Below are 43786 nucleotides of genomic sequence, written 5' to 3'. Positions count from 1 at the left end.
AACGACAGAAGCTACAACAGTTGCGACAACACAAGCACCAACGACAGAAGCTACAACAGTTGCAACAACACAAGCACCAACGACTCAGGCTACAACAGTTGCGACAACACAAGCACCAACGACTGAGGTTACAACAGTTGCGACAACGCAAGCATCAACAACACAAGCTGTAACAACAGTAGCTACATCAGCTGTAACGACACAAACAAATGCAGGGAATGCACAAAACTCTGATGCTAATGGTGCGATTAATGCACAAAATGGACAAGTAACTTCTGCCTCTGACGCTAAAGAAGCAAAAGTTCCAGGGGCTCAAGTAAAATCTGAGCAAGCAGAAACATTACCAAATACAGGTACAACATCAAATAATACTTTAGTGGCTGCAGTAGTTGCGATTTTAGCTGGATTTGGAACAGTCTTTGGGTTCAAAAAAGCTAAAGAAGAAAAATAGATTTTTCATTTAACTGAATTTAATCATTCATACAAGCTCTTAGATGCCTTCGATTCAATGTGTCTAAGAGCTTGTTTTTTGAGAATAAAAGAAACGCTTTAAAATACTGTCAGGTAAGGTGTTAAGAAAAATTAAAAATCTAAAATTTTTACCCAAATTTCATATGAAAGTATATACCAGTATGCTATAATCCTTTTTGTAATGAAAACAAGGGCAATTGTTTTTCAGAAAGAGAATTTGAAAAGGTGTTCAAGGGAGAAAAAGATGGCACGTTTATTAGAACAATTAGAAAAAAATACACAACTCGATAAAGTGATTTATAAGCACGACTTAATGCCAGAAGAAGAACTGACCGCTAAACAAGTATGGGAGTACTCTGATAAGTTGGCGTTTTATTTAAATGAAACTTATAAAGAGGATAAATCTCCGATTGTGGTTTATGGTCATAAGCATCCATTTATGCTTGTGTACTTCTTAGCTTGTGTTAAAAGCGGAAGAGCGTTCTGCCCTGTGGATGTCAACACTCCAATCGATCGCGTAAGAGATATTGCTGCAACAGTAAAGAGCCCAATCGTTTTGGTGAGTGAGGCAATTGAACTAGATACGCCAATAATGACAGTAGATGAGGCTAAAAAAATCATTACCAAAACTAAAGAACGTGTTTCTAAGGAACATTATGTGAAGGATGAAGATATTTTTTATATTATTTTCACTTCCGGAAGTACAGGGAAGCCTAAAGGTGTCTCTATTACATATGCAAACTTAAACCACTTCTTAGATTGGTATACAGCTTATTATGATGGAAAAGGACCTCAAGTCTTCTTAGGGCATCCACCATTTTCTTTTGATTTGTCAGTGATGTCTTTATGGCCAGCATTGTATATGCACATTCCGCTGATTCAGATCGATAAAGAGCATTTACAAGATTTTAAAGTATTGTTCAAAACTTTAGAAGAATCAAAAGCGACTGTTTGGATTTCGACGCCATCTTTTGCAGAAATGTGTTTGGCGGATCCAAGTTTTAATGGAGACTTGCTCCCTGAACTGGAACAATTCGTTTTCTGTGGAGAAAAATTATTCAGTTCTACAGTAGAAAAATTAATGGAACGATTCCCGAAAGCAGAAGTCGTAAATACTTATGGACCGACAGAATCTACTGTAATGGTCACATGGATGCCACTTACAAAAGAATTAGTGGAACGTTATCCTGATAACTTGCCAGTAGGAGTTGTTAAACCAGGAACGACAGTTTTGATTGATGGGGAAAATAGCGGAGAGATTATTATCTACGGCAATACAGTTGCGAAAGGATACTACGAAAATCCTGAAATGAATCAGAAGCATTTCTTTGAGGTGGATGGTGAGCGTGCTTATCGAACAGGAGATGTGGGGCATTTCGAAGGAGAGTTATTATTCTGCGAAGGACGGATTGATTTCCAAATCAAATTGCATGGACATCGAATTGAATTAGAAGATATTGATAATAATCTATTGAAAAATCCAAAAATTCGTCAAGCGGCTACCGTGCCTTCTTTTGCAGATGGTAAAGTGAAGTCTATTACGTCGTTTGTAGTCTATAACGAACCGATTGAAAAACGTTTTGAAACGGTTAAATTAGTCAAAAAAGAATTAGCACAACATGTGCCGGAATATATGATTCCTAAGAAAGTCGTTTTCTTAGATGAAATGCCGTTAAACAATAACGGGAAGATTGATAAAAAACAATTAAAGGAGCTTGTGTAGTCGATGCATTATTTTGAAGGCCTATCCTTCTTTATGACACTGGGATTCATTCTTATAATAGCGTTCATAATGAATGTCTTTCAAAAATCTACTTACTATCTATCGTTAGTATTTTCTACGTTGATGGTTTATTTCGTTTTCGCAGAAAATCCTATGCATCTTGGCTCTATCATAGGTTATGTTTTAGCAGGTTATATACTGATGCATCTGAGTGTGAAGTTTAAAGAGCATAAGAAAACAATGATTCTTATGATTTTTCTTGCAGGACTACCACTTGTTTTAGTTAAAGTTCTCGCTGTATTTAAGATCTCGGGGCTTGGCTTTTTAGGTATTTCCTACATGACTTTTAAGTTAATCCAAATCATTATTGAAATTTATGATGGGTTAATCGAAAAGCCAATGGGACCACTAGATTATGTGCACTTTCTATTATTTTTCCCTGCGCTAAGTTCAGGGCCGATTGATCGCAGTCGCAGATTCTTAGAAGATTGGAAAAAGCAACGAACAAAGGATGAGTATTTAGAATTAGCGGGAACAGGTCTTTTTAGATTGGTTCTTGGACTATTTTATAAGCTTGTAATTTCTGGAATGGTGTTTCAACAAATGACATCCATTCGATATAAAGACTTTTCTTTCTTCGTTATTTATATGTATTTATACACCGCATATTTATTCTTTGATTTTGCAGGGTATAGTCTGATGGCAGTAGGAGCAAGTAATATTCTTGGAATTGAAACACCAATGAACTTTAACGTTCCATTTATTAGTGTGGATATTAAAGATTTCTGGAATCGTTGGCACATTACGCTATCTACATGGTTGAGGGATTTCGTATTCTCTCGTATTGTTATGAGATTTATGCGAAAAAAAATCTTTAAAAAACGCTTGACGACAGCTATGGTTGCCTATATGATTAACATGACTTTTATGGGATTCTGGCATGGAATTACATTGAACTATATTGCTTATGGATTCTATCATGGAATCTTAATGGCAGCATTCGAGTGGTATCAGAAAAAATCGAAGTTTTATAAGAAAAATAAGAATAAGACCTGGTATAAAGTGATTAGCTGGATAATAACGATGCACTTAGTGATGTTTGGGTTCTTGATTTTTTCAGGGAAAATGTCTGAGTGGGCCCGTAAATTGATATAAGAAAGTAGGAGAAAAATATGGAAGAAAGAATTTTAGAAATTCTAGAAGAAATTTGTGAGGATGAAGTAGTATACGAAGATAAAGACATCAACTTAAAAGAGGAAGGGTTAATGGACTCATTAGCTTTCGTTGAACTGCTTGTTCGCTTAGAAGAGTTCGGTATCGAAGTGGCTCCAACAGAAGTTACTTATGAAGAAATCGATACTCCAAATAAAATTATTAAATACGTTTCAGAACGTGTAGCTTAATATGAAATCGTGAAAGGCGCTTCCTAGAAGGTAGGAGGCGCCTTTTTGCGTATTTAGAATTTAATGTTTAAAAGTTCGTTTACTTCGGTATAAGCGGATTGAATTCTCTCAAGCGTTTCTTTGTCTACAGTATGCTCCAGAGGTCCTCCTGGCATATAGTTTTCAGCGAGAAAGACTTGATAGTCGTAAGCAGGTCCTTCCATAAAGCTGCGGCCGATTTCAGTTCGTGAAACCCATGTTGGATGAGCCTTAACGCTTGTGAGGGTTGTTTTTCCGTTTTCTTTTTCAATCGTGATATCCATAATCACACCACGCTCGGTCCAGATATTTTCCAAGGTTTCAACGCGTTGGTTGGAGAGGAGATTCCCCATCGAGTAGATGATGAATTTCTTTTCACCGTCTTTAGTGATGGTTTCGGTTGGTTCAATAACGTGTGGATGACCGCCAAAAATCACGTCCGCACCCCATTCGATCATTTGATGATACGTATCGATTTGTCCTTGTGTTGGATGAAGGTGATATTCTTCTCCCATTTGTGGCAACACAATCGTAAAGTCGGCAATTTCTTCAGCGCGTTGAATGAGTTGCTTCACTCTTTTCATATTTAAATCGTATAGGTGATTGTTGTATTCTTCATCGGTGAGGGTAGCTTCAATTCCGTTGAAACCATACGCGAATCCAAGGATGGCGACTTTAATGCCGTTGACTTCTTTTACAAGAATTCCTTCTGACGGGTCGACTTTTACCCCGAAGATATCAAGACCGTTTTTACGAAAGGCGTTGGCGGTGTATTTCAAACCTTCGATGCCTGTATCGAGAATATGATTATGCGCTAAGTCGAGGACATCGTATCCGGCGTCTTTGATGCTCTGAATGACTTCTTCAGGAGCGTTAAAAAGTGGATATCCAGCAAGAGGTTCGTTTGGATTAATGGTCCCTTCGAAATCCCCAATCGCAAGGTCTGCGTTAGATACGAGTGGCGTAATTTGTTTATAGTCATTTTTGAAATCGTATGAATTCCCGTCAAACGCGCTGCCATAAACAATATCATGATAGAGCATATCTCCACTTGCAGTGATGCGAGCGACTTGCTTATTCGTTGGTGGAGACTGAGGGTTATTTGGTGTAGCGTTAGCCTCTTGATTTTGTTCAGATGATGCCTTCGATGCTTGAACAGTCTCTAACCTTTCTTGTGAGGAAGGGCGCGTAAGAAATCCTGTCGTAATCGTAAATACAGATAAGATACAAATTCCGTAAAATTCCATTCGTTTGATTTTGTCATTCTGTGAATTGCCTCTCATAAATCCCTCTCCAATACCTGTTGTAACTGTATTATACCCCGAATTAATTCCTATTTAAATAGTAATTTTAGAATATACGGAAATAAATAATTTAATCACAATGCCCTCTAGAATTACTCGGCTGGTAGATATATAATTTAGTTGAAAGCAGTAGTTGATAGTTTTGTTGTAGGGAATCATTACAGGAAGGGTGTATGGTGATGGATAAGTCAAATAGGTGTCTGCTAAGAGTCTTCTGTTGTTTTCCAATTTTGATAAGTTTATTACTATTGCAGTTTAGATTCGCTAATGTGTATGGTGAAACGGTAACCTCGATTCAGTCTAAGGATGAAATCCTTCATCTAGAAGAAGAAATTCTCAATATGTCTCGCGATGGGGACGAACGTATAGAGGCGGTCGACTTTGATCATGCAGTCAAGATGTATTATGACGTGCCGCTGTTTAACGAGGAAAATAATCTAGATAGTGAAGAGATTGAACATATCATAATCAATAGTAACTATAAATGGGTGGTGCCGATAAAGAATCCTACGTTAGAGAAAGAGGCTCATCTTTATATTGGAGGTCCGACAAATTCATTAGAAATAAAAAACAAAGTAAAGCAGGGATATTTGACAAAAGAAGAAGGAGAAAAACTGATTCAGTCACAAGGAAAATGGACGGTTGCTTATGTGAGCACTTATGAGAAGAATGCGCATTCAATTATAAAAGTGGCTCAGGAAGTGATTGAAAAAGAATACTTAAATGTAGAAAGGATTATTTTTGCCGTTTCTAAAGAGTTACAAGTTCCGGTGGTGCTTATAAAAGTGGATGGAACTTATCAAGTGATGTTTCATGAATTTCCATTAGTAGAGGAAGGTGTCTCAAATGCAAAGGGTGAGCTTTCTCTAGATAAGTTCTATCCGCTTAATGAGGCTAAGGAAGTAGTGCGTGAGTTTGCTAGGGAACGTCATATAGGTTCAGAAAATGGTAATGCAAGGCCGAACGGAGTAGTTATTCCATGGAGAGAGTCTTCTATTACGATTGTTGGGATAGCAGTTGGTGGCTTTGTCTTGTATAAATTATTTCGAAAAAAGATAGCGCAACCAAAACGTACTAATCCTTAAGTAACTGTAACAAAACAACAAAAGGTGGAAAAATGAAAGGAAATACGCTATAATAAAACCGTTAAAAATAAATGCTGTAAGCATCAAGGAGGAACTAAAACATGAGTCGTTTAGTAAGCATGACTGAAATGTTACAAAAAGCTAAAGAAGGTAAATACGCTGTTGGTCAATTCAATATCAACAACTTAGAATGGACACAAGCCGTTTTAACTGCAGCGCAAGAAGCTAACTCACCAATTATCTTAGGTGTATCTGAAGGCGCTGGTAAATACATGGGTGGTCCTACAGTAGTTTCAGCTATGGTAAATGCATTATTAGATGCAATGAACATCACTGTTCCAGTAGCATTACACTTAGACCACGGTTCTTCAGTAGAAGTATGTAAACAATACATTGACGCTGGATTCAGCTCAGTAATGTTTGACCACTCTCACTTCCCAATCGATGAAAACATCGCATTAACTAAAGAAGTTGTAGAATATGCACATCCAAAAGGAGTTTCAGTTGAAGCTGAAGTAGGTACTGTAGGTGGTACTGAAGATGGCGTAACTGGAGGAATCAACTACGCTGACTTAAACGAATGTGTACGTATGGTTAAAGAAGCTCACATCGATGCTTTAGCAGCAGCGTTAGGTTCAGTTCACGGAACTTACTCAGGTGAACCAGTATTAGGTTTCGATGAAATGTTAGCTATCTCAGAAGCTACAGGTGCTCCATTAGTATTACACGGTGGATCAGGTATCCCAGAATACCAAATTAAAAAAGCAATCGAACGTGGACATGCTAAAATCAACGTTAACACTGAATTACAACAACAATGGACAGCAGCCGTTCGTGCTAAATTAAATGCAGACGCTGGTGTTTATGACCCACGTAAAATTATCAAACCTGGTTTCGATGCAATCGTTAAGATTACAAAAGAAACAATGGACATCTTCGGTTCAACAGGAAAAGCTTAATAATCACTATTTTGAGGCAGGCGATTTCGCCTGTCTCTTTTTAATTAGACCAATAAATATCCACTGGCTAAGCCGGTGGATATTTATTTGAGCAAAATAATACTATAAAAAAGCAAAATTATCATATGTGATAATTATCATATATGATAATTTTAAGGTGTGGAGGTGGGAGAGATGAAGCGCAAGTTTAAAATCGAAAAAGATATGGTAGATCAGCTAGATGAGTATTCATACGAAGAAAAAGTAAAGTATGCAGCCATATTAAAAATACTGCAAGAAGACGGATTAACAGAAGAAATGATTCAAAAATGGGGACGATGGTATAAAGGAAAACAGGGATTGTTAATAAATCTTTCGAAAAATGTTAAGGAGGAGATGGACGATGGAGACGTACCTAACTTCAAAACTTTGCAAGCTTTCATCAGAATATCCGACGTTTGAGTATGATTTAGAAAAGGAAATAATGAAGCAGCGAGTTGCATTACAAATGACTAAGCTACAAACAGTGACAGGACTTTCCTTAGAAGATTTTGCAAAAGAAGTCGACCTTAAAGCATCAAATCTTTCGAGATTGCAGAGCGGAGACCATAATCCAACTATTCTTACTCTGTTGGATTTAGCTTATCGATGTGGATATGATGTAGAAGTGAAAGTAAAAAAGAAAAAAATGCCTAAGTAGCATTACAAAATTACAATTGTTCACAGAAAAAATCTCTTAGAGCATAGCAATTTAACTCCTAAATTTGTTTTTATAAGTGTAAGACTTATTAGATTATGAATAGAAATGAGGAGGGAAAATTATGACACAACATACATTTGTTGAGAAGAAACTGCATTTACGATTCAAAGGGAGTGACAGAAAAACAAAGAACCTGATTATTTCACGTCCTAAGGATAAATTGAAGAAGGATTCAGCTAATATAGCAATGGAGAGTATTATAGGAGCTAAACTTTTTGAAAAAGACGGAGTACAATTGTATGAAGGCCGAAGAGATGCTTATTATAAGACGCGGAGAGTGGATGTTTTTCTTTAACAACAATAAATAATCGAATAAATATCCACCGGCTAAGCCGGTGGATATTTATTTGTGGAGTAAGTTTCTTCTATATAGATTGTACCGAATAAAAGGGAACATTTTCTCTTAAGAAAATTCTTGACGAGTTGAAGGAGAAATGATATTCTATTAGAGGTGCTTTTATACCTGATTCCTGATAAGTAATCAAATCAGTCGTGCTGACTGGTAAGAAGGCCATTTTATGAGACAGCGATGTCTTTTAATTTTTAACAAAAAATGGTCCGCCCGGAAGTGTGGACCAAGAAGAACCCGTTAGGGAAGGAGGAAGAGCTTAATGCCAACTATTAACCAATTAGTCCGTAAACCTCGTAAATCAGCAGTTGAGAAATCAGCTTCTCCAGCGTTAGGTAAAGGCTATAACAGTTTCAAAAAATCACAAACGAATACAAACTCTCCACAAAAACGTGGTGTATGTACTCGTGTAGGTACTATGACACCTAAAAAACCTAACTCAGCGTTACGTAAATATGCCCGTGTACGTTTATCTAACTTAATCGAAGTAACTGCGTACATTCCAGGTATCGGTCACAACTTACAAGAACATAGCGTTGTATTAATCCGCGGTGGACGTGTAAAAGACTTACCAGGGGTACGTTACCATATCATTCGTGGTGCTTTAGACACTGCAGGAGTTAACAACCGTATGCAAGGTCGTTCTAAATACGGTACTAAACGTCCTAAAAACAAATAATAAATAAACACTCATTAAATGAAAGGAGGATTATAAATGCCTCGTAAAGGTCCTGTCGCAAAACGTGATGTATTACCTGATCCAATTTATAATTCAAAACTAGTTACTCGTTTAATCAACCGTTTAATGGTAGATGGAAAACGTGGTAAAGCTGCAACAATCTTATATAACGCATTTGATATCGTTAAAGAAAAAACTGGAAACGATCCAATGGAAGTTTTCGAACAAGCTATGAAAAACATTATGCCTGTTCTTGAAGTTAAAGCTCGTCGTGTAGGGGGTTCTAACTACCAAGTTCCTGTGGAAGTTCGTCCAGACCGTCGTACTACATTAGGTTTACGTTGGTTAGTAAACTACTCACGTCTACGTGGTGAAGACACAATGGAAGTTCGTTTAGCTAAAGAAATTATGGATGCTGCGAACAACACTGGTGCTTCTGTTAAGAAACGTGAAGATACACATAAAATGGCTGAAGCGAACAAAGCGTTTGCTCACTATCGTTGGTAAGATTAAAAAGGTTTTTCAACCTTTTTGGTCTCACTTATTGTTAGAAATATAGAAAGAGGTGTAGAACGAAGATGGCAAAAAGAGAATTCTCTCTTGAAAATACTCGTAATATCGGTATCATGGCCCACATCGATGCAGGTAAAACTACAACGACTGAGCGTGTACTTTATTACACTGGTAAAATCCACAAAATTGGTGAAACTCACGAAGGAGCTTCACAAATGGACTGGATGGAACAAGAACAAGAACGTGGTATCACTATTACATCTGCTGCTACAACAGCACAATGGAAAGGCCACCGTATCAACATCATCGACACTCCAGGGCACGTGGACTTCACAGTTGAAGTAGAACGTTCTCTACGTGTATTAGATGGTGCGGTAGCTGTACTTGATGCTCAATCTGGGGTAGAACCTCAAACAGAAACTGTATGGCGTCAAGCTACAACATACGGAGTTCCACGTATCGTATTTGCAAACAAAATGGATAAAATCGGTGCTGACTTCTTATATTCAGTACGTACAATCCACGAACGTTTACAAGCAAATGCACACCCAATTCAATTACCAATCGGAGCTGAAGACAACTTCACTGGTATCATTGACTTAATTAAAATGAAAGCTGAAATCTATACAAATGACTTAGGTACAGATATCCAAGAAACAGATATTCCTGAAGATTTACAAGATTTAGCTGAAGAATGGCGTGAAAAATTAGTGGAAGCAGTTGCTGAAACTGATGAAGAATTAATGGAACGCTATTTAGAAGGTGATGAAATTACAGAAGCTGAATTAAAAGCAGCTATCCGTAAAGCTACATGTGCGGTAGAATTCTACCCAGTATTATGTGGTTCTGCCTTCAAAAACAAAGGGGTACAATTAATGTTAGATGCAGTAGTTGACTACTTACCATCTCCATTAGATGTTCCTTCAATTAAAGGTATCGACCCTAACACAGACCAAGAAACAGAACGTCATTCATCTGATGAAGAACCATTCTCAGCATTGGCCTTCAAAGTTATGACTGACCCATTCGTAGGTCGTTTAACATTCTTCCGTGTGTACTCTGGTACTTTACAATCAGGTTCATACGTTAAAAACTCAACGAAAGGTAAACGTGAACGTGTAGGACGTATCCTACAAATGCACGCGAACTCTCGTCAAGAAATTCCAGAAGTATTCTCAGGAGACATCGCTGCTGCAGTTGGTCTTAAAGATACAACTACAGGGGACACATTATGTGATGAAAAAGCTGAAGTTATCTTAGAATCAATGGAATTCCCTGATCCAGTTATCGAGGTTGCTATTGAACCTAAATCAAAAGCTGACCAAGATAAAATGGGTATTGCTTTACAAAAACTTGCAGAAGAAGATCCAACATTCCGTGCTTACACTAACCAAGAAACTGGTGAAACAGTTATCGCTGGTATGGGTGAGTTACACTTGGATATCATCGTTGACCGTATGCGTCGTGAGTTCAAAGTAGAAGCTAACGTAGGTGCTCCTCAAGTATCTTACCGTGAAACATTCCGTGCTTCTACACAAGCTGAAGGTAAATTCGTTCGTCAATCAGGTGGTAAAGGTCAATACGGTCACGTATGGATTGAATTTACTCCTAACGAAGAAGGCGCTGGATTCGAATTCGAAAACGCTATTGTCGGTGGGGTCGTTCCTCGTGAATACATCCCTGCAGTTGAAGCTGGATTGAAAGACGCTATGGAAAACGGGGTATTAGCTGGTTATCCATTAGTGGACATCAAAGCTAAACTTTATGATGGAAGCTACCATGATGTCGATTCATCTGAAACAGCCTTCAAAGTTGCTGCTTCTATGGCATTGAAAGCTGCTGCTAAGAAAGCTCAACCTGCTATCTTAGAACCTATGATGGCTGTTGAAATCACAGTTCCTGAAGAATACTTCGGAGATGTAATGGGACACGTTAACGCTCGTCGTGGACGTGTTGAAGGTTCTGAAGTTCGTGGTAACGCACAAATCGTTAAAGGTATGATTCCTTTATCAGAAATGTTCGGTTACGCAACTACATTACGTTCTGCAACACAAGGTCGTGGTACTTTCAGTATGACATTTGACCACTATGAAGATGTTCCTAAGAGCATTGCAGAAGAAATCATCAAGAAAAATGGTGGTAACGGAGAATAATCTCCACCCCATTTGATAACTACCAAATGAACGCTATCGACTGGTTATGTCAGTCATAACCAGTTGATTTTTAAGAGAGTTCTTTGGTATAATTACAATCGGTAGATACTGTTATAGAATCTAACAAAACTCAATTAATAGGAGGAATCATTTAAATGGCAAAAGAAAAATTTGACCGTTCAAAACCACACGTTAACATTGGTACAATCGGCCACGTTGACCACGGTAAAACAACATTAACTGCTGCTATCACAACTGTTTTAGCTAAGAAAGGTTTCGCGCAAGCTCAAGATTACGGTTCAATCGATAAAGCTCCAGAAGAACGCGAACGTGGTATCACAATCAACACTTCTCACGTTGAGTACGAAACTGACACTCGTCACTACGCTCACGTTGACTGCCCAGGACACGCGGACTACGTTAAAAACATGATCACTGGTGCTGCTCAAATGGATGGTGCTATCTTAGTAGTATCTGCAGCTGATGGTCCAATGCCACAAACACGTGAACACATCTTATTATCACGTCAAGTAGGTGTTCCTTACATCGTTGTATTCTTAAACAAAGTTGACATGGTTGACGATGAAGAATTATTAGAATTAGTAGAAATGGAAGTTCGTGACTTATTATCAGAATACGATTTCCCAGGCGATGACACTCCAGTTGTTGCAGGTTCTGCTTTACGCGCTTTAGAAGGCGACGCTTCATACGAAGAAAAAATCTTAGAATTAATGGCTGCTGTTGACGAATACATTCCAACTCCAGAACGTGACGTTGACAAACCATTCATGATGCCAGTTGAAGACGTGTTCTCAATCACAGGTCGTGGTACAGTTGCTACAGGTCGTGTTGAACGTGGACAAGTTCGTGTTGGTGACGAAGTTGAAATCGTTGGTATTTCAGAAGAAACTTCAAAAACAACTGTAACTGGTGTTGAAATGTTCCGTAAATTGTTAGACTACGCTGAAGCAGGGGATAACATTGGTACATTATTACGTGGTGTTACACGTGACAACATCGAACGTGGACAAGTTCTTGCTAAACCAGGAACAATCACTCCACATACTAAATTCAAAGCTGAAGTTTACGTATTAACTAAAGAAGAAGGTGGACGTCATACTCCATTCTTCTCAAACTACCGTCCTCAATTCTACTTCCGTACAACAGACATCACTGGTGTTTGTGTGTTACCAGAAGGCGTTGAAATGGTAATGCCTGGTGATAACGTAACTATGGAAGTTGAATTAATTCACCCAGTAGCGATCGAAGCTGGTACTAAGTTCTCTATCCGTGAAGGTGGACGTACTGTAGGTGCTGGTTCAGTAGCTGCTATCGAAAAATAATTTTTTAAATTAAATTTTCAAGACTATCCTTTTTGGATAGTCTTTTTTTATTAAAATTTTTTAAAATAAAATGTCAGACAATTGGAAGCGGAAATCAAAAATAAGGCTAAACACTTAAAAACGTTGATTTAACAACATTTGTAAAGATTTTAAACCAAAATGAAACACACGGGCGCGTGTGCATAAATAAATGTTGTTAAATCAACGGTTTTCACTTGCAATCAAAAAGAGAATCTTGTATACTATTAAAAGTGCCGCAGAGGAATGTAAATTTTGAAGCAGCATACCCCCTCTTAAATTAGGAAGGGGAGCTATGAAACGAGAGGTTGCGACACGCCCGGACGCTTTGCCACGAAAGGGTTAAGTCGGAAATTCGCGTGGAGCTAGTCTTATGACAACATTAGACGAAGGAGGAAAGACAATGGCAAAACAAAAAATCCGTATCCGTTTGAAAGCTTACGAACATCGTGCGCTTGATCAATCAGCGGAAAAAATCGTAGAAACAGCAAAAAGAACTGGTGCTAGCGTAGCTGGTCCAATTCCATTGCCAACAGAAAGATCGCTTTACACAGTTATTCGTGCGACTCACAAATATAAAGATTCTCGCGAACAATTTGAAATGCGTACACACAAGCGTTTGATCGACATCGTTAATCCAACGCCAAAAACTGTTGATGCCTTAATGAAGCTTGATTTACCAAGCGGTGTTGACATCGAAATCAAATTATAATAAATAGAAAAATGGAGGTGTAACCATGACCAAAGGAATCTTAGGCAAAAAAGTAGGGATGACTCAATACTTTACAGAAGCAGGTGAACTTATTCCTGTAACAGTAGTTGAAGTAACTCCAAACGTTGTTCTTCAATTAAAAACAATCGAAAACGACGGTTACGAAGCTGTTCAATTAGGTTTCGACGACTTACGTGAAGTTTTATCAAATCGCCCTGCTAAAGGTCATGTAGCAAAAGCAAATGCTACTCCTAAGCGCTTCATTCGTGAATTCAACAATGTCGAGCTTAGCGAGTACGAAGTAGGACAAGAAATTACAGTTGATGTATTCAAAGCAGGAGACATCGTTGACGTAACAGGTACATCTAAAGGGAAAGGTTTCCAAGGTGCTATCAAACGTCATGGACAATCTCGCGGACCAATGGCTCACGGTTCTCGTTACCACCGTCGTCCTGGTTCAATGGGTGGAGCATCATTCCCATCACGCGTTTTCAAAGGTAAAGCATTACCTGGACAAATGGGTGGCGACCGTATCGCTATTCAAAACTTAGAAGTAGTGAAAGTTGATGCAGAACGCAATGTAATCTTAATCAAAGGTAACGTACCTGGATCTAAGAAATCATTAGTAGAAATTAAAACAGCAATTAAATCTAAATAATAAATAGGGAAGGAGGAACGAGAGAATGACAAAAGTTACATTATTTAAACAAGATGGAACAACAAACGGAGAAATCGAATTAAACTCAGATATCTTCGGAATTGAACCAAATGAAAATGTAGTATTCGACGCAGTAATCATGCAACGCGCTTCATTACGTCAAGGAACACACGCTGTTAAAAACCGTAGTGCAGTAAGCGGAGGCGGCCGTAAACCATGGCGCCAAAAAGGAACTGGTCGTGCTCGTCAAGGATCAATCCGTTCACCACAATGGCGTGGCGGAGGTATTGTATTCGGACCAACACCTCGTTCATATAGTTACAAATTACCTAAAAAAGTACGTCGCTTAGCGATTAAATCAGTATTATCACAAAAAGTATTGGATAACAAGCTTGTTGTAGTGGAAGCATTACAATTTGACGCACCAAAAACTAAAGAGTTTGCACAAGTATTGTCTAACTTAAACGTAGATACAAAAGTGTTAGTAGTTGTAGAATCTTCAAACGATTTCGCATTATTATCAGCTCGTAACATTCCAAACGTAACAATCGTTGACGAAACAGATGTTACTGTATTAGACGTTGTAAACAACGACAAACTATTATTCACAAAAGCAGCTCTTTCTAAAGTAGAGGAGGGACTTCAATAATGGATGCACGTGACGTAATCAAACGCCCTATCATTACTGAAGCTTCAATGCTTGCTACTGACGAAAAGAAATACACTTTTGAAGTTGATGTACGTGCTAACAAAATTCAAGTACGTCAAGCCGTAGAAGAAATTTTTGGTGTTAAAGTTGAAAAAGTTAACATCTTAAATGTACGTGCTAAATTCAAACGTGTTGGCCGCTACGGTGGTTACACTAACAAACGTCGTAAAGCAATTGTGAAGCTTACAAAAGATTCAAAAGATATTCAATTATTCGCTGAAGAAGCTTAATCTTCAGAATGAAAAACTACTATTATAATAGGAGGAAATAGACGTGGCGATTAAAAAATATAATCCAACCTCAAACGGCCGTCGTAATATGACAGGTTATGACTTCAGCGAAATCACAAAGTCAACACCAGAAAAAACTTTGTTGGAATCATCAAAAAACAACGCTGGTCGTAACAGCCAAGGTAAAATCACTGTACGTCACCAAGGTGGCGGACACAAACGTGCTTACCGTGTGATCGACTTCAAACGTAACAAAGATAACGTTGAAGGTGTCGTTCACTCAATCGAGTACGATCCAAACCGTACAGCAAACATTGCATTAATTCACTATGTAGATGGTGTTAAAGCATATATCATTGCTCCAAAAGGTTTACAAGTAGGACAACGTATCGAATCAGGAGAACATGCTGATATTAAAGTAGGTAATGCTTTACCATTAGCAAACATTCCAGTCGGTACTGTAATCCACAACATTGAAACAAAACCAGGTAAAGGCGGACAATTAGTTCGTTCAGCTGGTACAAGTGCTCAAGTACTTGGTCAAGAAGGTAAATACACTTTAGTTCGTTTGAACTCAGGTGAAGTTCGTATGATTCTTTCAACTTGCCGCGCTACAGTTGGTACAGTTGGTAACGAACAACACGAATTAATTAACTTCGGTAAAGCAGGACGTTCTCGTTGGAAACGTAAACGCCCAACAGTTCGTGGTTCTGTAATGAACCCTAACGATCACCCACACGGTGGTGGTGAAGGTCGCGCTCCTATCGGACGTCCAACACCTGTATCTCCATGGGGTAAACCAGCTCTTGGATACAAAACTCGTAGCAAGAAAGCTCGTTCTAACAAGCTTATTGTTCGTGGTCGTAAAAAATAATTAATAACTAGATAACAAATCTGATTCTATTAAATTCTTGGAAGGAGGATTTCCGTAATGGGTCGTAGTTTGAAAAAAGGACCTTTCGTCGATGAACATTTGATGAAAAAGGTTGAAGCTGCTCAAGGTAGCGACAAAAAAGTTGTGATCAAAACTTGGTCTCGCCGTTCAACAATTTTCCCAAACTTTGTTGGACAAACAATTGCTGTATATGACGGCAGAAAACATGTTCCAGTTTATATTCAAGAAGACATGGTAGGACATAAATTAGGTGAATTTGCACCTACAAGAACATACCGTGGTCACGTGAATGACGATAAGAAATCTAAACGCAAATAACGAGGGGAGGACTTGAAAAATGTCAGAACAAATCACATCTGCTAAAGCAGTTGCTAAAACAGTTCGTATTGCACCTCGTAAAGCTCGCCTTGTTGTCGATCTAATTAGAGGTAAAAAAATCGGTGACGCAATTTCAATCTTGAAATTCACACCACGTTCTGCATCACCAATCGTAGAAAAAGTTTTAATGTCTGCAATTGCTAACGCTGAACACAATTTCGACTTAGATGTTGAAAACTTATATGTAAGTGAAGCTTACGTGAACGAAGGGCCAACAATGAAACGTTTCCGTCCACGTGCTAAAGGTTCAGCTTCACAAATCTTAAAACGCACAAGCCACATCACTGTAGTGGTATCAGAGAAGAAGGAGGGATAATCAGTGGGTCAAAAAATTCATCCATTAGGAATGCGTGTCGGAATCATCCGTGACTGGGATTCAAAATGGTACGCAGAAAAAGATTTCGCAGAATTCTTGCATGAAGATTTAAAAATCCGTGATTATATCCGTAAACAATTAAACGAAGCTAGCGTTTCAACTATTGAAATTGAACGTGCTGCTAATCGTGTTAATGTTTCAATCCACACAGCTAAACCAGGTATGGTAATTGGTAAAGGTGGATCTGAAGTAGATAAATTACGTACAAACTTAAACAAACTAACAGGTAAACGAGTTCACATCAACATTGTTGAAATCAAAAAACCTGATTTAGATGCTAAATTAGTTGCTGAAGGAATCGCTCGCGACTTAGAACGTCGTATCGCTTTCCGTCGTGCACAAAAACAAGCAATCCAACGTACAATGCGCGCTGGTGCTAAAGGAATCAAAACTATGGTTTCAGGTCGTTTAAACGGTGCTGATATCGCTCGTTCTGAAAGCTATTCAGAAGGAACAGTTCCATTGCATACATTACGTGCGGACATTGACTACGCATGGGAAGAAGCAGATACAACATACGGAAAATTAGGTGTTAAAACTTGGATTTACCGTGATGAAGTATTACCAACAAGAAAGAACAAAAACTCTGAGAAAGGAGGGAAATAAACATGTTAGTACCAAAACGTGTAAAACACCGTCGTGAGTTCCGTGGAAAAATGCGCGGGGAAGCTAAAGGTGGTAAAGAAGTAGTATTCGGTACATACGGTTTACAAGCAACAGAATCTCACTGGATTACAAACCGTCAAATCGAAGCAGCACGTATCGCTATGACACGTTACATGAAACGTGGTGGGAAAGTATGGATCAAAATTTTCCCTCACAAATCATACACAGCTAAAGCTATCGGGGTTCGTATGGGTTCTGGTAAAGGGGCACCTGAAGGTTGGGTAGCACCAGTTAAACGCGGTAAAGTGATGTTCGAAATCGCTGGCGTATCAGAAGAAGTAGCACGCGAAGCTTTACGTTTGGCATCACACAAATTGCCAGTTAAAACAAAATTTGTGAAACGCGAAGAAAATGGTGGTGAATCGAATGAAGGTTAATGAACTTAAGAAAGAACTTAAAGGGTTATCCACTGCTGAACTTGTTGAAAAAGAAAACGAATTAAAACAAGAACTATTCAACTTACGATTCCAACTTGCTACAGGGCAATTAGAAGGTACAGCACGCATTCGTGAAGTACGTAAACAAATTGCGCGTATCAAGACTGCATTGCGTCAAGAAGAATTGCAAAAATAATCATCAGCAAAGGAGGCAATGAACATGACTGTAGAACGTAACCAACGTAAAGTATATCAAGGACGCGTTGTTTCAGATAAGATGGACAAAACGTTAGTAGTTGCAATTGAAACTTACAAACGTCACTCAACTTACGGTAAACGTGTTAAATATACGAAAAAATTTGTAGCTCATGATGAAAATAACTCAGCAAAAGTTGGGGACATTGTTAAGATTATGGAAACTCGTCCATTGTCAAAAACAAAACGTTTCCGCTTAGTTGAAATTGTTGAAGAAGCAGTAATTATTTAATTTCAATTGTGTATACATTTGAAAGGAGGAACCAATAGTGATTCAAACAGAAACTCGACTAAAAGTGGCTGACAACTCAGGCGCTCGTGAAGTGTTAACAATTAGAGTTCTAGGCGGATCTGGCCGCAAAACAGCTAATATCGGTGACGTAATCGTTGCATCCGTTAAACAAGCAACACCAGGTGGAGTTGTTAAAAAAGGGGATGTCGTTAAAGCTGTAATCGTTCGTACTAAATCAGGTGCACGTCGTAAAGACGGTTCATACATTAAGTTCGACGAAAATGCATGTGTAATCATTCGTGATGACAAGAGCCCTCGTGGAACACGTATCTTTGGACCAGTTGCACGTGAATTACGTGATAACAACTACATGAAGATCGTTTCATTAGCTCCAGAAGTATTATAATTCTCATCAAAATCGAAGGAGGTGTAACACATGCACGTTAAAACTGGTGATATCGTAAAAGTAATCTCAGGTAAAGACAAAGGTAAAGAAGGAAAAATCTTAAAAAGTTTTCCTAAGAAAGACCGTGTAATCGTTGAAGGTGTTAACATTGTTAAGAAACATCAAAAACCATCTCAAGCGAACCAAACAGGGGGAATCGTTGAAGTGGAAGCTCCAATTCATGTTTCAAACGTAATGTTCGTAGACCCAACTACAGGTAAAGCAACTCGTACAGGCTTTAAAGTAGAAAACGGTGAAAAGGTACGTGTACCTAAAGGTCGTAATAAAGCATAATTCAGTAATTTGAGGAAGGAGGACCATCCTGCATGAATCGCTTAAATGCAAAATACAAAAACGAAGTAGTACCTTCATTAATTGAAAAATTTAACTACAAATCAGTTATGGAAGTACCAAAAGTAGAAAAAATCGTTATTAATATGGGTGTTGGTGATGCAACATCTAACGCTAAAAACTTAGAAAAAGCAGTTGAAGAGTTAACATTAATCTCTGGTCAAAAACCAGTTGTAACAACTGCGAAGAAATCAATCGCTGGTTTCCGTTTACGTGAAGGTATGCCAATCGGAACTAAAGTTACTTTACGTGGTGAACGTATGTATGACTTCTTAGACAAGTTAGTAACAGTTTCATTACCTCGTGTACGTGACTTCCGTGGGATTTCTAAAAAATCTTTTGATGGACGCGGTAACTACACATTAGGTGTTAAAGAACAATTAATCTTCCCAGAAATTGACTACGATCGCGTAGACAAAGTTCGTGGTATGGATATTGTTATCGTAACAACAGCTAATACAGACGAAGAAGCAAAAGAATTATTAACTCAACTTGGAATGCCTTTCCAAAAATAAAAATTAAACTCACAGGAGGCGAGTAGTTTGGCTAAAAAATCAATGATCGCAAAGAACAAACGTCCAAAAAAATATTCAACTCAAGAATATACTCGTTGTGAACGTTGTGGTCGACCACATTCAGTTTATCGTAAATTCAAACTTTGCCGTATTTGTTTACGTGAGCTTGCCTATAAAGGGCAAATCCCAGGAATGAAGAAAGCAAGTTGGTAATCATTACTACTTGATAAAGGAGGTACTCATTAATGGTTATGACAGATCCAATCGCGGATTTCTTAACTCGTATTCGTAACGCGAACATGGTTCGTCACGAATCACTAGAAGTTCCGTCATCAAACATGAAAGTTGCTATTGCAAACATCTTAAAATCTGAAGGATTCATCAAAGATTTCTCAGTTGAAGAAGATGGCAAACAAGGCATCATGAAAGTGTTCTTGAAATATGGAAAAAATAACGAACGTGTAATCACAGGATTGAAACGTATTTCTAAACCTGGTTTACGTGTTTATGCTAAAACAGGTGAAGTTCCTAAAGTATTAAATGGTTTAGGAATTGCAATTGTGTCAACATCTGAAGGTGTTATCACAGATAAAGAAGCAAGAGCTAAAAACGTAGGTGGAGAAGTTCTAGCATACGTTTGGTAATCTAGAAAATAAGGAGGTGCAGCCAAGTGAGCCGTATCGGAAATAAACCAGTCGTTATTCCTGCAGGAGTAACAGTAGACTTAAAGGACAATACAGTTACTGTAAAAGGTCCTAAAGGTGAATTAACTTATACATTCAACCAAAACATTTCTTTAGAACAACGCGAAGGTGAAGTAGTATTCACTCGTCCAGATGATTCAAAAGAAAACAAAACAATCCACGGAACAACTCGCGCAGTATTCAACAACATGGTAGTTGGTGTTACTGATGGATTCCAAAAAGAATTGGAATTAATCGGGGTTGGGTATCGTGCTCAATTACAAGGTAAAAAACTTGTATTAAACGTTGGATATTCTCATCCAGTGGAGTTTACTCCAGAAGAAGGTATCGAAATCGAAGTTCCTTCAAATACAAAAGTAATCGTTAAAGGTTATGACAAACAAAAAGTTGGCGAATTAGCTGCTAACATTCGTGGCGTACGTCCTCCAGAACCTTATAAAGGTAAAGGAATTCGTTACGTTGATGAATTTGTACGTCGTAAAGAAGGTAAAACAGGTAAATAATTTTAGTGATTATTTACCTTTTGTTGCGCTTGATGCAGCATGATTAATTAATAAGAGGTGAAAATTGTGATTACAAAACCAGACAAAAATAAAGTGCGTCAAACTCGTCACGCACGTGTTCGTCGCAAAATTTCTGGTACTGCTGAGTGCCCACGCTTGAACGTTTTTCGTTCTAACAAAAACATCTACGCTCAATTAATTGATGACGTAGCGGGTGTGACGCTAGCAAGTGCCTCTACTTTAGATACTAATGTAGAAAACGGAACAAAAACTGAGGAAGCTTCTGCTGTAGGTAAATTAATCGCAGAACGCGGACTTGAAAAAAATATTAAGAAAGTAGTCTTTGACCGTGGTGGATACTTATACCATGGACGTGTAAAAGCTTTAGCTGAAGCAGCACGTGAAAATGGACTAGTATTCTAGGAAAAGGAGGATCCACAATTCATGGTTAAAGTTGATGCAAGAAACTTAGAATTAGAAGATCGTGTTGTTGCGATTAACCGCGTTACAAAAGTTGTAAAAGGTGGACGTCGTTTACGTTTTGCTGCTTTAGTAGTTGTCGGTGACCATAATGGACATGTTGGTTTCGGTACTGGTAAAGCTCAAGAAGTACCAGAAGCTATTCGTAAAGCTATTGAAGATGCTAAGAAAAACCTTATTGAAGTTCCAACTAGTGGTTCTACAATTCCTCACGAAGTTATCGGTCGTTTCTGCGGTGGTAACGTATTGTTAAAACCAGCTCAAGCCGGTTCAGGAATTGCTGCAGGTGGACCAGTTCGTGCCGTTGTTGAATTAGCAGGTATTTCAGACGTAACTTCAAAATCTTTAGGTTCTAACACACCAGTTAACATGGTTCGTGCTACAATCGAAGGATTAAAACAATTAAAACGTGTTGAAGATGTTGCTGCTTTACGTGGCAAATCAGTTGAAGAACTTTTAGGATAAGGAGGACATTATAATGGCAGAATTAAAGATTACTTTAAAGAAAAGCTTGATTGGACGTCCTCAAAACCAAATCGATACTTGTAAAGCATTAGGCTTAACAAAAATTCGTTCAACAGTTGTTAAACCAGCTAACGTAGCAATTAAAGGTATGGTTAACACAGTTTCACATTTAGTGGATGTTGAGGAAGTTTAATTTAAAACTTATAAGAGGAGGTGCCCAGAACATGAAACTTCATGAATTACAACCAGCTGAAGGTTCTCGTAAAGAACGTAACCGTGTTGGTAGAGGTCAAGGTTCAGGAAATGGTAAAACTGCTGGACGCGGAAGCAAAGGTCAAAAAGCTCGTTCAGGCGGTGGCGTTAGATTAGGATTCGAAGGTGGACAAACTCCATTGTTCCGTCGTATTCCAAAACGTGGTTTCCAAAATATTAATCGTAAAGAATATGCAGTTGTAAATCTTGAAACATTAAATCGTTTTGAAGATGGTCAAGAAGTAACTGCGGCTGTACTAGTTGAGGCTGGTATCGTTAAAAACGAAAAAGACGGTATCAAAGTGTTAGCTAATGGTAAACTTGAACGTAAGTTAACTGTAAAAGCAAATAAATTCTCGCAAGCAGCAAAAGAAGCTATTGAAGCTGCAGGTGGAACTGTAGAGGTGATCTAATGTTCACTCTACTAAAAAATGCTGTTCAAATGAAGGAAATTAGAAATCGTCTATTATTCACATTGATGATTCTAATTATCTTTCGTATTGGATCACAAGTAACGGTTCCTGGTGTAAATGCTGGAGCAATTCAAACATTTGCAACTACAGGAATCTTCGGGTTGTTAAATACATTTAGCGGTGGTGCGTTATCAAACTTCTCATTATTCTCAATGGGAGTTTCACCATATATCACTGCTTCGATTGTTGTTCAATTGTTACAAATGGATCTCTTACCGACATTCGTTGAATGGTCTAAACAAGGGGAAGTAGGTCGTCGTAAATTAAATACAGCAACGAGATATTTAACAATTGTGATTGGATTTTTCCAAGCTTATGCAATTTCATTCGGATTTAACGTTTGGTCAAATTATGGCCTAATTAATAATCCAGGAATTAAAACATTTTTAATGATTGCGCTTGTGTTAACAGCTGGTTCAATGTTCCTTACATGGTTAGGGGACATGATAACCGTTAAGGGGATTGGAAATGGTGTTTCTGTTCTAATCTTCGCAGGTATCGTAGCAAGAATGCCGCATGATATTTATGAATTCTATGTAAAACAAATTCAAGGTCGTGCAGACACTGAATTATATCGTGCAATAGGATTCACGGTTGCATTGATTGTAGCGATTGTTTTAGTCGTTATGTTAGTAGTTTATATTGAGCAAGCACAACGTCGCTTACCAATTTCCTACTCAAAACGTGCAACAGGATCAAGTGAAACATCTTGGTTACCATTAAAAATCAACTCTGCAGGGGTAATTCCTGTTATCTTTGCTAGTTCATTTATGACATTACCATCAACGATTTTAAGTCTTTATGCTAATGATCATAGTGAGTCTGGCTGGTACCAAATTGCAACTAACATTTTTGATTTTACTAAGCCTGCTGGTGCAACATTATACACAGTGTTAATTGTTGTATTTACATTCTTCTATGCTTTCGTTCAGGTAAACCCTGAGAAAGTAGCAGAAAACTTACAAAAATCTGGTGGTTACATCCTAAGTGTTCGTCCAGGTAAAGATACTGAATCATTTGTTTCAAGTACATTACTACGATTGAGTACAGTAGGTGCTCTTTACTTAGGAGGTATTTCAATTCTTCCTATGGTGGCTGCAGCATTGTGGAACTTACCAAGAGGATTGATGCTAGGTGGTACAAACCTTCTAATCGTTGTCGGGGTTGCTTTAGAAATCAGCCGTCAAATTGAAGGTCGTACGATTAAGCGTAAGTATAAAGGATTTATTGAGGAATAACGGATTGATTGACAAGATGCAGAAATGCGTTTTGTCAGTTCCTCAGTTATGATTCTAGGAGGCAACTATGAACATTATTTTAATGGGCTTACCTGGTGCAGGTAAAGGCACTCAAGCTGAAAAGATTGTTGCTACATACGGAATTCCACATATTTCAACAGGAGATATGTTCCGTGCTGCTATGCAACAACAAACTGAATTAGGTCTTAAAGCTAAATCATTCATGGATAAAGGCGAATTAGTACCTGATGAAGTGACAAACGGCATTGTAAAGGAACGTTTACAACAAGCCGATACAGAAAAAGGATTCTTATTGGACGGTTTCCCACGTACTCAAGCTCAAGCGGAAGCACTTGATAAAATCATGCAAGATTTAAATCGCTCAATTGATGCAGTGATTAATATTGAAGTGAACCCTGAGATCTTAATGCAACGTCTAACAGGAAGAATTATTTGTCGTAACTGTGGATCAACATATCACAAAACAAATAATCCACCTAAAGTAGAAGGAACATGTGATCGTTGTGGGTCTCACGATTTTTACCAACGTGAAGACGATAAGCCTGAAACAGTGGAAAATCGAATTCAAATTAATATCGAACAATCAAAACCAATCTTAAACTACTATAAAGCAAAAGGCATATTACGTAATGTAGATGGCGAAAGTGGAATTGACAATCTATTCCAAACGATTCAATCAATTATGGGAGAACCTCGCTAAACTCTGCCTGTTATCTTGCATTTATTGTAGCTGAAATGGTATACTTAGAAAGTTAGATAACGGTAGAAGTCCGTCAAATAATCCGTAAAAACTTATTACAAGTAAGGAGGATAAGACATGGCAAAGGAAGACGTAATTGAAATTGAAGGTATTGTTAATGAAACATTACCAAATGCGATGTTCAAGGTCGAACTTGAAAATGGTCATGAGGTTTTAGCGCATGTGTCTGGAAAAATCCGGATGCACTACATTAAAATTTTACCAGGCGATAAAGTTACGGTTGAATTATCACCGTATGATTTAACGCGTGGAAGAATCACGTATCGCTTTAAATAATGGACTCCGTTAATGAAATAGAGGAGGGAACTTAAATGAAAGTTAGAGCATCAGTAAAACCAATTTGCGAAAAATGTAAAGTTATTAAACGCAATGGTAAAGTTATGGTGATTTGTCAAAATCCCAAACATAAACAACGTCAAGGATAATATATAAGGAGGTACTCATTAGTATGGCTCGTATTGCAGGTGTGGATATTCCACGTGAAAAACGTGTTGTTATTTCTTTAACCTATATTTACGGTATCGGTGTTACTACTTCAAAACAAATTTTAGCAGCTGCTAATGTAAATGAAGATACTCGTGTTCGCGATTTAACGAATGATGAGTTAGACCGTATCCGTGCTGAAGTGGATAAACTAAAAATTGAAGGTGACTTACGTCGTGAAGTGAACTTGAACATCAAACGTTTGATGGAAATCGGTTCATACCGTGGAGTTCGCCATCGTCGTGGTTTACCAGTTCGTGGACAAAATACAAAAAATAATGCTCGTACTCGTAAAGGCCCAGCTAAGGCTATTGCAGGTAAGAAAAAATAATTTAGAGAAGAAGGAGGTTAATTCTTCATGGCAAAGAAAGTTGTACGCAAACGCCGCGTGAAAAAGAATATTGAATCTGGTGTAGCACACATCCGTTCAACATTTAATAATACAATTGTTATGATTACAGACGTTCATGGTAATGCTGTTTCATGGTCTTCTGCAGGTGCTTTAGGATTTAAAGGTTCTAAAAAATCAACACCATTTGCTGCTCAAATGGCTGCTGAATCTGCTGCAAAAGGTTCAATGGAGCACGGAATGAAAACTGTAGAAGTTTCTGTTAAAGGTCCTGGTTCAGGTCGTGAAGCTGCTATTCGTTCATTACAAGCTACAGGTTTAGAAGTGACAGCAATTCGTGACGTAACACCAATCCCTCATAATGGATGTCGTCCTCCAAAACGCCGTCGTGTGTAATGGATTGTTATTGTTGAATTTTGTCGGACAATCGCACATTGAACGAACGTTTTGAAAGGGGTAAAAAACATGATCGAAATTGAAAAACCAAAAATTGAGACGATTGAAGTCAGCGAAGATGCAAAATTTGGTAAATTCGTTGTTGAGCCACTTGAACGCGGTTATGGTACTACCTTAGGGAATTCATTACGCCGAATCTTATTATCGTCACTCCCTGGTACTGCAGTAACAGATATCCAAATGGATGGCGTTTTACATGAATTTTCAACAATAGATGGCGTAGTTGAAGATGTAGCTGCAATCATTTTAAATATTAAAAAAATTGCGCTTAAATCTTTCGGTGAAGATGAAAATAAAGTATTAGAAATTGATGTTAAAGGACCAGCAGTTGTAACTGCAGGCGATATCAAACACGATAGCGACATTCAAGTTCTAAACCCTGATTTATACATTTGTACAGTAGCAGAAGGTCATCACTTCCATGTTCGTATGAACGCTAAAAATGGTCGTGGGTATGTTCGCTCTGATTACAATAAATCTGAAAATATGCCAATTGGTGTTATTCCAATTGATTCTATTTATACTCCGATTAGTAAAGTGAACTACCAAGTAGAGAACACTCGTATTGGTCAAAAAAATGTTTATGATAAACTAACTCTTGATGTATGGACAGATGGTTCTATCGCACCTCAAGATGCTATTAGTTTAGCAGCTCGTATTTTAACAGAACACTTGAATATTTTTGTTAACTTAACAAATGAAGCACTTCCTATGGAAATCATGGTCGAAAAAGAAGAAACTCAAAAAGAACGTCTTCTTGAAATGACTATTGAAGAATTAGATTTATCAGTTCGTTCTTATAACTGCTTGAAACGTGCTGGAATTAATACAGTTCATGAATTAACAAGCAAATCAGAAGCTGAAATGATCAAAGTTCGTAACTTAGGTCGTAAATCTCTTGAAGAAGTAAAACAAAAACTAATCGATTTAAATTTAGACTTACGTCGTGAAGACTAATAGAAACTCTTAAGAAGGAGGAATATTATAAAATGGCTTATCGTAAATTAGGACGTACAAGTTCACAACGTAAAGCGTTACTACGTGACTTGACAACAGACTTAATTATTAACGAACGTATCGTTACTACTGAAGCTCGTGCTAAAGAAATTCGTTCTACTGTAGAAAAAATGATTACTTTAGGTAAACGTGGTGACTTACATGCTCGTCGTCAAGCAGCTGCATTTGTTCGTAACGAAGTTGCAGATGTTCGTGAAGAAGGCGAAAAAATCGTTGTTGAAACAGCGTTGCAAAAATTATTTAATGATTTAGCTTCTCGTTACAACGAACGTCAAGGTGGATACACTCGTATTCTTAAAACAGAACCTCGTCGTGGCGATGCTGCACCAATGGTTATCATTGAATTAGTTTAATATAACATTCAATCGAACACTTTTCGATGGTTGAAAAGAGCGTCATGATGGTAATAATCATCTTGCTTTGTAAGATGGGAAGTCTGAGGCTACTGAAAGGTAGCCTTATTCTTTCCTTGATTATTTAGTCTAGCTCGTTGCCTTCCCGTCATTCACTTGGCGGGGAAGCACTTCATCGTAATAAAGTGTGTTTTTTTATTTATACATATTTTTTTATCATACATAAAATAAGGAAAGGGGTGTCGTTATTGGATCATACTATTATTGAGTTGGATAATATTCATTATCGTTATCATGAAGACGATGCCAGAGAAGCCCTTACCGGAGTTTCACTAGAAATTCGACGAGGTGAATGGTTAGCAATTATTGGTCATAATGGGTCCGGGAAATCTACTTTGGCCAAAGTTATGAATGGTTTGATTGAAGCAAATACAGGATCTGTTGTTGTGAATGGGAAAGTGTTAACTGAAGAAACTGTGTTTGAAGCAAGAAGAACAGTTGGAATGGTGTTCCAAAATCCTGATAATCAATTCGTGGGAACTACTGTGGAAGATGATATTGCTTTTGGGTTGGAGAATATTGGACTTCCTCGCGAAGAAATGCTCGAACGTGTAACCAGAGTTCTTGATATGGTGAAAATGTCTGAATTTCGGACGAAAGAACCAGCTCGCTTATCAGGTGGGCAAAAACAAAGAGTAGCCATTGCGGGAGTAACGGCATTAGAACCTGAAGTAATTATTTTGGATGAAGCAACATCGATGTTAGATCCAAAAGGGCGTTTAGAAGTGATTTCGACGATTCAAAAGCTTCATAAAGAAAAGAAGATTACCGTTATTTCTATTACACATGATTTGGATGAAGCGGCTCAAGCAGACAGAGTTGTCCTAATGGAGCAAGGTCAAATTCAACAAATTGGGACTCCAAAGGAAATTTTTAAATTAGGATCCAAACTAGTTGAAAAAGGATTAGATGTTCCTTTTGCTGAGAAACTGATAGAAGCTCTTCGTGAAAGAGGAATAAATGTCCCTGAGGAGTATTTAGATGAGGAAGGATTGGTGGAGTGGTTATGGACATCCGTTTTAACGAAGTAAATTTCGCATACCAAGCAAACACTCCTTTTGAAACACGAGCATTATATGACGTGAATTTTGCAATTCCTTCTGGAAAATATACTGCAATTATCGGTCATACTGGTTCAGGGAAGTCAACTATTCTTCAACATTTGAATGCTTTATTAAAGCCTACTACAGGAACAGTGGCCTTAGGGGAACGTATCGTAGATGCTCAAACGAGTAATAAGGATTTGAAACCTTTACGAAAGAAAGTAGGAATTGTATTCCAATTTCCGGAAGCACAACTTTTTGAAGAAACTGTTGAGAAAGATATTGCTTTTGGCCCAAAGAATTTTGGAGTGAGCGAGGAAGAAGCCAATCAAATTGCCAAAGACACACTGAAGATTGTGGGGCTTCCTGAAGATGTCTTGCAAAAGTCACCGTTTGATTTATCCGGAGGACAAATGCGCCGTGTTGCTATTGCTGGGGTTTTAGCGATGCAGCCTGAGGTGTTAGTACTAGATGAACCAACTGCGGGACTAGATCCTAAAGGTCGTAAAGAAATGATGGAGATGTTTTCCTCCTTACAAAAAGAGCAAGGGATTACCATCGTTTTAGTAACTCACCAAATGAATGATGTAAGCGACTATGCAGATTACGTGATTGTTTGTGAAAAAGGGACGGTTGTAAAAACTGGTACGCCTGAAGAAGTGTTCGCAGATGCACGTTGGCTACAAGAAAAACAATTAGGCCTTCCTTCAACGATTCAATTTGTGGAAAAGCTAAAAGCAAAAGGTTTTTCAACCGAAGAGCGTCCAATGACGTTAGATCAATTAGCGGATTTACTGGTTTCACACTCTAATTTAGGAGGTGAAGCAAGTGCTCGATAAATTGATATTAGGACGTTATTTACAAGGAGACTCATGGATCCATAAACTAGATCCAAGAACGAAATTAATTGGAACATTTGCGTTTGTATTAGTCATCTTCTTGGCCAATAACTGGATAACCTATGGCTTGTTGATTGCCTATACACTTATTGCGTTACTGTTGTCAAAGATTCCTCTAGGATTCTTCTGGAAAGGAATTCGCCCATTAATTTGGGTCATTCTATTTACCGTAGCACTTCAAATCCTATTCACCAGCGGAGGGGAAGTTTACTTTAAATGGGGATTCCTTCAAGTGACTTCCGATGGGATTATTAACGCGATATTCATTTTTTTACGATTCGTATTAATTATCTCATTCTCAACGCTCTTAACGCTAACAACTGCACCTTTGCAGTTGACAGATGCCATTGAAGCGGTGATGAAGCCTCTTTCTATTGTGAAGTTTCCGGTACATGAGGTTGCGTTAATGCTATCGATTGCGCTTCGTTTCGTTCCAACCTTAATGGATGAAGCACAAAAAATTATGAACGCGCAACGAGCTCGTGGGGTTGATTTTGGAGAAGGAAATCTCTTTGAACAAATGAAGGCGATTATTCCAATTCTTATTCCGCTTTTTGTGAGCTCATTGAATCGTGCAGAAGACTTGGCCACAGCCATGGAAGCACGTGGATATCAAGGAGGAGACGGACGTAGTAAATACCGTGTCCTACATTATGAAATGCGTGATGCCATTGCGGGATTATCCCTAGTGGCCGTAACCATTTTATTATTTGTATTTAAAGCATAAAAAATAAGGAGCTTGACTTGTCAAGCTCTTTTTTGAAAGAAGGGAAAAAGATGCAGCGATATAAACTCGTTATTCAATACGATGGAACTCCCTATGTTGGATTTCAAGTGCAAGAGAATGGGAATAGTATTCAAGCAGAACTGAATAAGGCACTGAAAAAGATGACAAAGGGTCAATACATTCCAGTTAGTGGATCTGGACGTACAGACTCTGGGGTACATGCCAACGGTCAAGTAGTTCATATCGACTATCCGAAAGCCATTGAGGCAGCTTCACTCGTTCGTGCGATGAATAGTTTGTTACCAACTGCAATCCGTATTTTAAGAGCAGAAGCGGTGTCTGAAGACTTTCACGCACGCTATAGTGTGACAGGAAAACGATATATTTATAAAGTAACGAATGCACCTGTGCAGAGTCCGTTTCTTCGTCAGTATGAGCTGCATCACCCATTCAAAACGGATGTAGACCGCATCAACAAGGCTTTTGAAGCAGTGATTGGAGAACATGATTTTACAAGTTTTTGTTCGACAAAAAGCGATAAAGACTCCAAAGTTCGCGTTGTGACGAAAGCAGAAGTGAAGAGAAACGGTGATGAATTAATTTTTACTTTTGAAGGGAAAGGTTTCCTCTACAATATGGTTCGCATTTTAGTTGGAACGGCGCTTCAAATTGGAGATGGCTTACGAGAAGTGGAAGAAATGAAGCAAATTCTTGAAGCGATGGACCGAAATGTGGCTGGACCAACCGCGCCTGCTCACGGACTGTACTTAGATGAAGTGTTTTATAAGAATTTCGACTAGAAATATGATAGGATGAAGATAGTTATATTAAAAGGAGTGTCAATATGGTATTGAAAGATTTCGACAAAAATTTAGAAAAATACGCTAAATTATTAATCTCAACAGGGATTAACGTGCAACCAGGTCACACAGTGAATATTGTGATTGACGTAGACCAAGCACCATTAGCTCGTTTATTAGTAAAAGAAGCTTACGCACACGGAGCAAGCGAAGTTATTGTATCATGGGCAGACGATTTCGTAGGCCGTGAACGCTTATTACACGCAGCTGAAGACCGTATCACAAACGTTCCAGAATACCGTGTAGCAGAAATGAACTACTTATTAGAGAAGAAAGCAAGCCGCTTAAACGTTCGCTCAGCTGACCCAGACGCATTTGCTGGAGTATCAGCAGAACGTCTACAACAATCAACAAAAGCATTAAGTCTTGCATTAAAACCATTACGTACAGCAACACAAGCCAACAAAGTGAGCTGGACAGTAGCCGCTGCGGCTGGTAAAGAATGGGCGAAGAAAGTATTCCCTAATGCTGCAACGGACGAAGAAGCAGTAGATTTATTATGGGATCAAATCTTCAAAACTTGCCGTGTTTACGCTGATGATCCAGTAGCAGCATGGAAAGAACATGAAGAAAAATTAGACAAAAAAGCAGCTATCTTAAACAAAGAACAATTCGTGAAATTACACTACACTGCACCAGGGACAGACTTAACCCTAGGAATGCCTAAAAACCATGTTTGGGAGAGTGCTGGAAGCATCAATGCTCAAGGAGAACACTTCATCGCAAATATGCCAACAGAAGAAGTCTTCTCAGCTCCTGATTTCCGCGTAGCTGATGGATACGTATCAAGTACAAAACCATTAAGTTACAACGGAAACATTATCGAAGGCATCAAAGTGACTTTCAAAGACGGTCAAATCACAGAAGTATCTGCTGAAAAAGGCGACCAAGTAATGAAAGACTTAGTATTCGAAAACAATGGTGCTCGTGGATTAGGTGAAGTTGCACTCGTAAGTGACCCATCACCAATCTCTCAATCAGGCATTACATTCTTCAACACATTATTCGATGAAAATGCCTCAAACCACTTAGCAATTGGTTCTGCTTATGCAACAAGCGTTAAAGGTGGAGAAAAATTCGAAACTGAAGAAGAATTAAGAGAAGCTGGATTAAACCGTGCGGATGTTCACGTGGACTTCATGATTGGTGGACCAGAAATGAACGTTGATGGTATCCGTGAAGACGGTACTGTCGTTCCAATCTTCCGCAACGGAGACTGGGCAATTTAGTAAAAATATAGATTAAACCCAACAAAAAAGGGCATCAAGCTTAGGAGAACTCCTAAACTTGATGTCCTTTTTTAGTAAGAAGACTATAGAAAAATCTTATAGAGGTATAAAAAAACTCAATTGGTAAAAAAATCACAAACATTGTACAATAAATAGAGATAAAAACTTACAAATCTCGCAATAATTCTATTAATTCGATTGTATTTTGCGAATAAGTTTGATTTGGAAGATAAGCCACTCCAATAGGGAAGAAACTCTTCTTATCGTCTAGTGGGATCCAAGTAAGAGAAGCATCAGAATAAAATTCCTTATATTCATGGGCCATAATGCATATGGAATTAAAGGTTGCTAAACTAGCTAGCAAAACTTCCCAATTATCATCTGTATAAACAATATGAGGCTCAAATCCAAAGTCTCTAGAACGAGTATGCAGTAGTTTTCCTAACATAAAGTTTCTTGATAAAGTACTGAAACGTTCATTTTTGAGATGTTCAAAGGTGAGTGAGGATGCCTGTTCAAACGGATGCCCTTTCGGAACGACGATACTAGCATGGTATCCCAAAAATTCTTTTTGAAAAGGCTCAAGGTAAATATCGGTTTCAATCTTTGGAAACGAAAGAACTCCAAGATCAATTTCGCCATTGACGAGAGCTGTTTGTAGTTCTCTAGATCCACCTTGAATCATTGTTAGATGAACTGTTGGGTGGGACATCATAAATCTTGAGAATACTGGCATTAATTTAATGGCAAAAAGAGTTGGGAGACCTATTCGAATCGTTTCTTTTTGCGGGCGATTTAGCTTTTGAATCTTTTGAACAGTTTCTTCTAACTGTAAAATGATTTTTTTCGCTTCTTCGTAAAGAATTTGCCCAGCATCCGTTAAGCTGATTCCGTTTGTTTGCTGAATGAAAAGAGGAGTATGTAATTCTGATTCTAATTTTTTAATGGTTTGGGAAAGGGTAGGTTGTGTGATGAATAAACTGCGTGCAGCTGGGGAATATCCCCCATGGTCAACGATACTTACAAAGTATTGTAGATGTTTAATATCCATTTGAATGTCTCCTCGTCATTTAAGTGAAATCTTACACATTATTTTATCAAAGAAAAAAATGAGAAGCAATGTCTATTTAAATTAAGGAGGAATAAGTATGAAAATAACAATAGCTGGTGCTGGAGCGATGGGAAGTCGTTTCGGATTGATGTTGCATAACGCGGGGCACGAAGTAGTACTAGTAGATGGTTGGAAAGATCATGTAGAAGCCATTCAAAAAGAGGGATTAAAAGCAAACTTCAATGGAGAGGAAGTCGTTGTAAAATTACCAGCGCTACTCCAAAGTGAAGTAACAGAGTCTGCGACGAGTGATTTGATTATTCTATTTACAAAGGCAATGCAATTAGAAAAAATGCTCAATGATTTAAAACCTGTTATTCATGAAAAGACTAAGGTGCTATGCTTACTAAACGGTATTGGTCACGAAGAAGTCATTGAAAAATTTGTTCCTAAAGAAAATATCTTTATAGGAAATACTATGTGGACTGCAGGAATGGAAGGTCCAGGACGAGTGAAACTATTTGGTAGTGGAACAGTTGCGTTGAAGAACTTAGTGGATACTGACGATGCAAAAGAAGGAGCTCTTGAAATTGTTGAGGTATTGAATAGCGCAGGTTTAAACGCTAATTATTCAGAGAATATCCTATATGCCATCTACAAGAAGGCTTGTGTCAATGGTACAATGAATGGCTTATGTACCATTTTATTAAGTAATATGTATGAGTTTGGATCTACTACAGATGCTCATATGATTGTTGAAAATATTGTGAAAGAATTTGCAGATGTTGCAAAATTTGAAAATATCGAAATAAATGTTTCAGAAATTGTTGAATATATCGAGAGTAATTGTTATAATTGTAAGACAATTGGACTTCATTATCCATCTATGTATCAAGACTTGAATAAAAATAATCGTTTAACAGAAATTGATTATATTAATGGTGCGGTTGTTCGTAAAGGTAAGAAATATGGAATACCAACACCGTATTGTGCTTTTCTTACAGCTTTAGTTCATTGTAAAGAACAAATTTTAGGAGCTAAATAGCTCAAGAAAGAGGGGAAATTATGGAAGCTCAGGCTCAAACAAAAATGACTGGAAAAGTCTTTATCAATAAAATCTTATCAGGAACAGCACTAGGGGTTATTGTTGGTCTAATTCCAAACGCTGTTTTATCTGCAATCTTAAAATATTTTAGTCAATATCCAATTGCTGTAACAATTACACAAATTGCAGTAATTTTCCAATTAGCAACGCCCCTTATCATTGGTGGATTAATCGCTTTACAATTTGGATTTAAACCAATGGAAATGATGGTAACAGCAGGTGCCTGCTTTGTAGCCAGTGGGGTTGTAACTTACAATGCTGAATTGAAAGCTTATGTAGGTGCTGGAACAGGGGACTTAATCAATACCATGGTGACCGCTGCGATTGCAGTTGGAATGTTGATGCTCATTAAAGATAAATTTGGTTCAACAGCAGTGGTTGCAATGCCAATCGTCGTTGGGGTTGGATCTGCGTTTATCGGATTATTACTCTTACCATACGTTAAAATGATTACTGCAGCGATTGGTCAAGTGATCAACGAGTTCACAACATTACAACCAATTTTGATGTCTATCTTAATCTGCTGCTCATTCGCATTTTTAATCATCTCACCAATCTCTACAGTAGCGATTGGTTTAGCGATTCAGTTAAACGGTGTGTCTGCCGGGGCTGCTGCAATGGGGGTTGCTGCAACCGCTGTAGCATTAGTAGTTCATTCATGGAAAGTGAATAAATCAGGGGTAACATTAGCGATTGCTTTAGGAGCAATGAAATTAATGATGCCAAACTTATTCAAATATCCAGTTATCTTGATTCCATGTTTATCGACAGCAATTCTTTCAGCGATTCCTGTAGCGCTCTTCTCAGTAAGTGGTACTCCACAATCTGCTGGATTCGGTCTTGTAGGTTTAGTAGGACCATTAGCTTCTATTGATGCAGGATTGAATGTTGGATTAGCTGCTATTGTATGGTTAGCTGTTCCAATTGCTGCTGCGATTGCAAGCAAGCTTGTATTTGAAAAAGTATTAAAACTATACGATTCTTCAGTAGTCTTCAAATTCCAAGACTAATCAACAGAATTCCTATCGGCTCCTTCATGTAATTGCATGGAGGAGTTTATTTTTATTTTCCAAAGAAGATGGTACAATAAATCTAATAGAAGGGAGTGGTTGCATGAGAATTCAGCAACTCATTTATTTTGAAAAAATTGCTGAAAAAGGTTCGATGAATGAGGCGGCTAAAGAGTTATACGTCAGCCAACCAAGTTTGTCGAAGGCCATTCGTGAACTTGAAATCGAGATGGATATTACGCTTTTTCAACGTGGAAATACGGGAATTACTTTGACGGCAGAAGGACGAGAATTTCTTGTATATGCTCGTCAAGTCCTCGATCAAGTGAATTTGATGGAAGAAAAATACAAAAGACAAACCAAACGGAAACGAACATTCTCAGTATCCGCTCAGCACTATGCCTTTGTGGTCCATGCCTTTGTAGATTTTATTCAAAAGGAAGCTGGAGACGAATATCAATTCACGCTTCGCGAAACAGAAACACAAAACATTTTAGAAGACTTAACGAACTATAAGAGTGAGATTGGTGTCTTGTATTTGAATGATTTCAACCGTAAAGTCATGGAAAAATTATTCAAAGAAAAGGACTTAGTCTTCACGCCACTCTTCACGGCACAACCACACGTATTCTTAAGTACTCAAAATCCACTTGCCGAAAAAGAGAGCATTGCGCTAGAAGAATTAGAAGACTATCCTTATTTATCCTATGAACAGGGAGAAGAAAACTCATTCTACTTCTCAGAGGAAATCCTCAGCACGATGGAGCATAAGAAGAGCATTAAGGTAAGTGACCGTGCGACCATCTTTAATTTAATGGTCGGATTAAATGGATACACGATTAGTTCAGGGATTATTAGTAGCAAGCTGAACGATGATAAGATTGTTGCGGTTCCTCTGGACGTGGAAGATACGATGGAACTGGGGATCTTGCAACATGATCAGCGAAAATTATCGAAGGAAGCAGAGCGATTCTTGCATATGCTGAAAACACATATTCAGGAATACGGCTTTGAAGTTAAAAATCTTGATTTTTAATTCACAAAGAGGTTGAAACTATTCGGAAAATCGGGGATAATAAAAGAAGGTAAGACAGAATTACTCAATAGAAGGAGACGGATGCAAATGAGTTGGAAAGAAACAGCAAAACTATGGGAATCTTTTGATGCACTAGAAGAAGGATTAAAGGTGCAATTACAATCAATGGATGACGTTCAAAAAGAGGAAGCCTTCTATACACCATTAGAATTTGGTACTGCGGGAATGCGTGGAATTGTTGGACCTGGGATCAATCGCATGAACACTTACACTGTTCGTCAGGCAACAGAAGGATTATCACGCTTAATTGAAAGTTACGGGGAAGAAGCGAAAAAACGTGGCGTAGCGATTGCTTATGATTCACGTCATTTTTCACCAGAATTCGCAATGGAATCTGCACGTACATTAGCCACTCATGGCATTGCGTCATATGTATTTGAAAGCTTACGTCCAACGCCAGAATTATCATTCGCGGTACGTTACTTGCATACATTTGCCGGAATTATGATTACAGCTAGTCATAACCCAGCAGCTTACAATGGATATAAAGTATATGGTGAAGACGGCGGTCAAATGCCTCCAAAAGATGCAGATGCTTTAACTGCATACGTTCGCCAAGTGGCAAATCCACTTGAAATCGAAGTGCTAGATGATGATGCATTAGAAGCATCAGGCCTTGTAACGATTATCGGGAAAGACGTCGATGATGCGTACTTGAAAGAAATCAAAACGGTATCTGTGAATCCAAAACTTCTTAGCGATGTAGAAGGATTATCAGTCGTTTATACCCCATTACACGGAACTGGGTTAATGCTTGTAGAAAAAGCATTAGAACAAGCAGAATTCAAAGGATTGCATGTGGTTGAAGAACAAGCGGTGCCAGATGGAGACTTCTCAACAGTTAAATCTCCAAACCCTGAAGAAGCAGGCGCATTTGAATATGCGGTAGAATTAGGGAAAAAAGTAGGCGCTGATGTATTATTAGCGACTGACCCTGATGCGGACCGTATGGGTGCTGCAGTACGCTTACCAGATGGAAGCTACCAAGTAATTACAGGGAACCAAATCGCGGCTATCTTAGTCGATTACTTATTATATGCTCACCAACAAGCAGGAACTCTTCCAAGTAATGCGCTTGTCGTGAAATCAATCGTAAGTAGCGAACTTCCAACAGCTGTGGCTAAAAGCTATGGCGCTGAAATGATGAATGTATTAACAGGATTCAAATTTATCGCAGAGCAAATCCAACACGACGAAGAAACTGGCGAACATACTTTCATGTTCGGTTTCGAAGAAAGTTATGGATACCTTGTGAAATCATTCGTCCGTGATAAAGATGCGGTTCAAGCAGTGTTATTACTAACAGAAGTAGCTGCACGCTTCAAGAACGAAGGCAAAACTTTATATGATGGTCTTCAAGCATTATATGCAAAACATGGTTACTTCTTAGAAAAGACAATCTCTGTAACAGTCGCTGGTTTAGAAGGACCACAAAAAATTAAAGCTTTATTAGATGGCTTACGTTCTTCAGTTCCAACAAGCTTTGGAGGATTGAAAGTAGCATTAGCTCAAGACTTCGCAGTGAATGAGCAAAAAGATGCGAATGGGGTCGTTTCTGAAATTGGACTTCCAACCTCTAACGTATTGAAATACATCTTGGAAGACGGATCATGGATTGCGGTTCGCCCAAGTGGTACAGAACCAAAAATTAAGTTCTATATCGGAGCGAAAGCAGATAGTGAAGAAGCTGCAAAAGAAAAAGTAGCTGCCTTACAAGCCGACTTAGAAAAATTACAATAATGAAAGTCGTTGAGCACTCTTACATTTGTAGGGGTGCTTTTTTAGTCTTTATAGAAAGAAAGTTTTGAGAATCAAAGGAGTATGCTATAATAAAATTCATATAAATAAACTTTCAAAGATTGCTATTTTAAAAGTATTAAGGAGAACTCAATGAAAAAAGAACTTAAATTACTTCTAGTAGGGAGCTCGTTATTCTGTTCATTCGTCATTGCAGGCTGCTCAGCTACTCCATCTGCTACAAGTGAAACCACACAAGCTCAAACGAAATCTACGGTTTATCATAAAAATGATGTTACTGGTCCAGCGGCTTCCTTTGATTGGGATGCTAAAATGCCTCCATTAAGGAATTACGAACAAACGTATGTAGAATCTAATAGTGGCAAAACTATAAAAATGCCTTTATCTGGGGTGAAAAAAGCAGCAGAAGATCTTGCAGAGAAGAAAAAGAGCATTACAGATAGTAAAGTACAAGAAGCATTAAAATTAGTGGACGCTGTCTTTGTAAATCAAGAAAATTTTGATGCGCTGTTAAATGCCACAACTACCTCTAATCAAGAAGAATTTTTTGATAAACTATGGAATGGGTATATGGTGAAGATGGTGACAGAATCCAGACCAACCTTCTCTAATGATGCAGAGATAGAGTTTCAAGGAGTTACTTATCCTATTAAAGTTTATGGACCTATGTATTTAAAAGTAAATACAAACTCACTAGGGAAAGCAGGAGCTTACACGCTGGAAGATTATAAAGTCGATGGGGATACCGTGTATTTGAAATTCCAAGCTCCAAAAGTAGATCTCTATCAATATGAAGTACAAGCAAGTTATCAAAGAGACAATCAAGCTTTCTTTGAAGGGTTGATCCAGGAATCTCAAAAGATAGGACAATCTGATTTCTCTAAAGCCCTATTGCTTAAGTTGATTTATCGATTAGCAGCCCTAGGGTTTAAATCGAATTTGGGAGTGAACTTAGAAGGTATGGATTATCTTCCAAGAAATACGCACTATTTAGCGATTAAAGTCGACGATAAAGGAAAAGCAACGATTGATGACGTAAACTTAGTCAACCTTCTTCAAATTGATTTGAAAACAGCGAATGAAGCGAATAAAGGAAAATTCGAATAAAGCAGAATAATGGAAGACCGGTAATACTCAAGGAGTGTTATCGGTTATTTGTTTGTCTAAACTCCTTAAAATCAATAGTGTTACAGTCGGGCTTGCATGGTATAATGAAGTCAAAGCAACCGAAGAACAAGTATTATCAAAAAGAAATTAAGGGAGAATTGAAAAATGACAAAATTTATTGAATCACCAGCGGTAAAAAAATTATGTGAACTGACCAAAGAATCGTACTTACGTTACTGGGATGAACGTAATGGCGGGAACGTATCAGTACGTCTAGAAGCTAGCGAAGTAGAAGGTTATGAAGATGTGAGAGAAGTCAAACGTGTCCTCGACTTAGGATTCGACGCCTCTACACTTGCAGGATTCTATTACTTAGTAACAGGGACAGGCCGTTACTTCAGAAATGTCACCAATCAACCGCTTCTTGATTTAGGCTTGGTTCGTATTTCAGAAGACGGACAAAAAGCAGAGTTACTATGGGGATTCGAAGATGGCGGAAAACCAACCTCAGAATTCGCGAGCCACTTAATGAGCCACATCGAACGACTCAAGGTGAATCCAAATCATAAAGTAGTCTTCCATTGCCACCCAACAAACTTAATCGCATTAAGCTTCACACAACCATTAGACGAACGTCATTTATCAAGACTACTTTGGAAAATGCAAGCGGAATCCATCGTCGTCTTCCCAGAAGGTATCGGCGTAATTCCTTATATGACACCTGGAACAAACGAGATTGGGGAAGCAACAGCTGCGAAGATGGCTGAGTTTAGAGCGGTGATTTGGCCACACCATGGATTATTTGCATCAGGCGATACGCTGGATGAAACATATGGTTTAATCGAAGTGATTGAAAAAGCTGCGATGATTTACTCTCAAGTCGGTGCACAAGGCGGAAAAATCCTACAAGAAATTACAGATAAGCAATTACAAGAAATTGCGGAATACTTTAACATGACTCCGCACGAAGGATTCTTAGACCTATAAAAAATAAATAGAGCAAAAAGCAAGTCTAACGAAGGACTTGCTTTTTTTCTTCAAGTCTCCATCCATGTACAATTGTCCAGAACTGGTGTAAAATAGAGAGGTAATTACAATAAAAAAGGGGTATCAATAGATGAACTCAGTTTATAAAGATGATAGTTTAACACTACATACAGACCTATACCAAATTAATATGATGAAAACGTATTGGGAAACCGGTGTGTCTGAGAAAAAAGCGATTTTCGAAGCATATTTCAGAAAGTTACCATTTGAAAATGGATATGCGATTTTCGCGGGACTAGAACGCATTGTCCACTTTATTGAACAATTACGTTTCTCAAAAACGGATATTGACTATTTACGTGGACTTGGACATTATCCAGAAGAATTCTTAACATACTTAGAAAACTTCGAATTCAAAGGAAGCATCCGCTCAGCAGTAGAAGGAGAACTCGTTTTCGCGAACGAACCATTGGTGCAAGTAGAAGGAACGCTTGCGGAATGCCAATTAATTGAAACAGCCTTATTAAATATCGTCAACTTCCAAACACTGATCGCAACAAAAGCGAGCCGTGTACGTATGGTTTCAGGAGACGATCCAGTATTAGAATTCGGAACTCGTCGTGCGCAAGAATTAGATGCGGCAATTTGGGGAACACGTGCAGCGTACATCGGTGGATGTGATGCGACAAGTAACGTTCGTGCCGGCAAGATGTTTGGCATTCCAGTTTCTGGAACACATGCCCACTCATTAGTACAAGCGTACCGTGATGACTACGAAGCGTTTAAAGCCTATGCTGAGAGTCACCGTGACTGCGTGTTCTTAGTGGATACGTATGATATCTTGAAATCTGGTGTTCCAAATGCCATCCGTGTAGCCAAAGAATTCGGTGACAAGATTAATTTCTTAGGCGTTCGTATCGACAGTGGTGACATGGCGTATATGTCGAAAAAAGTTCGTCAACAATTAGACGAAGCTGGATTTACAAAAGCGAAAATTTACGCGTCAAGCGACCTAGATGAAAAAACAATCCTTAACTTGAAGATGCAAGGTGCTAAAATTGACGTTTGGGGAATCGGAACTCGTTTAATTACAGCGTATGACCAACCAGCGCTTGGCTGTGTGTACAAGCTTGTAAGTATCGAAGACGAAAACGGCGTAATGGTAGATACAATGAAGATTTCGAATAATGCGGAAAAAGTATCCACACCTGGTAAGAAACAAGTATGGCGTATTACACGTAATTCAGACGGAAAATCTGAAGGGGACTACATTGCGCTATGGGATGAACGTCCAGATCAATTAGACGAACTCTTTATGTTCCACCCAGTCTACACTTATATCAATAAAACAGTGAAAGACTTTACTGCGCGTCCAATTTTACAACCGATTTTCAATAACGGAAAACGCGTGTATGAATTGCCAAAACTTCAAGAGATTAAAGCGTACAAAGACGAGCAAATCGAAGCGCTATGGGACGAATACAAACGTATCTTGAACCCAGAGCAATATCCAGTCGACCTCTCTCAAAAGACATACGACCAAAAATTGGCAAGTATTGCGGAAATCAGAGAAGAAGTGCGTATTAAATCAGAACAGTTGGCTAAAGAAAACGCAAAGTAAGGGGAACGTTATGAGACCATTACAACAAAAAATTATCGAAACGCTTCGTGTCAAACCAACCATCAATCCGGAAGAAGAGATTCGTAAAACCGTTGATTTCCTAAAGGCGTATCTTGCAAAGCATCCCTTCTTGAATGGGTATGTCCTTGGAATTAGCGGCGGACAAGACTCAACGCTTGCTGGAAAATTGGCACAAATGGCAATTGATGAATTAAACGAAGAACAAGACCAAAAAGTGTATCGCTTCTATGCCGTGCGCCTTCCTTACGGCGTGCAAGTAGATGAACAAGATGCCATGGACGCGATTGCCTTTATGAAGGCGACGGATGTGCTACGAGTAAACGTGAAGGATGCGGTAGATGCGTCTGAACGCAGTATTGAAGCCTTAGGAATGGAAATTTCAGACTTCAACAAAGGAAATATCAAGGCGCGTGAACGCATGGTTGCTCAATATGCAATTGCCGGCCAAACGGGTTGTGCTGTAATTGGGACAGACCACGCGGCAGAATCGGTGACCGGTTTCTATACGAAATTTGGGGACGGGGCTGCAGATATCACTCCGCTATGGCGTCTCAATAAACGTCAAGGCCGTGCGATGTTACAAGTGCTAGGGGCTCCAGAGCATTTATACTTGAAAGTTCCAACGGCAGACCTTGAAGAAGACCGCCCATCCCTTCCAGACGAAGTAGCACTTGGGGTGACTTACGAAGAGATTGATGATTATCTCGAAGGAAAAGACATCTACGAAAAAGCAGCAGAGACGATTGAAAATTGGTATCGAAAGACAGAACATAAACGTCACTTACCAATTACAATCTACGATGATTTTTGGAAATAAAAGTTAAAAGGCTATTCCTATCAGGCAACTGGTGGGATGGCTTTTTTGTTATTCCGAGTACACGCTCTATTGAATTTCAAATAAGGAGTGCTATAATGAAGGTAACAATAGTCGGTTAATAGTTTTCAATTTCATTGGAGGTGGTCTTTATGGACTTAGTATTACCAATGTTTCTGGGGACGTTTGCACTGATGGGAGTTGCTCTATATTTGTTCTACTGGATCATCCGATTAGCTGTAAAACATGGAGTAGAATCCCAACAAAGGAAGTCACATTAACGGCTTCAGAAAAAAGATATAGAGGTGGCGTGCCACCTCTATTTTCGTGGAGGAAGACAATGAAAGAAATGAACCATTTTGGCGTGTATGGTGTTTGTATTCGCGAGGGACGCATCCTTTGTATTCGTAAGACGCGTGGACCATACCGCGGAAGATTTGATTTGCCGGGAGGAACGCCGGAAGAAGGCGAGAGTCTGGTAGAAACATTGCGACGAGAAATGCTAGAGGAGACGGGGTTCCAAGTGTCTGCCATTCACCAAAATACGATTCGCGATGTATTTCTGACCGTTCCAGAGATTGCACGCGTGCATCATGAGTTTGTCTTGTTTACCATCGATATTGAAGAAAAGGGTGCTCAAACGGTAGAAGATTTCGTGACGAGCGCAGAGAAGAACGATTCGAAGGGGATTGTGTGGGTTCCACTTGAAGAAGTGAGCGTTGAAAATGCGTCTCCACTTGTAATCGAGGCTGCACGACCAACAGAGGCATTCGAGGCGAAACATTACGAACAATGGATGGTGTATGACGAAGATTTTATGAACTAAAATGAATTTAGCTATTTAAAGACCTCTGAATTTTTGTTATAATATAGTTAAGCAGCTGTTCATGTTTTTAGTACCCTTTTTTGAAAGGGAATTCAGGGAGGTATTGTTAATGGAAGTTATTGTTGTTAAAACTCAAGAAGAAGGCGCATTAGCGGCTTTTGAGATTTTTAAACGCGCACACGGCGAAGGAGCGAAAGTGTTTGGACTAGCGACAGGCTCAAGTCCAATTGGATTATATGAATTACTTAGAAATAGCGATTTAGATTTTTCAGATCGTATCTCAGTGAACTTAGATGAATATGTTGGATTGGCACCAACGGACGAACATAGCTACGCTTATTTCATGAATGAATATCTTTTCAATGCGAAGCCATTTAAACATAGCTATTTACCAGATGGGATTGCAAAAGACGTAGATGCAGAAGTTGAACGTTATGAACGTGTTCTTCAAGAAAATCCAGT

At 38.5% G+C, this 43786-nt stretch carries 60 protein-coding genes (1 of these 60 running past the window's edge); 58 read left to right on the top strand and 2 right to left on the bottom strand.

Annotated elements, in window-relative coordinates:
- The 4 genes from ADH99_RS07255 to dltC form a co-directional block, all read left to right on the top strand.
- On the top strand, nt 1–451 hold a 451-nt coding region (locus ADH99_RS07255), incomplete at its 5' end, for an LPXTG cell wall anchor domain-containing protein (RefSeq protein ID WP_049555932.1).
- A 264-nt stretch (nt 452–715) separates the two neighbouring features.
- On the top strand, nt 716–2194 hold the full coding sequence (gene dltA, locus ADH99_RS07250) for a D-alanine--poly(phosphoribitol) ligase subunit DltA (RefSeq protein WP_049555355.1): 1479 nt from the start codon (nt 716–718) through the stop codon (nt 2192–2194).
- A gap of 3 nt (nt 2195–2197) precedes the next feature.
- Nucleotides 2198–3349 (top strand): D-alanyl-lipoteichoic acid biosynthesis protein DltB, encoded by a 1152-nt coding sequence (dltB, locus tag ADH99_RS07245; RefSeq protein WP_049555354.1) that lies wholly within the window; start codon nt 2198–2200, stop codon nt 3347–3349.
- A gap of 17 nt (nt 3350–3366) precedes the next feature.
- Nucleotides 3367–3597: a D-alanine--poly(phosphoribitol) ligase subunit DltC gene (gene dltC / locus ADH99_RS07240; protein WP_005607505.1), complete on the top strand. Its 231-nt coding sequence runs from the start codon at nt 3367–3369 to the stop codon at nt 3595–3597.
- A 53-nt stretch (nt 3598–3650) separates the two neighbouring features.
- On the opposite strand, the gene ADH99_RS07235 is transcribed toward dltC, so the two are convergent.
- Nucleotides 3651–4898 carry a CapA family protein gene (locus ADH99_RS07235; protein ID WP_049555353.1) on the bottom strand — a complete coding sequence of 416 codons (1248 nt, stop codon included), beginning with the start codon at nt 4896–4898 and terminating at the stop codon, nt 3651–3653.
- A 200-nt stretch (nt 4899–5098) separates the two neighbouring features.
- Here ADH99_RS07235 and ADH99_RS07230 point away from each other — a divergent pair, with 200 nt between their 5' ends.
- The 43 genes from ADH99_RS07230 (at nt 5099) to ADH99_RS07020 (ending at nt 31928) form a co-directional block, all read left to right on the top strand.
- A complete protein-coding gene (locus tag ADH99_RS07230; protein WP_152904695.1) occupies nt 5099–6004 on the top strand; it encodes a hypothetical protein in 906 nt (301 codons plus the stop codon).
- A 101-nt stretch (nt 6005–6105) separates the two neighbouring features.
- On the top strand, nt 6106–6963 hold the full coding sequence (fba, locus tag ADH99_RS07225; protein WP_048782841.1) for a class II fructose-1,6-bisphosphate aldolase: 858 nt from the start codon (nt 6106–6108) through the stop codon (nt 6961–6963).
- A 174-nt stretch (nt 6964–7137) separates the two neighbouring features.
- Complete coding sequence (locus ADH99_RS07220) at nt 7138–7404, top strand: hypothetical protein (RefSeq protein WP_039849228.1); 267 nt, start codon at nt 7138–7140, stop codon at nt 7402–7404.
- On the top strand, nt 7346–7642 hold the full coding sequence (locus tag ADH99_RS07215) for a helix-turn-helix domain-containing protein (protein WP_244266383.1): 297 nt from the start codon (nt 7346–7348) through the stop codon (nt 7640–7642). The genes ADH99_RS07220 and ADH99_RS07215 overlap by 59 nt, the downstream gene beginning before the upstream one ends.
- A gap of 121 nt (nt 7643–7763) precedes the next feature.
- Nucleotides 7764–7997, top strand: a complete 234-nt coding sequence (locus ADH99_RS07210; RefSeq protein WP_049555350.1) for a DUF2922 domain-containing protein — start codon at nt 7764–7766, stop codon at nt 7995–7997.
- A gap of 316 nt (nt 7998–8313) precedes the next feature.
- A complete protein-coding gene (gene rpsL, locus ADH99_RS07205; protein ID WP_049555349.1) occupies nt 8314–8730 on the top strand; it encodes a 30S ribosomal protein S12 in 417 nt (138 codons plus the stop codon).
- A gap of 36 nt (nt 8731–8766) precedes the next feature.
- Entirely contained in the window at nt 8767–9237 is a 471-nt protein-coding gene (gene rpsG, locus ADH99_RS07200) for a 30S ribosomal protein S7 (RefSeq protein WP_005607491.1), read from the top strand.
- 71 nt (nt 9238–9308) lie between these two features.
- Nucleotides 9309–11396, top strand: a complete 2088-nt coding sequence (fusA, locus tag ADH99_RS07195; RefSeq protein WP_049555348.1) for an elongation factor G — start codon at nt 9309–9311, stop codon at nt 11394–11396.
- Nucleotides 11397–11551: 155 nt separating this feature from the next.
- Entirely contained in the window at nt 11552–12739 is a 1188-nt protein-coding gene (tuf, locus tag ADH99_RS07190) for an elongation factor Tu (protein WP_005607487.1), read from the top strand.
- A 421-nt stretch (nt 12740–13160) separates the two neighbouring features.
- Nucleotides 13161–13469, top strand: a complete 309-nt coding sequence (gene rpsJ, locus ADH99_RS07185; protein WP_039849279.1) for a 30S ribosomal protein S10 — start codon at nt 13161–13163, stop codon at nt 13467–13469.
- 25 nt (nt 13470–13494) lie between these two features.
- A complete protein-coding gene (gene rplC, locus ADH99_RS07180; protein ID WP_049555347.1) occupies nt 13495–14127 on the top strand; it encodes a 50S ribosomal protein L3 in 633 nt (210 codons plus the stop codon).
- A 25-nt stretch (nt 14128–14152) separates the two neighbouring features.
- Nucleotides 14153–14776: a 50S ribosomal protein L4 gene (gene rplD / locus ADH99_RS07175; protein ID WP_005607481.1), complete on the top strand. Its 624-nt coding sequence runs from the start codon at nt 14153–14155 to the stop codon at nt 14774–14776.
- Nucleotides 14776–15066 (top strand): 50S ribosomal protein L23, encoded by a 291-nt coding sequence (rplW, locus tag ADH99_RS07170; protein WP_005607479.1) that lies wholly within the window; start codon nt 14776–14778, stop codon nt 15064–15066. Before rplD ends, rplW begins: the two co-directional genes overlap by 1 nt.
- 43 nt (nt 15067–15109) lie before the next feature.
- Nucleotides 15110–15940 (top strand): 50S ribosomal protein L2, encoded by an 831-nt coding sequence (rplB, locus tag ADH99_RS07165; RefSeq protein ID WP_039849227.1) that lies wholly within the window; start codon nt 15110–15112, stop codon nt 15938–15940.
- A gap of 57 nt (nt 15941–15997) precedes the next feature.
- Nucleotides 15998–16279 carry a 30S ribosomal protein S19 gene (rpsS, locus tag ADH99_RS07160; RefSeq protein WP_005607475.1) on the top strand — a complete coding sequence of 94 codons (282 nt, stop codon included), beginning with the start codon at nt 15998–16000 and terminating at the stop codon, nt 16277–16279.
- A 19-nt stretch (nt 16280–16298) separates the two neighbouring features.
- Nucleotides 16299–16655 carry a 50S ribosomal protein L22 gene (gene rplV, locus ADH99_RS07155; RefSeq protein ID WP_005607473.1) on the top strand — a complete coding sequence of 119 codons (357 nt, stop codon included), beginning with the start codon at nt 16299–16301 and terminating at the stop codon, nt 16653–16655.
- A gap of 3 nt (nt 16656–16658) precedes the next feature.
- Nucleotides 16659–17321: a 30S ribosomal protein S3 gene (rpsC, locus tag ADH99_RS07150; RefSeq protein ID WP_005607471.1), complete on the top strand. Its 663-nt coding sequence runs from the start codon at nt 16659–16661 to the stop codon at nt 17319–17321.
- Between the two features lie 2 nt (nt 17322–17323).
- Nucleotides 17324–17758, top strand: a complete 435-nt coding sequence (gene rplP, locus ADH99_RS07145) for a 50S ribosomal protein L16 (RefSeq protein WP_005607470.1) — start codon at nt 17324–17326, stop codon at nt 17756–17758.
- Nucleotides 17748–17954, top strand: coding sequence for a 50S ribosomal protein L29 (gene rpmC, locus ADH99_RS07140; protein ID WP_005607469.1), 207 nt, complete (start codon nt 17748–17750; stop codon nt 17952–17954). Before rplP ends, rpmC begins: the two co-directional genes overlap by 11 nt.
- Before the next feature lie 24 nt (nt 17955–17978).
- Nucleotides 17979–18245: a 30S ribosomal protein S17 gene (gene rpsQ, locus ADH99_RS07135; RefSeq protein WP_039849226.1), complete on the top strand. Its 267-nt coding sequence runs from the start codon at nt 17979–17981 to the stop codon at nt 18243–18245.
- A 37-nt stretch (nt 18246–18282) separates the two neighbouring features.
- On the top strand, nt 18283–18651 hold the full coding sequence (gene rplN / locus ADH99_RS07130) for a 50S ribosomal protein L14 (protein WP_005607465.1): 369 nt from the start codon (nt 18283–18285) through the stop codon (nt 18649–18651).
- A 30-nt stretch (nt 18652–18681) separates the two neighbouring features.
- Nucleotides 18682–18984: a 50S ribosomal protein L24 gene (gene rplX / locus ADH99_RS07125; protein WP_048710358.1), complete on the top strand. Its 303-nt coding sequence runs from the start codon at nt 18682–18684 to the stop codon at nt 18982–18984.
- A 32-nt stretch (nt 18985–19016) separates the two neighbouring features.
- A complete protein-coding gene (rplE, locus tag ADH99_RS07120) occupies nt 19017–19556 on the top strand; it encodes a 50S ribosomal protein L5 (RefSeq protein ID WP_048710355.1) in 540 nt (179 codons plus the stop codon).
- Nucleotides 19557–19583: 27 nt separating this feature from the next.
- A complete protein-coding gene (locus ADH99_RS07115; protein ID WP_005607459.1) occupies nt 19584–19769 on the top strand; it encodes a type Z 30S ribosomal protein S14 in 186 nt (61 codons plus the stop codon).
- A 32-nt stretch (nt 19770–19801) separates the two neighbouring features.
- Nucleotides 19802–20200: a 30S ribosomal protein S8 gene (rpsH, locus tag ADH99_RS07110; protein ID WP_005607457.1), complete on the top strand. Its 399-nt coding sequence runs from the start codon at nt 19802–19804 to the stop codon at nt 20198–20200.
- A 26-nt stretch (nt 20201–20226) separates the two neighbouring features.
- Nucleotides 20227–20763: a 50S ribosomal protein L6 gene (rplF, locus tag ADH99_RS07105; protein ID WP_049555346.1), complete on the top strand. Its 537-nt coding sequence runs from the start codon at nt 20227–20229 to the stop codon at nt 20761–20763.
- A gap of 66 nt (nt 20764–20829) precedes the next feature.
- Nucleotides 20830–21186, top strand: a complete 357-nt coding sequence (gene rplR, locus ADH99_RS07100) for a 50S ribosomal protein L18 (protein WP_039849225.1) — start codon at nt 20830–20832, stop codon at nt 21184–21186.
- A 21-nt stretch (nt 21187–21207) separates the two neighbouring features.
- Nucleotides 21208–21708 (top strand): 30S ribosomal protein S5, encoded by a 501-nt coding sequence (gene rpsE / locus ADH99_RS07095; protein ID WP_049555345.1) that lies wholly within the window; start codon nt 21208–21210, stop codon nt 21706–21708.
- Nucleotides 21709–21721: 13 nt separating this feature from the next.
- The gene (gene rpmD / locus ADH99_RS07090) at nt 21722–21901 is read left to right on the top strand and encodes a 50S ribosomal protein L30 (RefSeq protein ID WP_005607451.1); all 180 of its coding nucleotides are present in this window, start codon (nt 21722–21724) and stop codon (nt 21899–21901) included.
- Between the two features lie 31 nt (nt 21902–21932).
- Nucleotides 21933–22373 (top strand): 50S ribosomal protein L15, encoded by a 441-nt coding sequence (gene rplO, locus ADH99_RS07085; protein WP_039849224.1) that lies wholly within the window; start codon nt 21933–21935, stop codon nt 22371–22373.
- Nucleotides 22373–23671: a preprotein translocase subunit SecY gene (secY, locus tag ADH99_RS07080; protein ID WP_005607449.1), complete on the top strand. Its 1299-nt coding sequence runs from the start codon at nt 22373–22375 to the stop codon at nt 23669–23671. Before rplO ends, secY begins: the two co-directional genes overlap by 1 nt.
- Nucleotides 23672–23738: 67 nt before the next feature.
- Entirely contained in the window at nt 23739–24392 is a 654-nt protein-coding gene (locus ADH99_RS07075) for an adenylate kinase (protein ID WP_049555344.1), read from the top strand.
- 117 nt (nt 24393–24509) lie between these two features.
- Nucleotides 24510–24728 (top strand): translation initiation factor IF-1, encoded by a 219-nt coding sequence (gene infA, locus ADH99_RS07070; protein ID WP_005607446.1) that lies wholly within the window; start codon nt 24510–24512, stop codon nt 24726–24728.
- Nucleotides 24729–24763: 35 nt separating this feature from the next.
- A complete protein-coding gene (rpmJ, locus tag ADH99_RS07065) occupies nt 24764–24877 on the top strand; it encodes a 50S ribosomal protein L36 (RefSeq protein ID WP_005607444.1) in 114 nt (37 codons plus the stop codon).
- 23 nt (nt 24878–24900) lie between these two features.
- Nucleotides 24901–25266 carry a 30S ribosomal protein S13 gene (rpsM, locus tag ADH99_RS07060; RefSeq protein WP_049555343.1) on the top strand — a complete coding sequence of 122 codons (366 nt, stop codon included), beginning with the start codon at nt 24901–24903 and terminating at the stop codon, nt 25264–25266.
- A 27-nt stretch (nt 25267–25293) separates the two neighbouring features.
- Nucleotides 25294–25680 carry a 30S ribosomal protein S11 gene (gene rpsK, locus ADH99_RS07055; protein WP_005607440.1) on the top strand — a complete coding sequence of 129 codons (387 nt, stop codon included), beginning with the start codon at nt 25294–25296 and terminating at the stop codon, nt 25678–25680.
- A gap of 69 nt (nt 25681–25749) precedes the next feature.
- The gene (locus ADH99_RS07050) at nt 25750–26697 is read left to right on the top strand and encodes a DNA-directed RNA polymerase subunit alpha (protein ID WP_049555342.1); all 948 of its coding nucleotides are present in this window, start codon (nt 25750–25752) and stop codon (nt 26695–26697) included.
- A gap of 32 nt (nt 26698–26729) precedes the next feature.
- Nucleotides 26730–27110 (top strand): 50S ribosomal protein L17, encoded by a 381-nt coding sequence (gene rplQ / locus ADH99_RS07045; protein ID WP_005607436.1) that lies wholly within the window; start codon nt 26730–26732, stop codon nt 27108–27110.
- A 239-nt stretch (nt 27111–27349) separates the two neighbouring features.
- Nucleotides 27350–28201 carry an energy-coupling factor ABC transporter ATP-binding protein gene (locus ADH99_RS07040; RefSeq protein ID WP_082160275.1) on the top strand — a complete coding sequence of 284 codons (852 nt, stop codon included), beginning with the start codon at nt 27350–27352 and terminating at the stop codon, nt 28199–28201.
- Nucleotides 28177–29052 (top strand): energy-coupling factor ABC transporter ATP-binding protein, encoded by an 876-nt coding sequence (locus tag ADH99_RS07035; protein WP_049555341.1) that lies wholly within the window; start codon nt 28177–28179, stop codon nt 29050–29052. Before ADH99_RS07040 ends, ADH99_RS07035 begins: the two co-directional genes overlap by 25 nt.
- Nucleotides 29042–29839 carry an energy-coupling factor transporter transmembrane component T family protein gene (locus ADH99_RS07030; protein ID WP_049555340.1) on the top strand — a complete coding sequence of 266 codons (798 nt, stop codon included), beginning with the start codon at nt 29042–29044 and terminating at the stop codon, nt 29837–29839. Before ADH99_RS07035 ends, ADH99_RS07030 begins: the two co-directional genes overlap by 11 nt.
- Nucleotides 29840–29889: 50 nt before the next feature.
- Nucleotides 29890–30639, top strand: a complete 750-nt coding sequence (gene truA, locus ADH99_RS07025) for a tRNA pseudouridine(38-40) synthase TruA (RefSeq protein ID WP_049555339.1) — start codon at nt 29890–29892, stop codon at nt 30637–30639.
- Between the two features lie 44 nt (nt 30640–30683).
- Entirely contained in the window at nt 30684–31928 is a 1245-nt protein-coding gene (locus ADH99_RS07020; protein ID WP_049555338.1) for an aminopeptidase, read from the top strand.
- A 166-nt stretch (nt 31929–32094) separates the two neighbouring features.
- Here ADH99_RS07020 and ADH99_RS07015 read toward each other — a convergent pair whose 3' ends face one another.
- Nucleotides 32095–32979 (bottom strand): LysR family transcriptional regulator, encoded by an 885-nt coding sequence (locus ADH99_RS07015; RefSeq protein ID WP_049555337.1) that lies wholly within the window; start codon nt 32977–32979, stop codon nt 32095–32097.
- Nucleotides 32980–33076: 97 nt separating this feature from the next.
- On the opposite strand from ADH99_RS07015, the gene ADH99_RS07010 reads away from it, so the two are divergent.
- The 11 genes from ADH99_RS07010 to ADH99_RS06965 all read left to right on the top strand — a co-directional run.
- Nucleotides 33077–34024: a 2-dehydropantoate 2-reductase gene (locus ADH99_RS07010; RefSeq protein WP_049555336.1), complete on the top strand. Its 948-nt coding sequence runs from the start codon at nt 33077–33079 to the stop codon at nt 34022–34024.
- Nucleotides 34025–34044: 20 nt separating this feature from the next.
- Nucleotides 34045–35094 carry a PTS sugar transporter subunit IIC gene (locus ADH99_RS07005; RefSeq protein WP_005607421.1) on the top strand — a complete coding sequence of 350 codons (1050 nt, stop codon included), beginning with the start codon at nt 34045–34047 and terminating at the stop codon, nt 35092–35094.
- 103 nt (nt 35095–35197) lie between these two features.
- Nucleotides 35198–36130: a LysR family transcriptional regulator gene (locus ADH99_RS07000; RefSeq protein WP_049555335.1), complete on the top strand. Its 933-nt coding sequence runs from the start codon at nt 35198–35200 to the stop codon at nt 36128–36130.
- A gap of 87 nt (nt 36131–36217) precedes the next feature.
- Nucleotides 36218–37930 carry a phospho-sugar mutase gene (locus tag ADH99_RS06995; RefSeq protein WP_049555334.1) on the top strand — a complete coding sequence of 571 codons (1713 nt, stop codon included), beginning with the start codon at nt 36218–36220 and terminating at the stop codon, nt 37928–37930.
- Nucleotides 37931–38080: 150 nt separating this feature from the next.
- Nucleotides 38081–39055, top strand: coding sequence for a hypothetical protein (locus tag ADH99_RS06990; protein ID WP_049555333.1), 975 nt, complete (start codon nt 38081–38083; stop codon nt 39053–39055).
- Nucleotides 39056–39220: 165 nt separating this feature from the next.
- A complete protein-coding gene (gene rhaD, locus ADH99_RS06985) occupies nt 39221–40042 on the top strand; it encodes a rhamnulose-1-phosphate aldolase (RefSeq protein WP_049555332.1) in 822 nt (273 codons plus the stop codon).
- A 130-nt stretch (nt 40043–40172) separates the two neighbouring features.
- Nucleotides 40173–41663 (top strand): nicotinate phosphoribosyltransferase, encoded by a 1491-nt coding sequence (locus ADH99_RS06980; RefSeq protein ID WP_049555331.1) that lies wholly within the window; start codon nt 40173–40175, stop codon nt 41661–41663.
- Between the two features lie 10 nt (nt 41664–41673).
- A complete protein-coding gene (nadE, locus tag ADH99_RS06975) occupies nt 41674–42501 on the top strand; it encodes an ammonia-dependent NAD(+) synthetase (RefSeq protein WP_049555330.1) in 828 nt (275 codons plus the stop codon).
- A gap of 149 nt (nt 42502–42650) precedes the next feature.
- A complete protein-coding gene (locus ADH99_RS10680) occupies nt 42651–42779 on the top strand; it encodes a hypothetical protein (RefSeq protein WP_275452442.1) in 129 nt (42 codons plus the stop codon).
- Nucleotides 42780–42838: 59 nt separating this feature from the next.
- On the top strand, nt 42839–43324 hold the full coding sequence (locus tag ADH99_RS06970) for an NUDIX hydrolase (protein WP_049555329.1): 486 nt from the start codon (nt 42839–42841) through the stop codon (nt 43322–43324).
- A gap of 109 nt (nt 43325–43433) precedes the next feature.
- A protein-coding gene (locus ADH99_RS06965; RefSeq protein WP_049555328.1) for a glucosamine-6-phosphate deaminase crosses the window boundary here: on the top strand, nt 43434–43786 show its 5' end (the start). It continues 355 nt past the right edge of the window; the window shows 353 of its 708 coding nt (coding positions 1–353); it begins with the start codon at nt 43434–43436; the stop codon falls past the right edge of the window.

Source organism: Granulicatella sp. 572.rep1_STHE (assembly GCF_001073445.1).
Lineage (GTDB): Bacteria > Bacillota > Bacilli > Lactobacillales > Aerococcaceae > Granulicatella > Granulicatella adiacens.
This window is presented reverse-complemented; position numbering and strand designations above follow the sequence as displayed.

Bases quoted from the DNA above. Each gene is read 5' to 3' on its own strand.
- dltA (WP_049555355.1), top strand. From the start codon at position 716: ATGGCACGTTTATTAGAACAATTAGAAAAAAATACACAACTCGATAAA.
- dltB (WP_049555354.1), top strand. From the start codon at position 2,198: ATGCATTATTTTGAAGGCCTATCCTTCTTTATGACACTGGGATTCATT.
- dltC (WP_005607505.1), top strand. From the start codon at position 3,367: ATGGAAGAAAGAATTTTAGAAATTCTAGAAGAAATTTGTGAGGATGAA.
- ADH99_RS07235 (WP_049555353.1), bottom strand. From the start codon at position 4,898: ATGAGAGGCAATTCACAGAATGACAAAATCAAACGAATGGAATTTTAC.
- ADH99_RS07230 (WP_152904695.1), top strand. From the start codon at position 5,099: ATGGATAAGTCAAATAGGTGTCTGCTAAGAGTCTTCTGTTGTTTTCCA.
- fba (WP_048782841.1), top strand. From the start codon at position 6,106: ATGAGTCGTTTAGTAAGCATGACTGAAATGTTACAAAAAGCTAAAGAA.
- ADH99_RS07220 (WP_039849228.1), top strand. From the start codon at position 7,138: ATGAAGCGCAAGTTTAAAATCGAAAAAGATATGGTAGATCAGCTAGAT.
- ADH99_RS07215 (WP_244266383.1), top strand. From the start codon at position 7,346: ATGGAGACGTACCTAACTTCAAAACTTTGCAAGCTTTCATCAGAATAT.
- ADH99_RS07210 (WP_049555350.1), top strand. From the start codon at position 7,764: ATGACACAACATACATTTGTTGAGAAGAAACTGCATTTACGATTCAAA.
- rpsL (WP_049555349.1), top strand. From the start codon at position 8,314: ATGCCAACTATTAACCAATTAGTCCGTAAACCTCGTAAATCAGCAGTT.
- rpsG (WP_005607491.1), top strand. From the start codon at position 8,767: ATGCCTCGTAAAGGTCCTGTCGCAAAACGTGATGTATTACCTGATCCA.
- fusA (WP_049555348.1), top strand. From the start codon at position 9,309: ATGGCAAAAAGAGAATTCTCTCTTGAAAATACTCGTAATATCGGTATC.
- tuf (WP_005607487.1), top strand. From the start codon at position 11,552: ATGGCAAAAGAAAAATTTGACCGTTCAAAACCACACGTTAACATTGGT.
- rpsJ (WP_039849279.1), top strand. From the start codon at position 13,161: ATGGCAAAACAAAAAATCCGTATCCGTTTGAAAGCTTACGAACATCGT.
- rplC (WP_049555347.1), top strand. From the start codon at position 13,495: ATGACCAAAGGAATCTTAGGCAAAAAAGTAGGGATGACTCAATACTTT.
- rplD (WP_005607481.1), top strand. From the start codon at position 14,153: ATGACAAAAGTTACATTATTTAAACAAGATGGAACAACAAACGGAGAA.
- rplW (WP_005607479.1), top strand. From the start codon at position 14,776: ATGGATGCACGTGACGTAATCAAACGCCCTATCATTACTGAAGCTTCA.
- rpsS (WP_005607475.1), top strand. From the start codon at position 15,998: ATGGGTCGTAGTTTGAAAAAAGGACCTTTCGTCGATGAACATTTGATG.
- rplV (WP_005607473.1), top strand. From the start codon at position 16,299: ATGTCAGAACAAATCACATCTGCTAAAGCAGTTGCTAAAACAGTTCGT.
- rplP (WP_005607470.1), top strand. From the start codon at position 17,324: ATGTTAGTACCAAAACGTGTAAAACACCGTCGTGAGTTCCGTGGAAAA.
- rpmC (WP_005607469.1), top strand. From the start codon at position 17,748: ATGAAGGTTAATGAACTTAAGAAAGAACTTAAAGGGTTATCCACTGCT.
- rpsQ (WP_039849226.1), top strand. From the start codon at position 17,979: ATGACTGTAGAACGTAACCAACGTAAAGTATATCAAGGACGCGTTGTT.
- rplX (WP_048710358.1), top strand. From the start codon at position 18,682: ATGCACGTTAAAACTGGTGATATCGTAAAAGTAATCTCAGGTAAAGAC.
- rplE (WP_048710355.1), top strand. From the start codon at position 19,017: ATGAATCGCTTAAATGCAAAATACAAAAACGAAGTAGTACCTTCATTA.
- rpsH (WP_005607457.1), top strand. From the start codon at position 19,802: ATGGTTATGACAGATCCAATCGCGGATTTCTTAACTCGTATTCGTAAC.
- rpsE (WP_049555345.1), top strand. From the start codon at position 21,208: ATGGTTAAAGTTGATGCAAGAAACTTAGAATTAGAAGATCGTGTTGTT.
- rpmD (WP_005607451.1), top strand. From the start codon at position 21,722: ATGGCAGAATTAAAGATTACTTTAAAGAAAAGCTTGATTGGACGTCCT.
- rplO (WP_039849224.1), top strand. From the start codon at position 21,933: ATGAAACTTCATGAATTACAACCAGCTGAAGGTTCTCGTAAAGAACGT.
- secY (WP_005607449.1), top strand. From the start codon at position 22,373: ATGTTCACTCTACTAAAAAATGCTGTTCAAATGAAGGAAATTAGAAAT.
- ADH99_RS07075 (WP_049555344.1), top strand. From the start codon at position 23,739: ATGAACATTATTTTAATGGGCTTACCTGGTGCAGGTAAAGGCACTCAA.
- infA (WP_005607446.1), top strand. From the start codon at position 24,510: ATGGCAAAGGAAGACGTAATTGAAATTGAAGGTATTGTTAATGAAACA.
- rpmJ (WP_005607444.1), top strand. From the start codon at position 24,764: ATGAAAGTTAGAGCATCAGTAAAACCAATTTGCGAAAAATGTAAAGTT.
- rpsM (WP_049555343.1), top strand. From the start codon at position 24,901: ATGGCTCGTATTGCAGGTGTGGATATTCCACGTGAAAAACGTGTTGTT.
- rpsK (WP_005607440.1), top strand. From the start codon at position 25,294: ATGGCAAAGAAAGTTGTACGCAAACGCCGCGTGAAAAAGAATATTGAA.
- ADH99_RS07050 (WP_049555342.1), top strand. From the start codon at position 25,750: ATGATCGAAATTGAAAAACCAAAAATTGAGACGATTGAAGTCAGCGAA.
- rplQ (WP_005607436.1), top strand. From the start codon at position 26,730: ATGGCTTATCGTAAATTAGGACGTACAAGTTCACAACGTAAAGCGTTA.
- ADH99_RS07035 (WP_049555341.1), top strand. From the start codon at position 28,177: ATGGACATCCGTTTTAACGAAGTAAATTTCGCATACCAAGCAAACACT.
- truA (WP_049555339.1), top strand. From the start codon at position 29,890: ATGCAGCGATATAAACTCGTTATTCAATACGATGGAACTCCCTATGTT.
- ADH99_RS07020 (WP_049555338.1), top strand. From the start codon at position 30,684: ATGGTATTGAAAGATTTCGACAAAAATTTAGAAAAATACGCTAAATTA.
- ADH99_RS07015 (WP_049555337.1), bottom strand. From the start codon at position 32,979: ATGGATATTAAACATCTACAATACTTTGTAAGTATCGTTGACCATGGG.
- ADH99_RS07010 (WP_049555336.1), top strand. From the start codon at position 33,077: ATGAAAATAACAATAGCTGGTGCTGGAGCGATGGGAAGTCGTTTCGGA.
- ADH99_RS07005 (WP_005607421.1), top strand. From the start codon at position 34,045: ATGGAAGCTCAGGCTCAAACAAAAATGACTGGAAAAGTCTTTATCAAT.
- ADH99_RS07000 (WP_049555335.1), top strand. From the start codon at position 35,198: ATGAGAATTCAGCAACTCATTTATTTTGAAAAAATTGCTGAAAAAGGT.
- ADH99_RS06995 (WP_049555334.1), top strand. From the start codon at position 36,218: ATGAGTTGGAAAGAAACAGCAAAACTATGGGAATCTTTTGATGCACTA.
- ADH99_RS06990 (WP_049555333.1), top strand. From the start codon at position 38,081: ATGAAAAAAGAACTTAAATTACTTCTAGTAGGGAGCTCGTTATTCTGT.
- rhaD (WP_049555332.1), top strand. From the start codon at position 39,221: ATGACAAAATTTATTGAATCACCAGCGGTAAAAAAATTATGTGAACTG.
- ADH99_RS06980 (WP_049555331.1), top strand. From the start codon at position 40,173: ATGAACTCAGTTTATAAAGATGATAGTTTAACACTACATACAGACCTA.
- nadE (WP_049555330.1), top strand. From the start codon at position 41,674: ATGAGACCATTACAACAAAAAATTATCGAAACGCTTCGTGTCAAACCA.
- ADH99_RS10680 (WP_275452442.1), top strand. From the start codon at position 42,651: ATGGACTTAGTATTACCAATGTTTCTGGGGACGTTTGCACTGATGGGA.
- ADH99_RS06970 (WP_049555329.1), top strand. From the start codon at position 42,839: ATGAAAGAAATGAACCATTTTGGCGTGTATGGTGTTTGTATTCGCGAG.